Source organism: Blautia sp. HCN-1074 (genome assembly GCF_037890165.1).
Taxonomy (GTDB): Bacteria; Bacillota; Clostridia; order Lachnospirales; family Lachnospiraceae; genus Blautia_A.
Genome location: NZ_JBBKBP010000007.1, coordinates 1 through 57,671 on the forward strand (window position 1 = coordinate 1; position 57,671 = coordinate 57,671).

52 protein-coding genes, 2 pseudogenes and 1 riboswitch (1 of these 55 running past the window's edge) are annotated in these 57,671 nt (G+C 39.5%); of the genes and pseudogenes, 51 read left to right on the forward strand and 3 right to left on the reverse strand.

Going from position 1 to position 57,671, the window contains the following annotated elements; translation table 11 throughout:
* Nucleotides 1-111 precede the first annotated feature (111 nt).
* From WKT11_RS07820 to WKT11_RS07915, 21 genes and pseudogenes are all read left to right on the forward strand, one after another.
* Nucleotides 112-732 (forward strand): methylated-DNA--[protein]-cysteine S-methyltransferase, encoded by a 621-nt coding sequence (locus WKT11_RS07820; protein WP_119245108.1) that lies wholly within the window; start codon nt 112-114, stop codon nt 730-732.
* 338 nt (nt 733-1,070) lie between these two features.
* Nucleotides 1,071-1,976: a metal-dependent transcriptional regulator gene (locus WKT11_RS07825; RefSeq protein ID WP_119245109.1), complete on the forward strand. Its 906-nt coding sequence runs from the start codon at nt 1,071-1,073 to the stop codon at nt 1,974-1,976.
* A gap of 4 nt (nt 1,977-1,980) precedes the next feature.
* Nucleotides 1,981-2,844: a hypothetical protein gene (locus tag WKT11_RS07830; protein ID WP_119245110.1), complete on the forward strand. Its 864-nt coding sequence runs from the start codon at nt 1,981-1,983 to the stop codon at nt 2,842-2,844.
* Nucleotides 2,845-3,177: 333 nt separating this feature from the next.
* Entirely contained in the window at nt 3,178-4,134 is a 957-nt protein-coding gene (locus WKT11_RS07835) for a hypothetical protein (protein WP_118136868.1), read from the forward strand.
* A 4-nt stretch (nt 4,135-4,138) separates the two neighbouring features.
* On the forward strand, nt 4,139-5,980 hold the full coding sequence (locus WKT11_RS07840) for an FMN-binding protein (protein ID WP_117844573.1): 1,842 nt from the start codon (nt 4,139-4,141) through the stop codon (nt 5,978-5,980).
* A 194-nt stretch (nt 5,981-6,174) separates the two neighbouring features.
* Nucleotides 6,175-7,767: an NEAT domain-containing protein gene (locus WKT11_RS07845; RefSeq protein WP_182437093.1), complete on the forward strand. Its 1,593-nt coding sequence runs from the start codon at nt 6,175-6,177 to the stop codon at nt 7,765-7,767.
* Nucleotides 7,764-8,840 (forward strand): heme-binding Shp domain-containing protein, encoded by a 1,077-nt coding sequence (locus tag WKT11_RS07850; protein ID WP_117844569.1) that lies wholly within the window; start codon nt 7,764-7,766, stop codon nt 8,838-8,840. The genes WKT11_RS07845 and WKT11_RS07850 overlap by 4 nt, the downstream gene beginning before the upstream one ends.
* A complete protein-coding gene (gene isdE, locus WKT11_RS07855; RefSeq protein WP_445291931.1) occupies nt 8,818-9,960 on the forward strand; it encodes a heme ABC transporter substrate-binding protein IsdE in 1,143 nt (380 codons plus the stop codon). The genes WKT11_RS07850 and isdE overlap by 23 nt, the downstream gene beginning before the upstream one ends.
* Before the next feature lie 6 nt (nt 9,961-9,966).
* On the forward strand, nt 9,967-10,974 hold the full coding sequence (locus WKT11_RS07860; protein ID WP_117844567.1) for a FecCD family ABC transporter permease: 1,008 nt from the start codon (nt 9,967-9,969) through the stop codon (nt 10,972-10,974).
* On the forward strand, nt 10,964-11,764 hold the full coding sequence (locus WKT11_RS07865; protein ID WP_243009884.1) for an ABC transporter ATP-binding protein: 801 nt from the start codon (nt 10,964-10,966) through the stop codon (nt 11,762-11,764). The genes WKT11_RS07860 and WKT11_RS07865 overlap by 11 nt, the downstream gene beginning before the upstream one ends.
* 120 nt (nt 11,765-11,884) lie before the next feature.
* Entirely contained in the window at nt 11,885-12,289 is a 405-nt protein-coding gene (locus tag WKT11_RS07870; RefSeq protein WP_117844565.1) for a YbaN family protein, read from the forward strand.
* Nucleotide 12,290: 1 nt separating this feature from the next.
* Nucleotides 12,291-12,638: a nitrous oxide-stimulated promoter family protein gene (locus tag WKT11_RS07875; RefSeq protein ID WP_117675732.1), complete on the forward strand. Its 348-nt coding sequence runs from the start codon at nt 12,291-12,293 to the stop codon at nt 12,636-12,638.
* Nucleotides 12,635-14,377, forward strand: a complete 1,743-nt coding sequence (locus WKT11_RS07880) for an ABC transporter ATP-binding protein/permease (RefSeq protein ID WP_117844563.1) — start codon at nt 12,635-12,637, stop codon at nt 14,375-14,377. The genes WKT11_RS07875 and WKT11_RS07880 overlap by 4 nt, the downstream gene beginning before the upstream one ends.
* On the forward strand, nt 14,370-16,187 hold the full coding sequence (locus WKT11_RS07885) for an amino acid ABC transporter ATP-binding/permease protein (protein ID WP_117844562.1): 1,818 nt from the start codon (nt 14,370-14,372) through the stop codon (nt 16,185-16,187). The genes WKT11_RS07880 and WKT11_RS07885 overlap by 8 nt, the downstream gene beginning before the upstream one ends.
* Nucleotides 16,188-16,489: 302 nt before the next feature.
* Nucleotides 16,490-17,497, forward strand: coding sequence for a hypothetical protein (locus WKT11_RS07890; protein ID WP_117844560.1), 1,008 nt, complete (start codon nt 16,490-16,492; stop codon nt 17,495-17,497).
* A gap of 85 nt (nt 17,498-17,582) precedes the next feature.
* Nucleotides 17,583-17,930 (forward strand): nucleotidyltransferase domain-containing protein, encoded by a 348-nt coding sequence (locus WKT11_RS07895; RefSeq protein ID WP_243009883.1) that lies wholly within the window; start codon nt 17,583-17,585, stop codon nt 17,928-17,930.
* Between the two features lie 10 nt (nt 17,931-17,940).
* Nucleotides 17,941-18,099 (forward strand): hypothetical protein, encoded by a 159-nt coding sequence (locus WKT11_RS07900; RefSeq protein ID WP_207662538.1) that lies wholly within the window; start codon nt 17,941-17,943, stop codon nt 18,097-18,099.
* 308 nt (nt 18,100-18,407) lie between these two features.
* Entirely contained in the window at nt 18,408-19,430 is a 1,023-nt protein-coding gene (gene hflK, locus WKT11_RS07905; protein WP_243009882.1) for an FtsH protease activity modulator HflK, read from the forward strand.
* A 103-nt stretch (nt 19,431-19,533) separates the two neighbouring features.
* A complete protein-coding gene (gene hflC, locus WKT11_RS07910; RefSeq protein ID WP_019160930.1) occupies nt 19,534-20,400 on the forward strand; it encodes a protease modulator HflC in 867 nt (288 codons plus the stop codon).
* Between the two features lie 196 nt (nt 20,401-20,596).
* Nucleotides 20,597-20,800 carry a hypothetical protein gene (locus tag WKT11_RS19980; protein ID WP_243098832.1) on the forward strand — a complete coding sequence of 68 codons (204 nt, stop codon included), beginning with the start codon at nt 20,597-20,599 and terminating at the stop codon, nt 20,798-20,800.
* A pseudogene (locus WKT11_RS07915) lies at nt 20,749-21,081 on the forward strand (FprA family A-type flavoprotein); the annotation flags it as partial. The gene WKT11_RS19980 and the pseudogene WKT11_RS07915, both read left to right, overlap by 52 nt.
* A gap of 89 nt (nt 21,082-21,170) precedes the next feature.
* Here WKT11_RS07915 and WKT11_RS07920 read toward each other — a convergent pair.
* A complete protein-coding gene (locus WKT11_RS07920) occupies nt 21,171-22,037 on the reverse strand; it encodes an AraC family transcriptional regulator (RefSeq protein WP_117844556.1) in 867 nt (288 codons plus the stop codon).
* A 172-nt stretch (nt 22,038-22,209) separates the two neighbouring features.
* On the opposite strand from WKT11_RS07920, the gene WKT11_RS07925 reads away from it, so the two are divergent.
* The 6 genes from WKT11_RS07925 (at nt 22,210) to WKT11_RS07950 (ending at nt 28,504) form a co-directional block, all read left to right on the forward strand.
* On the forward strand, nt 22,210-23,484 hold the full coding sequence (locus WKT11_RS07925; RefSeq protein WP_117844554.1) for an ABC transporter substrate-binding protein: 1,275 nt from the start codon (nt 22,210-22,212) through the stop codon (nt 23,482-23,484).
* Between the two features lie 24 nt (nt 23,485-23,508).
* The gene (locus tag WKT11_RS07930; protein WP_117844552.1) at nt 23,509-24,393 is read left to right on the forward strand and encodes a carbohydrate ABC transporter permease; all 885 of its coding nucleotides are present in this window, start codon (nt 23,509-23,511) and stop codon (nt 24,391-24,393) included.
* A complete protein-coding gene (locus WKT11_RS07935) occupies nt 24,393-25,253 on the forward strand; it encodes a carbohydrate ABC transporter permease (protein WP_117844551.1) in 861 nt (286 codons plus the stop codon). The genes WKT11_RS07930 and WKT11_RS07935 overlap by 1 nt, the downstream gene beginning before the upstream one ends.
* 131 nt (nt 25,254-25,384) lie before the next feature.
* Entirely contained in the window at nt 25,385-27,154 is a 1,770-nt protein-coding gene (locus WKT11_RS07940) for a glycoside hydrolase family 36 protein (RefSeq protein WP_117844549.1), read from the forward strand.
* A gap of 164 nt (nt 27,155-27,318) precedes the next feature.
* Complete coding sequence (locus WKT11_RS07945; RefSeq protein WP_117844547.1) at nt 27,319-28,092, forward strand: Cof-type HAD-IIB family hydrolase; 774 nt, start codon at nt 27,319-27,321, stop codon at nt 28,090-28,092.
* 181 nt (nt 28,093-28,273) lie between these two features.
* Entirely contained in the window at nt 28,274-28,504 is a 231-nt protein-coding gene (locus tag WKT11_RS07950; RefSeq protein WP_181993256.1) for a hypothetical protein, read from the forward strand.
* A 303-nt stretch (nt 28,505-28,807) separates the two neighbouring features.
* Here WKT11_RS07950 and WKT11_RS07955 read toward each other — a convergent pair whose 3' ends face one another.
* Nucleotides 28,808-29,719 (reverse strand): 4Fe-4S dicluster domain-containing protein, encoded by a 912-nt coding sequence (locus WKT11_RS07955; RefSeq protein WP_118516622.1) that lies wholly within the window; start codon nt 29,717-29,719, stop codon nt 28,808-28,810.
* Nucleotides 29,720-29,890: 171 nt separating this feature from the next.
* Between WKT11_RS07955 and WKT11_RS07960 the strand changes: the two genes are divergently transcribed.
* The 14 genes from WKT11_RS07960 (at nt 29,891) to WKT11_RS08025 (ending at nt 46,346) form a co-directional block, all read left to right on the forward strand.
* On the forward strand, nt 29,891-30,757 hold the full coding sequence (locus tag WKT11_RS07960) for a LysR family transcriptional regulator (RefSeq protein WP_340283671.1): 867 nt from the start codon (nt 29,891-29,893) through the stop codon (nt 30,755-30,757).
* Between the two features lie 287 nt (nt 30,758-31,044).
* A complete protein-coding gene (locus WKT11_RS07965; protein ID WP_117844543.1) occupies nt 31,045-32,202 on the forward strand; it encodes an FprA family A-type flavoprotein in 1,158 nt (385 codons plus the stop codon).
* A gap of 120 nt (nt 32,203-32,322) precedes the next feature.
* Nucleotides 32,323-32,829: an HD domain-containing protein gene (locus WKT11_RS07970; protein WP_117844541.1), complete on the forward strand. Its 507-nt coding sequence runs from the start codon at nt 32,323-32,325 to the stop codon at nt 32,827-32,829.
* 172 nt (nt 32,830-33,001) lie between these two features.
* A complete protein-coding gene (locus tag WKT11_RS07975; protein WP_243009471.1) occupies nt 33,002-33,646 on the forward strand; it encodes an RNA polymerase sigma factor in 645 nt (214 codons plus the stop codon).
* A gap of 7 nt (nt 33,647-33,653) precedes the next feature.
* A complete protein-coding gene (locus WKT11_RS07980; RefSeq protein WP_243009472.1) occupies nt 33,654-35,414 on the forward strand; it encodes a DUF4179 domain-containing protein in 1,761 nt (586 codons plus the stop codon).
* Nucleotides 35,415-35,588: 174 nt separating this feature from the next.
* Nucleotides 35,589-36,761: an NAD(P)-dependent malic enzyme gene (locus WKT11_RS07985; RefSeq protein ID WP_117844539.1), complete on the forward strand. Its 1,173-nt coding sequence runs from the start codon at nt 35,589-35,591 to the stop codon at nt 36,759-36,761.
* A 208-nt stretch (nt 36,762-36,969) separates the two neighbouring features.
* A complete protein-coding gene (locus WKT11_RS07990; RefSeq protein ID WP_117844538.1) occupies nt 36,970-37,584 on the forward strand; it encodes an ECF transporter S component in 615 nt (204 codons plus the stop codon).
* 182 nt (nt 37,585-37,766) lie between these two features.
* Nucleotides 37,767-39,437, forward strand: a complete 1,671-nt coding sequence (locus WKT11_RS07995) for a glycoside hydrolase family 43 protein (protein WP_117675902.1) — start codon at nt 37,767-37,769, stop codon at nt 39,435-39,437.
* A gap of 393 nt (nt 39,438-39,830) precedes the next feature.
* On the forward strand, nt 39,831-41,078 hold the full coding sequence (locus WKT11_RS08000) for an ABC transporter substrate-binding protein (protein WP_445291934.1): 1,248 nt from the start codon (nt 39,831-39,833) through the stop codon (nt 41,076-41,078).
* Nucleotides 41,079-41,280: 202 nt separating this feature from the next.
* Nucleotides 41,281-42,333 carry a carbohydrate ABC transporter permease gene (locus WKT11_RS08005; protein ID WP_117675754.1) on the forward strand — a complete coding sequence of 351 codons (1,053 nt, stop codon included), beginning with the start codon at nt 41,281-41,283 and terminating at the stop codon, nt 42,331-42,333.
* On the forward strand, nt 42,333-43,193 hold the full coding sequence (locus WKT11_RS08010) for a carbohydrate ABC transporter permease (RefSeq protein WP_117844536.1): 861 nt from the start codon (nt 42,333-42,335) through the stop codon (nt 43,191-43,193). Before WKT11_RS08005 ends, WKT11_RS08010 begins: the two co-directional genes overlap by 1 nt.
* Nucleotides 43,194-43,376: 183 nt before the next feature.
* Complete coding sequence (locus tag WKT11_RS08015) at nt 43,377-43,520, forward strand: hypothetical protein (protein ID WP_340283679.1); 144 nt, start codon at nt 43,377-43,379, stop codon at nt 43,518-43,520.
* Entirely contained in the window at nt 43,486-44,895 is a 1,410-nt protein-coding gene (locus WKT11_RS08020; protein ID WP_243009880.1) for an MATE family efflux transporter, read from the forward strand. The genes WKT11_RS08015 and WKT11_RS08020 overlap by 35 nt, the downstream gene beginning before the upstream one ends.
* A gap of 112 nt (nt 44,896-45,007) precedes the next feature.
* A riboswitch (NiCo riboswitch) is annotated at nt 45,008-45,114 on the forward strand.
* Nucleotides 45,115-45,419: 305 nt separating this feature from the next.
* Complete coding sequence (locus WKT11_RS08025; RefSeq protein WP_340283800.1) at nt 45,420-46,346, forward strand: cation diffusion facilitator family transporter; 927 nt, start codon at nt 45,420-45,422, stop codon at nt 46,344-46,346.
* Nucleotides 46,347-46,474: 128 nt separating this feature from the next.
* On the opposite strand, the gene WKT11_RS19985 is transcribed toward WKT11_RS08025, so the two are convergent.
* Nucleotides 46,475-46,528 (reverse strand): DUF6783 domain-containing protein, encoded by a 54-nt coding sequence (locus WKT11_RS19985; RefSeq protein WP_420314501.1) that lies wholly within the window; start codon nt 46,526-46,528, stop codon nt 46,475-46,477.
* On the opposite strand from WKT11_RS19985, the gene WKT11_RS08030 reads away from it, so the two are divergent.
* The 10 genes and pseudogenes from WKT11_RS08030 to WKT11_RS08075 form a co-directional block, all read left to right on the forward strand.
* Nucleotides 46,523-46,576 carry a DUF6783 domain-containing protein gene (locus WKT11_RS08030; protein WP_420314502.1) on the forward strand — a complete coding sequence of 18 codons (54 nt, stop codon included), beginning with the start codon at nt 46,523-46,525 and terminating at the stop codon, nt 46,574-46,576. The two genes, WKT11_RS19985 and WKT11_RS08030, sit on opposite strands and share 6 nt — an antisense overlap.
* Nucleotides 46,573-46,755: pseudogene (locus WKT11_RS08035) on the forward strand (carbohydrate ABC transporter permease); the annotation flags it as partial. The gene WKT11_RS08030 and the pseudogene WKT11_RS08035, both read left to right, overlap by 4 nt.
* 306 nt (nt 46,756-47,061) lie before the next feature.
* Nucleotides 47,062-48,735 carry a sensor histidine kinase gene (locus WKT11_RS08040; RefSeq protein WP_340283682.1) on the forward strand — a complete coding sequence of 558 codons (1,674 nt, stop codon included), beginning with the start codon at nt 47,062-47,064 and terminating at the stop codon, nt 48,733-48,735.
* A 71-nt stretch (nt 48,736-48,806) separates the two neighbouring features.
* Nucleotides 48,807-49,892 carry a response regulator gene (locus tag WKT11_RS08045; protein WP_118516618.1) on the forward strand — a complete coding sequence of 362 codons (1,086 nt, stop codon included), beginning with the start codon at nt 48,807-48,809 and terminating at the stop codon, nt 49,890-49,892.
* Nucleotides 49,893-49,898: 6 nt separating this feature from the next.
* Nucleotides 49,899-51,113, forward strand: a complete 1,215-nt coding sequence (locus tag WKT11_RS08050) for an extracellular solute-binding protein (RefSeq protein WP_118516617.1) — start codon at nt 49,899-49,901, stop codon at nt 51,111-51,113.
* A 187-nt stretch (nt 51,114-51,300) separates the two neighbouring features.
* Entirely contained in the window at nt 51,301-52,581 is a 1,281-nt protein-coding gene (locus tag WKT11_RS08055; RefSeq protein WP_118629095.1) for an ABC transporter substrate-binding protein, read from the forward strand.
* Between the two features lie 77 nt (nt 52,582-52,658).
* Nucleotides 52,659-53,552: a carbohydrate ABC transporter permease gene (locus tag WKT11_RS08060; protein WP_081678907.1), complete on the forward strand. Its 894-nt coding sequence runs from the start codon at nt 52,659-52,661 to the stop codon at nt 53,550-53,552.
* Between the two features lie 11 nt (nt 53,553-53,563).
* Nucleotides 53,564-54,394, forward strand: coding sequence for a carbohydrate ABC transporter permease (locus WKT11_RS08065; protein ID WP_026649902.1), 831 nt, complete (start codon nt 53,564-53,566; stop codon nt 54,392-54,394).
* A gap of 36 nt (nt 54,395-54,430) precedes the next feature.
* Complete coding sequence (locus WKT11_RS08070; RefSeq protein WP_026649903.1) at nt 54,431-55,633, forward strand: Gfo/Idh/MocA family protein; 1,203 nt, start codon at nt 54,431-54,433, stop codon at nt 55,631-55,633.
* A 27-nt stretch (nt 55,634-55,660) separates the two neighbouring features.
* On the forward strand, nt 55,661-57,671 hold the 5' portion of the coding sequence (locus tag WKT11_RS08075) for a glycoside hydrolase family 95 protein (protein WP_118629093.1). Its footprint extends 314 nt past the window's final position; 2,011 of the gene's 2,325 nt are visible here — the first part of the coding sequence; the start codon lies at nt 55,661-55,663; its stop codon lies off the right edge, out of view.

Consider the following 57,671-nt stretch of genomic DNA (forward strand, 5'->3'; position numbering starts at 1 on the left):
AATGATTTTCAGGGAATGTTGACATGTATGTAGTTTTGAAGATATACTAAAACCAGCTAGATGATAGCTGGTTTTTTTGTGCCTAAATATAAAAAGAAGGAATAAAAGAATATGAAAAAAAGGGAAGAAGCATTAAAATACGGATTATCTTTTAAGAATGTATATGAAGAAAAACCTTTTCATGACCAGAACTGGCAGTTAGTAAGAGTCAGAGAAAGTAAAAAGACTTTTCTCTGGATTTATGAAAAGAATGGATATATTAATCTGAATGTAAAGGTAGATCCACAGTGGCGCGATTTCTGGCGTAGTGCATATGATTCAGTAATTGCGGGATATCATCAGAATAAAGAACATTGGAATACGCTCATTTTGGATGGAAGTATACCGGATAAAGATATAAAAAGGATGATATCCGAAAGTTATGACTTGGTTACAGATAGCCCAACTAAAAGAATCTATGAGGCAGTCAAAAAAATACCAAAGGGTCATGTTGCAACTTATAGCAAAGTTGCTGAGATGGCTGGCAATCCCAGAATGGCAAGAGCAGTGGGAAATGCCCTCCACAAGAACCCCAATCCGGAACATATCCCATGCTTTCGTGTTGTAAATGCAAAGGGCGAACTTGCGGGAGAATTTGCCTTCGGCGGAGCCGGTGAGCAGGCAAAACTTTTGGAAGCAGATGGAATTGAAGTAGAGGATGGTAAAGTTGATTTGAAAAAATATGGAATCTGACAGGGATATGCATATTGTTCTACAAATGATAAAGAGGGTATCCGATGAGGGAATATTTGTCCAGTTTGTCGAATTAAGAATCAAAGATAAAGATAGAGCGTATAGAAAAATCTATATGCTTTATTTTTTGGCATATTTTGGAAAAAAAATAAATTAGTTGACACTAACTACAACTGTCTGTTAGAATTCCACTTGATGAAGAATATAGAAAAGAAAACAAAAATAATGATACTGAAAGGTGTAATGAAAAGATGAATAAAGTGGAACAGAGGAGTGCCAGATTGTGTTTGGAAAACCATTTTTACAATCTGAGTGATCTGACATAAAGGTTGTATGAGATGAACGAATTAATACAGAAAAAACTAACAAAGAATGACTTAAAAGAAAATATAATAAAAGAAACAGATGCGCAGCTTCCGTCCTCGCGGCGTGAAATTGAGGAGGATATGCTGGAACAGATTTGCCTGATTGCGAATGCAGGAGCAGAGATTACAGTTGAAGAATTATGCAGCCGTATGGATATGAGCAGAAGAGAAGTCAATTTTTATCTGAAACAACTGAAAGTTCATGGCTATATTATCAGAGAGAAAGTTACATCTACAGGACATCAGAAGGATGGATCTGGCTCTGGAATTTCACTTACAGAGTTCGGAAAGATCACAGGAGAAGAATTTCAGTATCGTCATGAAATCCTCACGCAGTTTCTTCAGTTTGTTGGTGTTTCAGATGAAAAAGCCCAAGAGGATGCCTGCCGTATGGAGCATGTGGTCAGTGAGGAAACGGTTCAGCAGATTTGTAATTTTGTGGATTATGGAGATACATTTGAACGGATTTTGAAGCATTCGGATCTGCGCAGCTGGTATCAGACGGGAAAGTATATGTTTCTTATGGGAATTTATCAGATAGAGAAAACATGTCCAAGAAGATTTGCCAGGGAGTTTGATTGTTTTTCTGAGAATATCTGGCTTCACATTACAGAAGACAAGAGTAGTTTTGAACTGATAAAAAAAGAAGATACTTCGGCGCAGAATTTATGGTACAAAGATCCGGAACAGGGATGGATAGAGGCAGAGGAGAAAATGGGAAATCCATGGATATCGTCTGGTGCATTTACGTTTTCAACAAGATGTCAGGATCCGATCATAGAGGGAACTGCACTGATCGCGTTTACGAGAAAAGGTGAGAAGCCTGTGGACTGGAATAGCCGGGAACTTGATGTACATATCTGGAAATCGGAGGGATAAAGACGTGAATAATCAGGATAACAGAAATCTTTTACATCCATCAATGCTTCAGATTCAGTACCTTCTGGAATTAGAAAAAGTAGGAAAAAAGCGCGGAAGTGTTGCGATGATTGCGGATACCTGTGGGGTGAGTCATGGACCGGTCAGCCGATTTTTTAAAGAGTGCATTGGAAGAGGATATCTGACGGAAAAATATGAATTTACAACGGAAGGTGCGCATGCCTTGCTAACTTATAAAAGGCTCTTAAGGGATGTGAAGACATATCTGAAAGCAATGAATATTCCGGAAAAAGAAATTCCAGAGAAGATGAAGCAGCTGATCGAGAACGTGGATTATGATCTGCTGAGGACTATGGTAAGAAATGCAAGACAGACAACGGAACGTACAGTAGAAGGAAAAAATGAACAGGAACAGAAAAATTCGCAGGGAGAAAAAGATTCCAATGCATATTTTATTGAAAAGATACTGGAAAAAGGAAAATTTCAGGTAGGGATTGCTATTCATCAGATAAGCAGAAATAGCGAAACCAGACTCTCTATGGCACATCAGGGCTTTGAACATCTGGCATGTATTCGAAATAATACGCGTGGGAGCTGGCTGGAACTGACCATTTGTGAAATTCATGGAAGGTCCAGGATTGACGGAACAGAGATGTCAGGACATCTTTCTTCTCTGAAATACGAGAAACAGGGGCAGCTTTATGAATCGGTCATTAAGAATGGAAAGTTAAGGATTCCACTCAGTGCCTGCCATTTTTTTCGTGGCAGAATGGGAAATGTAAAGGGAGCGGTTCATATTACAGTTGCCTGTAATGTCGGAAATGCACATATGCCGGAGAGTACAGCAGTGCTGACATTCTGGATGTAAGATTAAAGGTCGAAATGAAGAAAATTCGGCCTTTTTATTATGCACAAATGTGGAAAAATATTGATTTTACAAGAAAAAAAGAAAAACACAAACCGTTCCCGACAGGCACGAAAACGAATAAATTAGTTGACACTAACCAATAAACATTGGTAGAATGTCAACGCAGTTAGCCAATGGTAACCATATAAATCAGATACAGACAGTGATGTGACAGATTTAAATAAAGGTTATCTGGTAACCAGTATCATCTGTCAGTAAACCAGATGATTCGGAAGGCTTTCTGTAGTAGCTATAAGTAAATATAAAATTAAACATACAAAGGAGACAGTAACAATGAAGAGAAAAAACTTATGGATCAAAATTTCAGCCTGCACAATGGCAGCATTCCTTGCAACTACATCCGTAGCACCTGTATATGCAACTGAATCTGCATTTGCGGAAGATGTATTTTCTGATTCAGCAGAAGACGAATTTGGAAGTGAGGCAGCGACAGCAGAGGTTGAATTTGCAGATGAAATCGTTTCAGTGGATGAAGCTTCTGAGGTTCTGGCAGCACAGGCTGGATTTGGAACTGCGAATACAGAGCTGAAAGCCGGAACTTATAAAGTGACGGTATCATTAAAGAATGCCACTGATCCATCTAAGGATTCTATGGCAGGTTCCTGTATTGCCGGGGCAGCAACTATGGTAATCGCAGCTGATGGAAGCGCAAAGATCACAGTGCCGCTTACTTCTGTTTCTGTAGGTCCGATGACAGCCTTTGCAAGCGACTGGCAGATTTATAAAGGCGGACTTGATGCAGAAAAGACTGCAGCAGAATACACTACAGATGAGAGTGGAAATGTAAACAGTATTACATTTACAGTTCCTGATACGAGCGCAGACGGTGTTTATGTAAATATGAGTACAATGATGCACAGTAATGACGCATTCATGAAAATTGAATATGCAACAGCACAGTTAACATCAACACCAGCAGAGGAATCTGTAAAAAAGACTGCACCAACCATTAAAGTAAAAACTACAGCTAAAAACATCAAATATACAACCCTGAAGAAAAAGGCTCAGGTATTTACAATGGGAGCAACTGTAAACAGCAAAGGAAAGCTTACATATAAAAAACTTTCCGGAAGTTCTGCAATTACAATTAACAGCACAACTGGAAAGCTGACTGTCAAAAAAGGTGTGAAAAAAGGAACTTATAAAGCAAAAATCAAAATTTCTGCAGCAGCCAAAGGAAACTATAAAGCAGGAAGCAAAACTGTAACTGTCACAGTAAAGGTAAAATAAGAGAATGAAGAAACGTATCATTGCAGTACTATTGTCAGCAGTCATGATGGTTCCGTCAGTTTCTGTCGGTGCTACAGATTTTGCAGAAGGAAATGGAGAGCAGATTTTTTCAGAGGGTGAAGAAACCAGAGAATTGATTTTCACAGAGGGAGAAGATACAGTAGATTTTTCTTCAGAAGAAAATACACAGGAGGTATTTTCTGCGGAAAGTTCAGCAGACGGCATTATACTTAACGAAAAAACCTTTATAAAAGGGAAAACTTATCTGATTCCTGTTTCTTTGAAAAATGCGGCAAATCATGAAAAAGATTCGGCAGCAGTTTCGTGTCCGGGTAAGTTTGCGACTCTTTATATTGGGGAAGACGGGATTCCTAAGCTGACAGTAAACCTGCGTAGTGTCACAGTTGGAACCATGACGGATTATGCATATGATTTTAAAATCTATCAGAGTGCGGGAACAGACGGGGAAAAACAGGGTGCTTTTGTAGAGAACACGCAGATAGTTCCGGCAATAGACGGAAGTGGAACAAGAAATGTTCCAGAAACGATATCCTTCGCAATTCCGGAGGCTGCTTTTGGACAGGATGGAGTTTATCTGAATATGTATGTAGATGTGATGGGGCGTGACTCAGATGCTTATCTGCAGATGAATTATGCAGAGGCGAAAGAGTCCGGGGATACATCACTTAATTATACGACAGAAGTTGCATCAGCAGTAGTAGAACAGTTTGGAAATTACAGTGTCACAGCACAGGTTACTGTAAAGGACGGACAGATCAGTGATGTAGTGCTTGAAGGGACTGATTTCAAGGGTTCCTATATCAATGAAAATCAGGCTTATTTAAATCGTGCGGTTAATGGCATGGGAAGTATCAAGGGAATGAAGGAAAAGCTGACGGGGCTTTACATCAACGATACAGACAAGTTGAACAACCTTGATACAGTTTCAGGTGCAACGTATTCATCAAATGCAGTGAAGCAGGCGGTTATGAAAGCCCTTGGCATGGAAATTTACCAGGAGGTACTTCCGGATGTTCCTGAAAAGAAGCCTGAAGCAGGAACCTATCGCATTACAGTCAGAGGAAGAACCGATATGAGTGATCATAAACTTCTTGGATCTTCCGACAAGGCAGATGCTGTTTTGCGTGTAGACACAAAAGGAAAAATGTGGCTTACCTATAAGATGGTTTCAGGTGATCCCGGGGAGCCGCTATGGGTGCTGGGATATAACGGATATTATCCGGGAAATAATACATCCGGGAAACTGAGCATGGACGGCGTAACTTTTTCAACAGAAAAAATGACAATTCCTACGATTGGCAGCAGTTCGGTTGTGACAGAGGTGACAGTTCCTCTGGATGAAATGCGACAGACATATCTTAATAATCTCTATCTTTATGTGGATGTAATGAAGAAACTGGATGGTGAAGTTTCCGGAATTATCTTTGACAAGGGAAAGTTTAACATCAATTCTACACTTACTTTATACTGGGATACATTGAAAAAAATATCCAATGATACAGGAGATACAGAGAAACCGGCGGTAAAACAAAAGAATCCGACAATCAGGACAAAAGTGTCATCAAAGACATTTACGGTCTCTCTTCTGAAGAAAAAATCTCAGAGCTTTACTCTGGGAGCAAGTGTAAACAGTAAAGGAAAACTTTCTTATAAGAAAACTTCCGGTAGTTCCGGCATTTCCGTGAACAGCAAGACAGGTAAGATCACAGTAAAAAAAGGAATGAAAAAAGGAAATTATAAGATAAAAGTTCAGATAAAGGCAGCAGCCAAAGGAAATTATAAAGCAGGTACGAAGACAGTTACAATAATTGTTAAAGTAAAATAGGCAGAAGTTTTTCTGCTGTATAGGGAACTGCCCTGTTTGTGGTGGTTCCCGTTTTTGTAGTAATTCTGGAAAGTAAGTTAGGTTGTTAAAGTACCCCACCGCAGACAGAGAATCCTGCAAAGGGATTCTTTCCTGGAGTTTTTACGGGTAATAGAGTATTATAGGAAATTTGGAAAAGAGGAATGAAAATACAGATGGCAAAAACGAAAAAAATATTAAAACAAATGATGATTTTTTCTTTTTCAGCAATATTGATCATGGGAACTGGAATCAGCGTCAGTGCAGATTCCAGTGTGGAAGAAAATATTCCGGATGACATGATTCAGCAGATAGAACAATGTCAGGAAGAAACAGATTTTTTCAGCAGTAATTCGGAAGTCGGTAACTTCAGCAGTGGCAGTACCGACAGCAATGATGATAACAACAATAGCGGTGATAACAATAACGGCGGTGATAATAACGACAATAGTAGCGATAGCAATAATAACAATGGCAATGACACTAACGGTGATAATAAAGATGACAATAAGAATGGTGACAGTGACACCAGTTTTGATATAAATAATCTGCCTGATGGAATTTATTCTGTTTCCGGCACAATGCTGAAAACGGATAAAAAGACAGCGTCCATGGCAGATCAGGCATTTCAGCATACGATAAAGCTTACGGTAAAAGATGGAATATACAGTCTGGCGCTGGATTTCAGGGCAATGGATATGAATGGACAGATGGGATATTTGGGAAATATTAAATATTATAAAACCGGATATACATTGGATTCAAATGGAAATCCGCAAGGAGAAATAGAGGATACAGAAGTGAATTCTCTGCAAAGATACACGAATGATACGGTTGTATCTGATTATTTTGGCACGAATTATCCGGATATTGTAACATTTCCGATGATAGAGGAGGCAAGAACGGACAGCTATGTGCCGCTTCAGGTATTTATTCCTATTATGGATGCCATCGCCAAAGGAACAGGTACCCAGAATATATTTCTGAAAATAGACTGGTCTGTCTTAAAGGAAACCAGTGATGATGACGACGCATTTAAAGATGACAGCTCCAATGGCGCCGGAGGCGGAAATAGTAATGGAAATAATAGCGGAAATAACAACGGAAACAACAATGGAAGCAATACCGGAAATAACAGTGGCGGCAATGGGAATGGAAGTACCGGAAATGGAAGCAGTAATAATGGAAACAGCAATATCAACGGCGGCAACAAAAATAATGCAGGTAATAATAACAATGCAAATAACAGTGGCAGTGGTACGAATAATTCCGGATATGTCAATAATGCAGGTCTGGGCGGAAACAGTTCGTTAAAGAAAAATAATTCTTCAACTTCTGGAAATGGAAGTAGTCTAAGCGGAAATAATTCATTAAATGGAAACAGCTCACTAAGCGGAAACAAATCCCTGAAATCATCAGGAACTTCAGAAACAAATATATCGAAAACTTCAGGTACTCTTTCATCAGGAAGTATGGAAAACAGTACTATGAATGAATCTGATGGTCAGGAAGAAATGGCGTTAAATACTTCGGGAGAAATGCTGAATTCAGAGGGTATGGGAATGGGTACGTCTGCAGTCAGCCAGATGAATACCGGTTCACAGACAGAGCAGTCTACAGAAAGTGCCTGGGAGTTGAGCATGCAGCAGTCTTCTGCAAAGAAAGCAGGAGCGATGATCCCTGTATGGATCAGTGCAGCAGCGGCAGTATGCGGTCTGGGATATAAGGTAAAAACCGGAACAAATCCTAAGAGGAGAAAGAAACGATGAGCAGAAAACGAGGCAGATTCATCCTGATTTTGATGACAATCATGCTGTACATAACAGGATGTTACATAAGTGTTCATGCAGAAAGCGGGGCTATATATTCTTGTACGATAAACCGAAGCTACGGGAATCCCGTAACCGGCGAAGTGGAGGATTCAGGAGGAGAATCCTCATATGCGACAGGACAGGGAATGGTAGAAAGCGCCGTATATTCACAAGGTCTGATGGAGGTAACAGATTCGGGCAATTATTATCTGACCCTTCGTCTGAGTCTGCTGGATTATACCTCAGGTCATACATTTGCAGTTCAGAATGTAGGAGATTCTGGATGGATGGATACGGCAACTGCAGTAACGGCAAATGGTTCGGACGGTAGTGGAAGTACCGCGGATATATGTATGCAGGTACCGTCTGAGAACTGTATCGTGAGAATTACCATGTATGTATCTCCGATGGGAAGAAATGCGGTGTTTTATGTTTATCCAACCAATTATTCAGAGGGAAATAGTGTAGGAATGAATCCATATTTTGTGACAGAAAGCGGAACTTCTTACGGAAACGCAAATGACTCCGGATATGTGGAAAACCAGACAGGAAATGCACAGAATACGGGTACACAGCAGAGCAGCAATAATAATTCTCAGGCGCTTGCGGCTGTACAGAATACCGGCAATGTTGCACAGCAGAATAACAACCAGGCAGAAACAGATGAGAAAGATACAGAACAGACAAAAGAAGATGGGGAAAAGCAGCCAAATCAGGAACAGGATTCAGATAAAGATAATGATACATCAGATCAGGCAGGAACAGCAGATTTGGAAGATTCTGCAGATTCAGCCAGTGAATCGGAATTAAACAACGCACAGGGCTTAAGCCTTTCTACCGCTTCTGAAAGTACCGGAACAGTGGTTGAGAAATCCGCAGGAAAGATTTATGTAAGTCCATATTTTATGCTGGGACTGACAATAGTTATATCAGGCCTAATCCTGATTCTGGCAGCGGCGCTGGTAGTATGGTATTTCAGAAGAAACTGGCGCAGATGGGGCGGAGAGGATGACTATGATGAGGAAGATTAAATACAGACGTGCAGGAGTAGCAGGATTATTGTTTATGACTGTAATGTCTGCATGCTTTTTGACCGGTTGTGTAGATCAGCATCCAGAGGGGACTCAGACAACTGTTCAGCCGACGGAAACGCTGGACTCCATGTTGCAAATCACAGATCCGATTGAAAAAGAAGCGGTAGAGATTGCAAAGGCAAAGGTACATTCCATGGGTGCAGAGCCAAGGATCATTGCTACTTCACCGGCAGTTGCGGAAATCTGTGACAGACTGGAGTTGGATCTTGTGGGCGTATGCAGCAGCAGTTCTTCTATTCCGGAGAGATATGAGGAAATTACCCAGGTTGGTGCTGCTATGAGTCCGGATATGGAAATCGTGTCAGGGCTTTCTCCTGACTGGATTTTAAGTCCGTCTTCTTTACAGTCAGATCTTCAGCCTAAATATGAAACGATTGACACAGACTGGGCGTTTCTGAATCTTCGCAGTGTCCAGGGAATGTATCGTTCCATACAGGAACTGGGAGAAATTTTTGACAGGGAAGAACAGGCAGAAACACAGATAAAAGAATTTAAAGATTTTTATGAAACTTATCAGAAGGAACAGGAAGGAAAAACGCATCCGCGCGTGATGATCCTTATGGGACTTCCGGGAAGCTATATCATTGCGACAGAGAATTCCTATGTAGGAAGTCTGGTGGCTCTTGCGGGTGGAGAGAATGTGTATGAGGGCAGTACAGAAGAATTTCTGACTGTAAATACAGAAGATATGAAGAATAAAGAGCCGGATATTATCCTCCGCACAGCACATGCCCTGCCAGATCAGGTAATGGAAATGTTTAATGAGGATTTTGCTACAAATGATATCTGGAAACATTTTTCAGCGGTAAAAAACAATCGGGTATATGACCTTACTTATGAGTATTTCGGTATGAGCGCAAACTTTTCTTATCCGGATGCTTTACAGGAACTGCAGGAAATTTTATATCCTGATGAAAAAAACAGTGACGAAACATCAGATAAGAAAAAGAAAGACAGTGATAAAGTAACAGACAAGAATCAGAAAAACAATGATAAAGTAACAGATAAAAATCAGAAAGAAAATGATAAAACAACAGATAAAAAACAGGAGGACTGACGGAGAATGGATGAGAAAAGAAAGAAGAGAAAGCGTGTCCGGGCGGTGCTGTCTTTTGGGATAATGATACTGTGTCTGGTTGGTCTGTTTTTCGCGGCAATTAATATCGGAAGTCTGAAAGTTTCTTTTCCTGATTTGATGCGGGGATTGTTTGTAGAAAGAATCGAGGAAGTGGCAGTAATCTATGATCTGCGTTTTCCGAGAATTATTATTTCCATGTTGGCAGGTGCTGCTATCGCGGTATCTGGTGTGTTATTTCAGGCGGTATTAAAGAACCCACTGGCGGACCCGGGAATCATTGGAATTTCCAGCGGTGCCAGTTTTGCAGCTGTTTTGATTACGGCATTTGCGCCACAGTTGTATTTTTTTACACCGCTGGTTGCTTTTCTTGGAGGTGTAGTTGCTTTCTTCCTGGTGTATTTCCTTTCCTGGAAAGAGGGCTTAAGTCCGCTTAGAATTATTCTTACTGGTGTGGCAGTGGACGCATTTTTTACAGGACTTTCCAGTGCGTTTAACAGTATGAGCGGAGGAAATATGTCAGGTGTCGCATCTATTGTAGAAGCAAATATTACACAGAAAACATGGGATGATGTGACAACGATGGTGCCATATGTAGTGGCAGGATTATTCCTTGCATGCCTCTTTATCAGAGAATGCAATCTGATGTCTCTGGAGGACAAAACAGTCCGCAGTCTTGGTATGAATGTGAATGCAACGAGAATCGTAATTTCCCTGATCGCGGTACTTCTGGCAAGTATTTCCACTGCGATTGCCGGGGCAGTCAGCTTTCTGGGACTGATCGTTCCACATATTGGACGTATTCTGGTTGGAAGCGATCACCGTGCGTTGATTCCGTTTTCTGCTCTTTCCGGTGCGTGTTTCTTTCTTCTGGCAGATACGATCGGAAGAACAATTGCAGCTCCTTATGAAATCAGCGCAGCCATAATTATGAGTGTTGTCGGTGGCCCATTTTTCATTATTCTTTTACGGAGGTCGAGAAAATATGCAAACTGAAAATAGAGATTTAAAACCGGAAAAAATGGCCATGACCGTAAAAGATGTCAGCTTTTCCTATGGGAAAAACCAGATTTTAAAAGGTGCTTCTCTGGAAATTCCAAAAGGAAAGATCACTACGATCCTGGGTGCAAACGGCTGTGGAAAATCAACGTTATTTTCGTTGATGACAAAGAATCTGAATCCTGACAAAGGCAGAATTTTCCTGGGAAAAAAGAATATTAGTAATCTGCGGCTGAATGAATTTGCGCTTAAAGCAGCGATTGTACACCAGTATAATACGGTGGCGGATGATATGACAGTAGAGCGTCTGGTTTCTTTTGGGCGGACACCGCATCTTGGGCTGATGGGAATTCAGGGAGATGAGGATGAGAAGTATGTGGAATGGGCGATGGAAGTAACGAACATTACGGAATACCGGAACAGGGAAATCTCCAGACTCTCCGGGGGACAGAGACAGCGCGTGTGGATTGCAATGGCACTGGCACAGGGAACGGAGATTCTTTTTCTGGATGAACCGACTACATATCTTGATATCCGATATCAGATTGAAATCCTGGAGCTTGTGAAAAAGCTTAACCGGGAATACGGTATGACGGTTATTATGGTATTACACGAAATTAATCAGGCAATTTATTTTTCTGACCGGATTATCGGACTGTGTCAGGGAAAAGTTCTGATACAGGGAGAACCTGATGAGGTGATTACCGGTGAGAGTATCCGACAACTGTATGGGATTGACCTGAAAGTCACAGAAATAGATGGGCACAAATTCGTATTGACTGTGTGAAACAGACTGAAAATACAGGAGTGGCTTTTCATATACACTCTGAAAAATAAATATTGGGAAATAACAGTAAAAAGTAATTACGCAGGATATCTGCGAAAAAGAAAAAAACGGAGAATAAACATGAGACATACGATGAAGATTTTTTGGATGATACTTGGATTTTTGTGTCTGGGACTTGGTACGGTAGGTATCATATTGCCGATTTTGCCGACAGTTCCGTTTTATATGGCAACGCTATTCTGTTTTGCAAAAAGTTCAGAAAGACTCCATTCATGGTTTCTTGGGACAAATTTATATAAGAAACATCTGGAAAGCTTTGTGCAGAAGAGAGCTATGACGATGGGAACAAAACTTCGCATTATGGGGACTGTAACAGTAATCATGGGGATTGGATTTCTTTGTATGAAAAATGTGCCTGTTGGCAGGATTTGTCTGCTTGTGGTATGGGTTTGTCATGTGTTATATTTTTTCCTGAGAGTAAAAACTGTAAATGCGGAAAGCGAGACACTGGAAGGTGCAAAATAATATGAATAAGGTGGAAAAGAAGCGGCAGAAAGAGCAGTACATTGTGGAAGAAATGATTCGATTATACTGTCGGAAAAATCATTTGGAAGAGGAACGTCAGGGCAGGCAGATGTGTCCGGTCTGTCAGGAGCTTTCGGATTATGCGAAACTCAGAAGCCAGAAATGCCCGTTTATGGAACAAAAGACATTTTGCGCGAACTGTAAAGTGCATTGTTATAAACCGGAAAAGAGAGAGCAGATTCGTCAGGTAATGCGTTTTTCAGGTCCAAGAATGTTGCTACATCATCCGATTCTTGCAATATGGCATCTGATATGTAGTAAAAGGGAGGCAAAGGTAAAAAACTTATGATAAAGACAAGACTGGTGGGACTCTTATCCCATGCGAAAAAGTATATTGTATATACGATTCTATGGCAGTGGGTGGCACTTCTGTCACAGGTATTGGCAGTTTTTTCGATTGCAGATTTACTGGAACGAGTTATATATCAAAGCGTAACGGCAGCAGTTGTTGAGCGAACGATCATTACTCTGATTCTGGTGGTAATCGTACGCTTTAGCTGCGAACGAATGGGCGCAAGATCATCTTATCTTGCCTGTGTGGATGTAAAGCGGATCCTGCGTGAAAAAATTTATGAAAAGATGCTGAAACTTGGGGCGTCCTATAAAGAGCAGGTATCGTCATCAGAGGTAGTTCAGGTATCAACGGAAGGCGTAGAACAGCTGGAAACTTATTTCGGAAAATACCTGCCGCAGTTATTCTACAGTTTAATTGCACCACTGACATTGTTTGTGATTCTTTGCCGGGTGAGCATGAAAGCCAGTGTAGTTCTTCTGATCTGTGTGCCATTGATTCCAATTTCTATCGTAGTGGTACAGAAAATCGCAAAGAAATTACTGAACAAATATTGGAGTATTTATACAGGACTTGGAGATTCCTTTCTGGAAAATCTGCAAGGGCTTACAACGCTGAAGATTTATCAGGCAGATCAGCAGAAAGCGGATGAGATGGACGTGGAGTCTCAGAACTTTCGAAGAATTACCATGAAAGTTTTGACGATGCAGTTAAATTCTACGAGTGTGATGGATATTGTGGCATACGGTGGTGCTGCGGTTGGAATGGCAGTTGCATTATCTGAATTTCTCAAAGGAAATATCAGTATCTCAGGGACGATTTGCATTGTTCTTTTGGCAAGTGAATTTTTCCTGCCGTTAAGACTGCTGGGATCTTTTTTTCATATTGCAATGAATGGAATGGCAGCGAGTGACAAGATTTTTAAAATATTAGATTTACCAGAACCTCAGACAGGAGATAAAAATCTGCCAGATGACTCATTAGACATTTCTTTTAAGAATGTACATTTTGCCTATGAAGAAAACAGAGAAATTTTAAAAGGGATTGATTTGTATCTTCCGGCAGGAAACTTTGTATCTCTGGTAGGAGAATCCGGATGCGGTAAGAGTACGATTACAGGGATCATTTCTGCAAAGAACAGAGGATTTACAGGAGAGATTACCATTGGCGGAGTATCGCTTTCTGAGGTGAATGAGTCAGATCTGATGAAACATGTGGTACTGGTCCGTCATAACAGTTACCTGTTTAAGGGAACAGTAGAAGAGAATCTTCGTATGGCAAAACCGGATGCAACAGAGGAAGAAATGAAGGCAGTTCTAAAGAAAGTAAATCTTCTGGGATTTTTGCAGACACAGGATGGTCTTCAGACAAAGTTGCTGGAAAAAGCCAGCAATCTGTCCGGCGGACAATGTCAGAGACTGGTGATTGCCAGAGCATTGCTGTACGATGCTGCTGTATATATTTTTGATGAGGCAGCTTCCAATATTGATGTGGAGAGTGAAGAATTGATCATGGATGTGATTCATGAACTGGCAAAAATCAAAACAGTGCTTCTGATTTCTCATCGACTGGCAAATGTAGTAGAATCTGATCAGATTTATTTCCTGAAGAACGGGAAAATACAGGAACATGGAAAGCATGAAGAACTGATGCAAAAAGACGGTGAATACAGACATCTGTATGAAAGCCAGATGGCACTGGAGAACTATAGAAGGCAGGTGAACAGGGATGTCTGAGGTGCAGAGTAATTTAACAAAAAAACGCAGAAGTGCCGTTTCAATTATGGGAAGTCTGATAGGTCTGGTGAAGCCGCTACTTCACATTATGATTGCAGCAATCATCCTTGGAACAGCAGGATATCTGTGCGCTATTTTCCTGACGATTCTGGCAGGGCAGGTGATCGTACATGGGATTCTGACAGGAGAAATGGGAGCAGCGATAGCAACTGAAACAACTGATGTAGCATTGTCTGCCCAGACGGTGGGGATTACAGTGAGGAATCTGTGGCTGATAAATACGCCTGTAAAAACAATTATTATTATAATGATTATTATTGCAGTTCTTCGAGGAATCCTTCATTATGCAGAGCAGTACTGTAATCATTTTATTGCATTTAAACTCCTTGCAATCATCCGCCACAAAGTATTCGCTGCATTGAGAAAACTTTGCCCGGCGAAGCTGGAAGGCAGAGATAAGGGAAATCTGATTTCAATCATTACGACAGACATTGAACTTCTGGAAGTGTTTTACGCGCATACCATTTCTCCGATTGCCATTGCAACATTAACCTCATTGATTATGATAGTTTTTATAGGGAGATATCACTGGATGGCGGGACTTCTTGCTCTTGCAGCTTATCTGATAGTTGGAGTTGCGATTCCAGTGTGGAATGGCAGACGTGGAAGTCAGATGGGAATGGAGTTTCGTACAAATTTTGGAGAGCTGAACAGTTTTGTCCTGGATTCTCTGCGCGGTCTGGATGAGACGATTCAATATGGACAGGGAGAGAGTCGAAAAGAGCAGATGTCACAACGCTCCGGAAATCTTGCAAAAATGCAGAGAAGTTTAAACAAGCAGGAAGGTTCTCAGAGATCTTTTACAAATATGGTGATCCTGCTTGCATCCTTTGGGATGCTGGCGCTGACAATATGGCTGTATGGAAGAGGAGAACTGGGATTTGAGGGAATCCTGACCTGCACCATCGCAATGATGGGATCTTTTGGTCCGGTGGTTGTATTGTCGAGTCTGTCTAATAATCTGAATCAGACACTGGCAAGTGGGGAGAGAGTTCTTTCGTTATTGGAAGAAAAGCCGATGGTGGAAGAAATTCCTGAAAATGTAAAAGATGATTCTGTAAATATTTCAGAAAATCTTTTGGATAACAAATCAGGCATATTCTCAGGTGCGCAAGCACAGAATGTTACATTTGCCTATGAAGATGAAGTAATTCTGGATGATTATTCTCTGAAACTGGAACCTGGCAAAATTACAGGAATTCATGGGGCAAGTGGTTCCGGAAAATCTACACTGTTGAAACTCCTTATGCGTTTCTGGGATGTTGATAAAGGATGTGTTTCTGTGGACGGTGAGAATGTGAGAAAGATTCCGACCAGACATCTCAGAGATATGGAAAGCTATGTGACACAGGAAACGCATCTGTTTCACGACTCTATTGCCAATAACATCGCAGTTGGCAGCCCAGATGCTTCCAGAGAGGAAATTATGAAAGCGGCAAAGAAAGCATCTATCCATGACTTTATTATGAAACTTCCGAAGGGCTATGATACAGAAGTTGGGGAACTGGGGGATACCTTATCCGGTGGTGAAAAGCAGCGAATTGGAATAGCCAGAGCGTTTTTACACGACAGTCCTCTGATTTTGATGGATGAACCGACATCCAATCTGGATTCTTTGAATGAAGGAATCATTCTGAAATCTCTGAGAGAAGCGTCAGAGAAAAAAACTGTGGTACTTGTATCACATAGGAAATCAACGATGAATATCGCAGATACTGTATTTGAAATGAAAGATGGAAGAATCTCATAATCCTTTTATCAGAAAAGAGGCTGCTACACTGTTTAATTACATGATGTAGCAGCCTTGTTTTGAATTAAAATTTTAGGAGTGGTGTTTTAGGCATCTATGTGTCGAAAACTATTGATTGACAGGATAACATGCATTTGTTACACTGAATCTACATATCTAAGAAAATTCCAGACTGTTCAGTCATTTATTTTCCTTTATGAAGATAAGTACGAAAGATAGAGGTTACACAATTTACACATATTTGTGCAAATTTGGGTATTCAAGTATTGTTACTGTATGTTAGAATAAAAGTGAGGTATCTAATGAATAATACGATATTTGATGATGTATTTCGTACAATGATTGAAAAAATGCCGTATCTGGCAGTACCTTTGATTAATGAAGTGTTCCATACTTCTTATCCGGAGAATGTACCGATTGTGCAGCTGCGCAATGAACATCAGCAGGAAAACGGAGAGATTATCACGGATTCCTGTTTAAAGATTGCTGGTAAATTGTATCATATTGAATGTCAAAGTGTAGATGATACGACTATGGCAATTCGTATGATAGAATATGATTTCTCCATAGCAATCGAAAATGCGCAGAAACAGGGATGCAAATACAGGATGGATTTTCCAAAGTCTTGCGTATTATATTTGAGAAGCGGAAAGAATACGCCGGATTTTCTGGAAATAGAGATGGTACTTTCGGATGAGAACATAGTACATTATCGGGTTCCGACAATGAAATTGGAGACATATACAAGAGACAGTATTTTTGAAAAGAATTTACTGATGCTTCTGCCATTTTATATTATGCGATATGAAAAGGATATTCATGAAATGAGTGAGAATCCGGAAATGTTCCAGAGTTTGCTGAACGACTATGAGGAAATCCGGATAAATCTGGAAAGAGAACTTTCAGGAGCAGATAAGACGGCTTTATACATGAATTTAAATAAACTGATTATAAAAATAGCGGACTATATATGCAGGAATGAAAAAACAGTCCGGAAAGGAATAGGTGAGACTATGGGTGGAAAAGTTCTTGAACTGGAATCTGAAAGGCTCGAACGGCTTCAAAAAGAGGCGGAAGCAGAGGCAAAAGCAATTGGAGAAGCAAGGGGCATGGCAATTGGAGAAGCAAAGGGCAGGGCAATTGGAGAAGCAAAGGGCAGAGTGATTGGAGAAGCAATCGGCGAAGAACGATTAAGCACTTTGCTTAATCGTCTGATTATGGATGGAAGAAGTGCAGAAATACAGTCTGTTGTGACAAATGCAGAGACTCGAAAACGGTTATATAAGGAATATGGAATTCTACCAGAATAAGCACTAAAATAGAGAAAGAAATCCTGAAGCAGAAAATGTAAGCATAATCTGTAAATAATATGTAGAGAAAACGGAGGGATAGAAAATGCTGACATGTATCAGATCAAAACGGCAGAGAAATGCAGCGGAGTATGCTTTAAGAGCTATTCAGTCATCATGCATAAAGCCTTATATTAAGACAATATATCTGTATGGCAGTTGTGCACGGGGAGAAGAGAAATATAGCAGTGATGTTGATCTGTTTCTGGAACTGTCAGAGTCATTCCGCTCCCGGCCAGAGCTAAAAAAATATCTTTATCTTCTAAAATCAGAAGTATCCTCTGAGGAATTGGATGATGCTATGCAACAGAAAGATTTTGAAAATATTTTGCGTACACATAGTCTGAACAGACTGATGAAATTTCTAAAAGGAAATATGGAAGCAGAGTTTTAATAATGTTAAGGTGGAGAATACTCAGGAAGAAATAAAAGGTCAGAATCAAACTGGAGTGAATACTTCCGATAGTACAGGAGAAAATTCAACTGACCAAAATTCTGTTCCGGGTAATTCAGGAGATGGTTCTTCGAATACAGATGATAATGGAAATATGTATACAGAATAATGACACTGAGATTACATAAAAATATTTCTTGCATTTTGTAAATAGTTATGATATGATGCTACTCAAAGAAAAGGGAGTAGCGGCCATCGTTATGAAGAACTGGACTTGTTTTTCCTATAAATGGTACATAAATGCGTCAGAACGGCAGATTAAGAATGCCCGCATTATGATATAATCGGCAAGACTTTTGTTTTAGATATTAAGAGAATAGCTCATCTTATGTCTGAAATGAAAGTCTTTTTCTTTTCTTCAGAAATTTTTAGAAGCAAAAAATTTAATCTTGCCAAATGGTGAAACGGAGGAGAAAAGTGAACGAAAAAGTAAATCCTTTTAAAAAATTACAGAAGCCGGGAAAACATGTGAAACGTATTGTAATAGGAGCAGCAGGGCTGGTAATTATTGCAGGGCTTGCAGGAGATGCTACCTATCAGATCCAGGAGCAGGAACAGGCAGTACTGACAACTTTCGGAGTGCCGAAAGCAGTGGCAGAAACGGGACTGCATTTTAAGATTCCTTTTATACAGAAAGTACAGAAAGTAAATACAACGATCCAGGGATTTCCTATTGGATATAGTATGGGAGATAATTCGGTGGTTGAGAATGAGGGCATTATGATTACCTCGGATTATAACTTTATTGATGTAGATTTCTTTGTTGAGTACAGAATTTTAGAACCGGTAAAATATCTTTACAATTCAGAGGAACCGGAAGATATTCTAAAAAATATTTCTCAAAGCTGTATCCGTACAGTAATCGCAAGTTATGATGTGGATGAAGTACTTACAACCGGAAAAGGTGAAATCCAGAGCAAGATCAAAGAAATGATACTGAAACAGATGGAGGAACAGGATTTGGGAATCCAGCTTGTGAATATCACAATCCAGGATTCAGAACCGCCCACACAGGAAGTTATGAAAGCATTTAAAGCAGTAGAAACTGCCAAGCAGGGAAAAGAAACTGCTTTGAATAATGCTAATAAATACAGAAACGAAAAGCTTCCGGAGGCTGAGGCAGAAGCAGACCAGATCATTCAGGATGCTGAGGCGCAGAAACAGGTAAGGATTAATGAAGCGGAAGCTGAGGTTGCACGTTTTAATGCCATGTATGAGGAGTATGTAAAGAATCCGGAGATCACAAAGAAGCGTATGTTCTATGAGACAATGGAAGATGTGTTGCCGGGAATGAAGATTGTGATTGATAATGGAGATGGAGTGAAGAAGGTTCTGCCGTTAGATTCTTTTACAGGGAACAGTTCAGAGAATCCGACAGAGACACTGAACACAGATCCTGCTCAGGACACACAAAATTTAAATGATTCTGAGAACGAATAATGAAATGACAGAAAATATTTCATATAAAAGGTGTTTTAGTAAGTCAACTACCCATCACCTAAAGGCAGCGGGTTTCCGCCTATGACAAACGAAAGGATTTATTATGAAAGGTAAGAAAGTTGGAATATTAATTGGTGTGGCTGCAGCGGTTGTAGCTGTCGGAGCATCAGTAACAGTAACTCAGCAAAACGAATACAAACTGATCCGCCAGTTTGGTAAGGTTGACAGGGTGATCAGCTCATCGGGAATCAGTTTTAAGATTCCGTTTATAGAGAGTACACAGTCATTGCCAAAGGAAACATTGCTGTATGATCTGGCAGCATCTGATGTAATTACAAAAGATAAGAAAACGATGATCAGCGACAGCTATGTTCTCTGGAAAATCAGCGATCCGCTTAAATTTGCACAGACATTAAACTCTTCTGTGGAAAGTGGTGAGAGCCGAATTAATACTGCTGTGTATAATGCCACCAAAAATGCGATCAGCAGTATGTCACAGGATCAGGTGATCACAAGCCGTGACGGAGAACTGTCTGATATGGTTATGGAGGCAATAGGAACAAACATGGATCAGTATGGAATCGAACTTCTCAAATTCGAAACCAAGCAGCTGGATTTGCCGGATGATAATAAGGAAGCTGTGTATGAACGAATGATTTCTGAACGAGATAATATTGCAGCGACTTACAAGGCAGAGGGAAATTCCGAAGCAAAGGTGATTCGAAATAAAACAGACAAAGAAGTAGCAATCCAGATTTCTGATGCAAAAAAACAGGCAGAGATCCTGGAAGCAGAGGGTGAGCAGGAATATATGAAAATCCTTGCGCAAGCTTATGGAGAAGAGGACAGGAGTGAGTTTTATTCTTTTGTGAGAAGTCTGGATGCGCTGAAGACATCTATGAAAGGTGAGGACAAAACAGTGATACTGTCCGCGGATTCACCGATCGCTCAGATTTTTGAAGGGAAATAAAAGAAAAAAAGTAGCAATAGTACACTCTCAAGTATTTCCAGATTTTTATATAAAATAGATGAGAAATTGACTTTATAAGCAGGTATGAGACTTGACGAACGATATGAATGTGGATATAATAGGTTCAGAAATAAAAAATTGGAATTTTTAACCGGATTTGACCGGCTCGGATATTGCTAAGGAGGAACATTTTATCATGAAAATCGGAAATGATATTTATTATGTAGGTGTAAATGATCATCAGGTAGATCTGTTTGAAGGTCAGTATGTAGTGCCAAACGGTATGTCTTATAACTCATATGTGATCATGGATGAAAAGATCGCAGTTATGGATACTGTAGATGCTGTTATTATATCGGAATCGTTGGAAAATATGGCCCGCAGGTTCAGAAACTTCTGAAAGTAGCAGCAACTCTGGATATCCAGACTATTTGTCCTCTTCATGGTCCGATCCTTACAGAGAATCTGGGACATTACATCGAGAAATATGATATCTGGTCTTCCTATAAAGTAGAGAGCGAAGGTGTTATGATCGCTTATACATCTGTCTATGGAAATACGAAGAAGGCAGTAGAACTTCTGGCACAGAAACTGGAAGAAAAAGGCTGCCCGAAGGTTGTCGTATGCGACCTTGCAAGAGAAGATATGGCAGAGGCAGTAGAGGATGCTTTCCGCTATGGCTGAGGAACTTTGCAAATAAAATCTTCAAATAAAAGCAAATAGCTTATATATTCAAAATAAAAGGCAGCAGGATTAAAAGTTCTGCTACCTTATGAATATTCAGAATCAGCAACTAAACCAATACTGGAAAGCCGGGAGTCTGCGCGGTAAGCAGAAGGAGACTTTCCATATTCTTTCTTGAATGTTTTGGAAAATGCCATCTGATCATCAAATCCCAAAGAGCTGGAAATGGTAGATACAGGAAGTTCTGTCGTAGTTAAAAGACGGCAGGCTTTTTTTAATTTCAGATCCATCAGATACTGCTTGGGAGAAACATTAAATTTCTCATGAAAAATTCTTGTCATATAATTGGGATGAACATTAAATTTTCTGGCAACATCCTGGAGCCTGAGTTTTTCTGAATATTTCATGTCCAGATAAAATTTGATTTCATCAGCAATGGAAATCTTTCCCCAGCTTTTTTCCTGAAAACCTACATCTGCATAAAGATATGATATAATGCGCAGCAGGACACTGTTTGCATAGAAATAACTGCTTATATTATTATTAAAAATAGAAAGAATCTCCAAAATACATTTCTTATATTTCTCAGTATCAAGTCCGTGAAGAACATAGACATCATCGCTTGAGGTCATAAGCTGATATACATACATTTCAGAGTTTATCCCAAGAAAATTTATCCACGCATAACTCCAGGGATCTGTGGAAGAAGCCTGATAAAAAGATACTTTTCCGGAAGGAATGATAAATACATCTCCTTTCTGACACTGAAATACATGCTGGTTAATATGCAGGGCTCCTTTTCCCGACAGAACAAAGTGAATGACATGATAGGAACGGATTCTCGGTCCGTAACTATATCCTGGTGAGCATTCTTCGTAACCGGCACTGTAGATCGCCAGATCAGAGGTAGATTTATAAATCAGGTTGTGTGAGGTCTCTTTATATTCGTCCATGCGTTTATTATATTATAAAAAGTTAGTTTTTTCCATATTCTTATCGGAAAATACTATATGAAAATCAAGCATAATCGTGTTTAATATAAACAGAAGCGCTAGAGAAAAGAAAACCTGATCAGGTGAAAGAACGAATAAAAAAAGAGAAAAAATATTAACGGAGGAATTTTTTATGAGAAGAAAAGTTGTAGCAGCGGCACTTTGTACAGCATTGGCAGTATCCAGTCTTGGTATGGGAAGTATAGCAGTAATGGCAGATGATAATACAAAAATTACAATACTTAATACAAAGGACGAACTTCAGACACAGTGGGAAGAGCTTGCAGAGGAATATGAGAAAACGACAGGTGTTAAAGTTGAAGTATCTGTAACAGTCGGAGATTCTCCTTCTGAAGATATTACAAAAAGATACGCTTCAGGTGAGGTACCAACTATTTTTATGGGAGATGTACAGGATATCCTGATGCTTGATGAATATGCCATGGATCTTTCTGATGAAGAATGGGCAGATATAGGAGGCACAAAGTTTGGCTGTGTTGTGAATGATAAATTAAAAGGTTTTCCATTCTGCATCGAAGCTCGTGGTCTGATTTATAACAAAACTGCTATTGAAGAAGTAACAGGTGAAGAATTTGATCCATCACAGATTAAAACTACCGATGATTTAAAAGCGATTCTTGATAAGCTGGTAGATGGCGGTATGGAAACACCGGTAGCCTTAAATATGGAAGACTGGTCTCTGGGCGGACATTATCTGACTCAGGTATATGAGGAGCAGGATGGAACAGCCAAAGGAGCGCAGGATTTTGTTGACGGAATCAAAGATGGTTCTGTAAAACTGGGTGATAATGACAGGTGGAATTCTTTAATGGATACGTTTGATCTTCTTAAAGAGTACAATATGAACAAAGACAATCCTCTGGCTTCTGATTATGATGAAAATGCTATCAGTATCACAGAAGGAGATATTGCATTCTGGTTTAATGGAAATTGGGCATGGGCTGAGATGTCTGAGTTTGCAGAGGACGATACAGAGTATGGAATTATGCCGATTCCACAGAATGATGCTGATAATGATGCAACAGAAAATCTTTGCGGTGGTGCAACAAAGTATCTGATGATCGATACCAAATATAATGATGAAAAACAGCAGCAGGCAGCAAAAGATTTCTTACATTGGCTTGTATATGATGAAGATGGACAGGATTTCCTTGTAAATAAATGTAATCTTGTACCGGCATTTTCCAATATTGATCTGGAAGTAACGAATCCATTAGGCGCATCTGTACAGAAATATACAGCAGATGAGAAGATCTTTGAAACATTTGCAAACTTACCGGGAGACCACTGGAAAACGCTTGGAGCAGAAATGCAGAAATATTTAGGCGACCAGTGCACAAGAGAAGAACTGGAAGCAAGCATTGAGAGTTATTGGCAGAAACAGTAAGAAAGGGACAGGAGGCTGTGATTGATGAAAAAAAATAACAAATTAAGCAGTAAAGTCGTGACATTTCTGGGATTTGGCGGTCCGTCTGTTATTTTGTTTTCCTGTGTAGTACTGCTTCCATTTATTTATGGTATTTATCTGACTTTTACAGGATGGGATGGAATCTCAAGCAAAATACCATGTGTCGGATTTGAAAATTATTCAAGACTGTTTCAGGATAAAGAGTTCTGGGTTTCTCTTGGAAAAACAATCCTTTATGCATTGATTTCCGTTATTCTGGCAAATGTGGTTGCATTTTTACTTGCTTATCTCGTTACCAGTAAAATTAAAGGAAGTAACTTTTTCCGCGCAGCATTTTTTACCCCGAATCTGATCGGTGGAATTGTACTTGGTTATATCTGGCAGTTTGTATTTAATAAAGGAATTTTAATTATCGGAGAAAAAACAGGAATTCAGTTATTTTCGTCTTCCTGGCTATCAGATCCGGTAAAGGCTTTCTGGGCGTTGATCATCGTCACAGTCTGGCAGCTTTCCGGTTATCTTATGTTGATTTATATTGCCGGTTTGATGGGTGTTTCTGAGAATTTAAAAGAGGCAGCACGTATTGATGGATGTGATGAAAAGAAAACAATGCGCTATATTACTTTGCCATTAATGGCGGGTACATTTACAATCTGCTTTTTCCTCGCAATTTCAAGAGCATTTGTTACTTATGATGTAAACATTTCCCTGACACAGGGAGGACCATTCAATTCTACAAGACTGGCTGCGATGTATGTATACAATATGGCATTCTCAGCAAAAGAATATGGTCTTGGACAGGCAGAAGCCTTGATTTTATTCCTGGTAATTGCCGTAATTTCAATTTCTCAGGCGGTAATGGGTAAACGTAAGGAGGTGGAAGCATAATGGATTTAAACCAGAGAGGATATGTACATAAAAAAGCCGGATTAGCAATAAAAATTATTGTTCTTATCTGTGCACTGGTCGTTTATATGTTTCCATTTGTAATGGTTATCATTAATTCTTTCAAAATCAAAAGAGATATTATTAAGGAGCCTATGGCGCTGATCGGAAGTCATGGAGCGTCTCTGGATAATTACGTGGAAGCATTCCATAAAATGAATTTTATCAGAGCATTCTTGAATTCTCTTTGCATTACAGGTGTCAGTGTTGTGCTGATCATTATTACATCTGCGATGTGTGCATATCTGTTTGTCAGAATGGATTATAAAATAAACAAAATATTTTTCGGACTGATGATTGCTTCCATGGTAATTCCATTTCAGGTTATCATGATTCCACTGGTGTCAATTTACGGAGGAAATCTTCATATCCTGAATCATAGACTGACGCTGATTCTGATGCATGTGGGATTTTCAACAGCACAATCAGTTTTCATGTATCATGGATTTATCAAAAGTAATATTCCAATGTCACTGGAAGAAGCAGCGAAGCTGGATGGCTGTACAAAATATCAGACGTTCTTCAGAATCGTATTTCCATTGTTAAAACCTACCACCGCTACACTGGTAATCTTGTATGCAATGGGTATCTGGAATGATTTCCTGCTTCCATCTCTGGTTCTGACACAGAAAGAATTGTATACGCTTCCAATTGCGACACAGATGTTTTATGGAACATATTCTTCAGATTTGGGGCTGATCATGGCATCATTACTTATGGTCGCAGCACCGGTAATTGTACTGTATCTGTTTTTGCAGAAGTACATTATCGCAGGTGTTGTGGCAGGAGCCGTAAAATCATAACCTGAAAAATTATAAAAAGAGCAGATCCTGTATCAAAATTATGAGTAAATGGTGAAGAGGGTTGAAAATATCCCCCCTGATTGACTAATAGTAATGGCGATACAGGATTACTGTGTATATGGAGAAGCAAAATGAAAAAAATTACTGAGAATAACTATATGACAGTTTACAGCAATCTAAAAATAAACACATGTGTTCAGGAAGAAAATAAGCTTCAGGACGTGAAGATAACATACGTGGATATTGAGATGAAACAACAGGCAGAAGACAACAAGGAAGGTACGATCAGACTGGAATTTGTTTTTCCTGCAACAGATATCAGTGGCAGATGGTTTCCAATATGTAAATTTGACCGTTCTGTAAAAGCAGATTATGATTCTGCTGTGGAATCTATGACGGCAAGTTCCGCGCCGGTTGTATGCTTTTATAATTCTGACGGAATGAACCGCCATACAATCGCTCTTTCAGAAGTACGCCAGAAAGTATTTATGAAGTGTGGAATTCATGAAGAAGATGGAAATATGCTGTGTGTAATTGAAATTCCGGTTACGCAGGGCTTCAGCGAAAAAGATTTGAAAATTACAATCTGGGAATCAATAGAAAGAAAAAAATACTGGGAAGTTCTTGATAAAGTCAGATACTGGTGGGAAGAGACACTGAATATCATGCCGGCAGAAGTTCCTGAGCTTGCAAAGAAACCGATGTATTCCTTCTGGTATTCCCAACACCAGAATATTACGGCAGAGAGTGTAGAAGAAGAAAGTCTGCGTGCTGCCGAAATGGGATTTTCAGCAATTATCGTAGATGATGGATGGCAGACAGAAGATAATAACAGAGGATACGCTTATTGTGGAGACTGGGAACCATCACAGCAGAAATTCCCTGATTTTGCGCAGCATGTAGCAAGGGTACAGGCTATGGGGCTGAAATATCTTTTATGGTTCTCTGTACCTTATATTGGAAAAAATACCAAAGCATGGGAAAGATTTCATGATAAACTATTGAGATATAATGAAAGTCAGCAGGCTGGAATCTTTGACTTGAGATATCCGGAAGTCCGGGAATATCTGAAAGCAATCTATGTAAAAGCAGTAAAAGACTGGAATCTGGATGGCTTAAAACTGGATTTTATTGATGAGTTCTATTTCCAGGAAGAAAGTCCTTCCTATAATGAGCAAATGGATTGTCATGATATACAGGATGCGCTGAATATTTTCCTTACAGATGTTATGGATACTCTGAAAAAAATCCGCCCGGATATTCTGATTGAGTTCAGACAAAGATATATTGGACCTCAGATACGAAGATACGGAAATATTTTTCGTGTAAGTGACTGTCCGGGATCCGCAGTCAGCAATCGAACAGGTACGATTGACCTGCGGCTTTTAAGTGGCAGTACAGCGGTTCATTCAGATATGCTGATGTGGCATCCTGATGAGAAGCCGGAAGATGCAGGATTACAGTTGTTGAGCTGTTTGTTTGCAACTGTACAGATTTCGGTATGTCTGGATCAGATAACGGATGATATGAAGCGAATGTTATTGTTCTGGCTTGGGTTTATGGATGAAAAGAGAGAAATTCTGTTACATAGCCAGATTCAGCCAGAAGAACCGGAAAATCTTTATCCGGAGGTCTGTGCAGAATGTGGAAATGAAAAAATACTGGTGCATTACAGTAAAGGAAGACTGGCAGATTTAAGAGATATTAATAAGAAAATTTATTATATTCACGCTGTAAAGGAAGAAGAGGTATGCTTCAGGTGTAATTCCTCAGATACTCTTAAATATGAAGTACGGGACTGCTATGGAAATTTAATGGAGAGTAACGAAGTGTCGGCTAATCAATTTGTTATAATTTCTGTTCCAACTTCTGGAATGGTTGAATTTACAAGAAAGCTGTGATACCATAAATATAACTTTGGGGGCAAAAAGTATTTTGTCCCCAAAATTCATATGTGGGAGGTTCTACTCTTATTCAGTTTATGTAGCTTAAGCGTACATTTTGTAGAAAGTATTTTCAAACAGCACTGTATTCAAAATTCACAAACATATGGGGGAATGGTATTATGATACGAATGATCGTCAGCGATTTGGATATGACTCTGACTGGAAAGAATGGAGAGATGAGTGTTCTTACGGCTGAAATAATCAGAAGATCACAGCAGATGGGAATCAGTTGGGTAATTGCCACTGGGAGAGGATTCGAAACAGTAAAACCTGTGCTGAAAAAGGCAGATATTGATTTGGATATGATTTTGCTGAACGGGGCAGAATACCGTAGTTGTAATGGAGAAAAACAGTATTATGAGGCATTACCTCAGGACATATGTGAAGAATTAATTACATTTTTTACAAAGAGAAATATTGATCTGGAGATAAATACTTCTGAAGGTAACTATGCTACTGCGCCAAGATTGCTGGATGATTCATCGGATCTTATTCCGTTTCAGGAATATCGGAAGGGAACAGCTTATATTTTGAAGATTTTTGCTTTTTCTAAAGATTATGAAAACATTCAGCAGGCAAAAGAGAAATTAAAAGGCAGAACAGATATACATGTCACTTCTTCAGCTCCCTGGAATGTGGAGATTACTTCTCCGGCAGCTGATAAATTTCAAATGGTAAAACGTATTATAGATGAAAATGCCATATCATCAGAGGAAGTAATGGTGTTTGGCGATGGAGTGAATGATGTATGTCTGTTCAGGGAGTTCTGTCACAGTAGAGCAGTTGCAAATGCAGTTCCGCAGATTATTAACATGGCAGAGAAAGTTGTAGCTGATTGCGAAGAAAATGGAGTAGCCAGGGAAGTAGCAGAAATGTTCAGTATTTCGTTATAGGAAGTGCTAAAAGTGTAGAAAGAAGAAAATAAAAATGCAATGGAAAATCGAAGATGGTATATCTTACTGAAAAAGGAAAAATATATACTTCCAAGACAGCTGCACGACTATTTGAGGCTGAATGTAAAGCGCTAAGCAACTGGACGGAGGAAGAATTATTCTTGTAGCATTACCATTTCTTATGCTGCAATATGCATTTTCAAGCCTGGCTGTTACCGCAGAAAAGCCGAAACTGGGACTGGTTGTGACAGTTACTGCAGGTGTGATAAATATGGTTGGTGATGCGCTTTTTCCTTTATCTTCGCAGGGATTGCCATATTTGGTTCCGCTTTCTTTACAGCCCTCAATGATGGACTTACATTGGCAGTCATTTCATTCCTCAGAACATTTCTGTTTGAATGCGCTTCCGTAATGATCCTGCCGCTGATTCTTGGGCTTAATGAAAAGTTGTAAAGTGGTGATTAAGTACAATACAATGGAGATTGTGATGTAACCGGGAGGTTGCGGATACAGTCAAACACAACCTCCCGCAGAGTGCAGTTGACGTTAACAACATTCACTATCCCCAATCATAATCATGGGAGCAATCTGCATCACTCCGGAGCTGAAGAGAAAGGGCTGTGGCAAAATACGGTTGGACTGGTGTGATTATTTAACCGAATCAAGCAAGTAGCGGAGCGGATGATTTTATCCACTTGACTTGGTGATTCAATGCTCAGCCAATCAATTTCTCATTCACATACTCAAATCCGAGACGTTTCACAGTATCAGCAAACCGTTCTCCAGCGATTCCTTCATCTTTGAAGAGAAGGATTGCTTTCTCTATGACAGTCATTACCTCTTCTTCCTCTGTGAAAATTCTTGTAAGAGCCTGACCGTGTGAGATTCTCTTACCCCAGCGGCCTCCGATATAGATTTTATAACCATTCTGATATTCCGGTACTGCGCCGAAAGGACATTTCCCTTTGCAGCGTCCGCAATGGATACATTCTTCAGGATCAATGTAAAGTTTACCGTCAACTAATTTCGGGACATGGACAGGACAACTTTTTTCAATCTGACATTTCTTACATCCCCGGCATTTCTCAACATCCGGTTTTGGGATCCTCTGACCTATAATTCCCATATCATTCAGATTAGGCTTTACACAGTTATTAGGACATCCGCCAACTGCAATCTTGAATTTGTGCGGGAGCACTACATCGTGATATCCTATATAAAAACGCTCATGGATTTTTTTACTGAGTGCAAAGGTATCGATCAGACCATACTGGCAGGTTGTTCCCTTGCATGAGACAACAGGACGCACTTTGGCTCCGGTTCCGCCTGTCATCAGGCCGTGTTCTCCAAGGAAAGCAATGGCTTTTTCAATATTATCATAAGGAATTCCCTGGATTTCCATACTCAGGCGGGTTGTCATAGTGATCTGGCCATTTCCGAATTTGTCTGCTGCATCTGCAATAGCACGATGTTCATCTGTTGTAATATGACCATTTCCTGTAATGACTCGAATATTAAAAATGTCATCATATCGTTTGTCCTGAAGACATCCCAGACCCTTTACCCGTTTGATTTCCTCGGGACTCAGTTTTGGGTTGTCAGATGTTACTGGCTTTTTCTCATTCATGATTCAGTATCTCCTTTATATAGCCGTTATTGTTCTCTGATGTATACGGTGTTTCTTTTGTTGATTATAGGCTTTATGAATGATAAAATCAATTTATGAGTTTTTATTATACGATAAGTAATGCTTATGAAAAAGAAAACTACACAGAAAAAACTATCTGATATCAATAGAGTGGGAGAGTTTAAAAAGATTATGTTAGATCACAGAACGGAAACGTTTATGGCAGTATGCAATGTTATGAATTACAGGGAGGCGGCAGAGCTGTTACATATTACTCAGCCGGCAGTTACCCAGCATATCCAGTTTTTGGAAAAGGAATATGGCTGCCGTCTTTTTCTTTATGAAAACAGAAAACTGATCAAGACCCCTGCAGCGCAGATGCTGGAGGATTACCTGCGATCGGTTCAGCAGCGTGAAAATTTTCTCAGGGAAAAGATAAAAAACAATGGTCTCCGGGAACTGCGTATCGGTGCAACCAAGACCATTGGTGACTATGTGATCACAGACAGGATTCACGATTTTTTAAATCAGCCGGATACAGCACTGACTCTGATCGTGGATAACACAAAGCATCTTTTGCATTTATTGGAACAAAATACTCTGGACTATGCCATCATAGAAGGATTTTTTGACAAAAACAGATTCGGAAGCCAGCTGTATCGCCGGGAACCTTTTGTGGGGATTTGCTCGAAGGATCATCCCTTTGCAGGCCGTGAAGTATCTGTAGAGGAGATCCTGAAAGAAACTCTGATCCATCGCGAAAAAGGCTCTGGAACGCTGGCTATTCTGGAGGAAAAGCTTCTGGAGCATAATGAATCTTTGGAGCGTTTTCACCGGCATATATGTATTTCCAGCTTTAAGATGATCATCGACCTGATCAAGTCCGGGTATGGAATCTCATTTGTATATGAAGTACTTGCCAAAAGCGACCCGGAGCTTGGGATTTTTACACTGAAGGGTGAGCCCATAGTCAGAGAATTTAATGTTATTTATCTGAAGCATGCAGATGTGAGGGAGAAGATGGAATGGTTTTTGTGACCGCCTGTGCCTGGGCAACTTTTTCCGCAAAGGTATAACAGATCTTGCATGAAAGACACTTGAGTCAGGGGAATTACTTGATTCGGTTAAATAAAAATGAGTAGGAATTTCTATTTTATATGAATATTCTTTTTTGTCGGATAGTAATTATCGTAGAATTGTATTTGGTTGACAGTAATACTATTGATTTCCAGTAAGAAATTGGATATAATAGGTGCAGAAATAAAAAAAAGAAATTTTCATCTCTGAAAAATAACAGGAGATCAATAAGGAGGAAAATTCACATCATGAAAATCGGAAATGATATTTATTATGTAGGTGTAAATGATCATCAGGTAGATCTGTTTGAAGGACAGTATGTAGTGCCAAACGGTATGTCTTATAACTCATATGTGATCATGGATGAAAAGATCGCAGTTATGGATACCGTAGATGCTAATTTCAAGGATGAATGGCTTACAAATGTAGCAGAGGTTCTTAACGGCGCAAAACCGGATTATCTGGTTGTACAGCATATGGAACCGGATCATGCGGCTAATATTGAGAACTTCATGAAGGCATATCCGGACACAACAGTTGTTGCCAACACAAAGACTTTTACCATGATGGAGAATTTCTTCAGAAAACTGAATCTGGACGGAAAGAAACTCGTAGTAGGTAACGGCGAGAGCCTGACACTTGGAAAACATGTTCTGACATTTGTATTCGCACCGATGGTTCACTGGCCGGAAGTTATGGTTACATATGACAGCACTGATAAAGTTCTGTTTTCTGCTGATGGATTCGGCAAATTCGGAGCGCTTGACGTAGAGGAAGACTGGGACAGCGAAGCACGTCGTTACTATATCGGAATCGTTGGAAAATACGGTGCACAGGTTCAAAAGCTCCTGAAAGCTGCCGCAACTCTGGATATCCAGACAATCTGTCCGCTCCATGGACCAATCCTCACAGAGAATCTGGGACATTACATTGAGAAATATGATATCTGGTCCTCCTACAAAGTGGAGAGTGAAGGTGTTGTGATCGCCTATACATCTGTTTATGGAAACACAAAGAAAGCAGTAGAACTTCTGGCACAGAAACTGGAAGAAAAAGGATGCCCGAAAGTAACTGTATTTGACCTTGCAAGAGATGACATGGCAGAAGCAGTAGAAGATGCGTTCCGCTATGGCAAACTGGTACTTGCAACTATTACATATAACGGAGATATTTTCCCATTCATGCGTACTTATATTGAAAATCTGACAGAACGCAGCTACCAGAACCGCACCATCGGTCTCATTGAAAACGGAAGCTGGGCACCTGCAGCAGCAAGAATCATGCAGGGGATGTTCGAAAAGAGCAAAAACATCACATGGCTCGAGAACAATGTAAAGATTATGTCCTCACTCAGCGAAGCAAATGAGGCAGAGATTGAGGCTATGGCTGAGGAACTTTGCAAATAATTGATAATTGTAAACAGCAGGATCGAAAGATTCTGCTGTTTTTCAGAATAAGATAAACCTGGTTATTGAGAATGGAGTGAACAAGTAACTATATTCGTAAGAGAAAGGCAGGAACAAAACATGACAGTAGCAGAAGTTGTAAAGAAAATGGTAGAGTATTCCAAGGGAGATCTTCATGACATCAATCATTTCATGAAAGTATACGCATATGCAAAAACAATCGCAGAAGGCGAAAATCTGTTACCAGAGCAGCAGAAGCTGGTGGAGGTAACTGCGGTTGTCCATGATATTGCCTGCCCTCTCTGCAGAGTAAAATACGGAAATGCCAACGGCAAGCATCAGGAGGAAGAAAGTGCGGCACTGATAGAGGAATTTTTCGCAGATTCAGATCTGCCGAAAGAATTTGTGGATCGTGTTTCTTATATTGTAAGCCATCATCACACAATAACCGGAATCGACGGTATTGATTATCAGATTATGATAGAAGCAGATTATCTGGTAAATGCTGATGAGAGTAATTTCTCCGGAAACAATGTGAGAAATATGCTGGAAAAAGTATTCAAAACAGAGACAGGAAAATTCCTGCTTCAGTCTATGTATCAGAAAAGATTAAACGCTGAGGAATAAAACAAAATATTACATAAAAACGCCCATTGAAAAGCTGTCACAAAAAAAGTGGCAGCTTTTTGAAACTTTTCATTACATTTTCCCATCTAATAAGTGTAAAACAAAAACAACAAAACTTCATTCGAATGAAACCCATTTACAGAAACATACTCTAAGCAAGGAGGATCAGCATTTGATACAGTTGGTAAAACGCTCCATCTCAGGAGATGCAGATGCATTTCTGGAACTGATGGAAAAGAATTCTCTGGCAATGTACAAGGTGGCGAGAGGAATCCTGGATAATGACGAGGATGCAGCCGATGCCATACAGGATACCATACTTACCTGCTTTGAAAAGATACATACACTGAAAAATCCTGAATATTTTAAGACTTGGATGATTCGGATTCTGATTAATGAATGTAATAAAATTCACCGGCATTACAAAAATTTCAGCAGGGCAGAAGAACTCCCGGAAGTTCCGGGACAGGATATGTCTATTGCGGAATTTGAGTTTAAGGAAATGCTGGGAATGCTGGATGAATCTTACAGGATCATACTGATTTTGTATTATGTAGAAGGATTCCGGATCGCAGATATTGCTTCTATATTAAATGTCAACGAAAACACCGTAAAAACCAGACTCGCCAGGGCGCGGGTACAGTTAAAGCAGGAATATGCACCGGTAGAGGAGAATGACCGAAAGAAAGTACAGTACATGCCAGGAAGTAAAATGACGAATCAGCCGGGGAAAGAAAACAAAGGAAACACACATGGTATATTAGGAAAAAATCCGGTATCAGCAGGAAGCATGACGGCGAGTGTAAGAAAGGGATGAAGTAAGAATGGCAAAGAAGTTTAATTTTGATAAAAAGATGGAGAATGATGCAAACAATGTAATCGAAGAAATTCTGCAGGCAGATTTCCCACTGCCGGAACAGGCGGAAGCAGCAAAAAATGAGGCATTTGCAAAAATCAGAGAGATGGCAGCTGCTTCAGAAAGACAGGAAAGCACAAAGGATACATATAGCGAAGAAAATAGAAAAGTCGAAAGTCTGGAAATTAACAAATATAGTCAGGATGACAGAGAGTTTGCTGATAATAGCAATTCAACGCGATCTCATAGAAAATTTAAAACAATATATAAGACAGTACTTGGCATGACAGCAGCGGCAGCAGTATTTTCAGCAGTGTGTATTACAAATCCTGCATTTGCAGAAAATATTCCACTGGTTGGCAATGTATTTGAGCGCATTGGCAATTCCCTCGGCTTCTCCGGAGATTTCAGCAAATATGCGACACCTTTAGAGGATGAAAACAGCAGCACGGAAGTTGGCAGCACACAGAATGAAAAAGAACAGAACACATCTTCAGACAACAGGAACACTAACGCTACAGAATCCGAGAACGTAGAAGCTGAGAATACGGATAGTAAATGGAGCCAGACCTACAATGGTACAACACTTACTGTCTCAGAAGTATATTGTAATGATACTGCATTGTACATATCCCTTATCATTAGTATGGAAGAAAAAATTCCGAATACTCTTCTGACAGAAGACGGAACGCCATGGATCAATCTGAACAATGGCAGTATATGGATGAAATGTGATTTTAATGATGGCGATATGCTGGTGAATGCTCCGCTGGATGGACAATTGATTGATGATCACACATTTGCAGGAGTGCTGCGTATAGACAACACTGAATTCACTTATGATTTTGCAGGGGAGCAAAGATTTAATGAAGCCTGGGAAAAATTCTGGAAAGAAAAAGGAATTGATGATGTGTATAATGCTACAAATGAGGAGATGGCAGCAGCAATTGGAATAGAGGATGCAGAGAACGTAACTATTGAGGACGCAGTCGCGGCAGGAGCACCTGACGAAAAAGATTATCTGAAAGAAATCAAAGTTCCGGATCAGTTTACCATGGAATTAAGTTTTCCTCAGATAGTAGGTATGTTACCTGAAGAAGAAACTACAACACCGGAGATTCCACAGGAGTTGAGAGATGAACGTGACCAGGCAGTGGCAGATGCAGGTTTAAACGAAGACGACTATGAGAATTTCACAGAAGAACAGCAGGAAACATTAAGATTGATCGACCAGGAAATGTATAATAAGTATACAAAACTTTATCCGGATGTAAATAAACACCCAAATAAATATGAAAACTGGTGGGTGGACGGAGACTGGGACTTCACAATTCCTGTAGAAAAAAATGATGCACAGACAGTAATAAAAGAGATTCAGGCTGTAGACAGCGAAGGAAACGGAGTCATATCTCTGACTAAGACACCGTTTGAGATTACCATGAATGAAAGTGGTGACACCGCGGATTATTTCCCGGTTATTCTGGATGCAGATGGAAAACCTATGAGTTTTGGAAAGTTCACAGGAACTGCCAACACAGTTGCCATTTCAGACAGAGATATTTCCACAGTATACGTATACCTCTGCGATTATATCGAATACATGGACGAACTGAAAGGCTACTACTGGTCCGACGATTACGAAGAAAAGGCAAAGACTAAGACCTTTAAGCAGCTCTTGGACGAGCGTGCAGTTGCCAGTGCGGAAGTACATTTTGATGAAAATAAATAACAAAGTCCAATAACTGAAACAGCATTCCCATAAACAAAAATGTGAGAATGCTGTTTTTATAACTTTGATAAAAAATAGTCAATTTAAAATAAAAAAAACAGTGGCATCTTGGCAAAGTAAATGTTACAATGTAGGCGTCTCAAAAAAAGAGTGCAGAAGGGAGCCAAATCGAAAATGGATTACGCAAAAGAATCTTTAAAAATGCATTATGATTTAAAAGGTAAAATTGAGGTTGTATCAAGAGCCAAAGTAGATTCCAAAGATGCCTTAAGCCTTGCTTACACACCTGGTGTTGCTCAGCCTTGTCTTGAAATTCAGAAAGATGTAAACAAGAGCTATGAGTTAACAAGACGCTGGAACACAGTTGCTGTTGTCACAGACGGAACTGCAGTACTGGGACTTGGAGATATCGGTCCGGAAGCAGGTATGCCTGTTATGGAAGGTAAATGTGTGCTCTTTAAAGAATTCGGTGGTGTAGATGCCATTCCGCTTTGCGTTCGCAGCAAAGATGTTGATGAGATCGTTAAGACTGTAAGCCTCCTGGCCGGATCTTTCGGTGGAATCAACCTTGAGGATATTTCCGCACCAAGATGCTTTGAGATCGAAAAGAAACTGAAAGAATGTTGCGATATTCCGATTTTCCATGACGATCAGCATGGAACAGCTGTTATCACACTTGCAGGTGTCATCAATGCACTGAAAATTGTAGGAAAGAAACTTGATGAAGTTAAGATCGTTACTTCAGGAGCAGGTGCAGCAGGTATCGCTATCATCAAACTGTTAATGTCCATGGGACTTAAGAATGTTATCATGACAGACAGAAAAGGTGCGATCTACGAAGGCAGAGAAGGATTAAACCCAATCAAAGAAGAAATGGCTAAGATTACAAACTTCAACAAAGAGAAAGGTACTCTTGCAGAAGTAATCAAAGGCGCAGATGTCTTCATCGGTGTATCCGCACCTGGGACACTGACACAGGATATGGTCCGCACAATGGCAAAAGATCCGATCATCTTTGCATGTGCAAACCCGGTACCTGAGATCTTCCCTGATGAAGCAAAAGCAGCAGGAGCAGCAGTTGTTTCTACAGGACGTTCTGATTACCCGAATCAGGTAAATAATGTACTTTGCTTCCCTGGACTTTTCCGTGGTGTACTGGATGCAAGAGCATCAGATGTCAACGACGAGATGAAAGTGGCAGCAGCATACGCGATCGCAGGTCTGGTAAGTGACGAAGAATTAAATCCGGAATATATTCTTCCGGCAGCATTCGATCCACGTGTAAAAGATGCAGTAGCTAAATCAGTAGCAGAAGCTGCAAGAAAATCTGGCGTAGCAAGAATCTAAGATATAGGTCATAGATTAGGCAATGCGGATGCCTGAGAATAGTATGAACAGGATAAAGTCCTCTGTTTCCATGCGGAATGTGCATGGCAGCAGAGGATTTTTTTATCTGACCTCTGAAAAAATGAAGAAACTGGTCATTGAAATAAAAATCAACAAAGTGTATCATACCTTCATAAATTGATACAGCAATACGAGAGGGGAAATTATTATGAACACACAGAACAGCACAATTACAAAACTGGCTGAGACAGCGTTAATGGCTGCGTTATGCTACGTATCTTTCACATTTTTGCAGATTAAGATTCCGGTACCCGGCGGAGATGCAACCTCCATTCATATTGGAAATGCATTCTGCGTACTGGCAGCACTGCTTATCGGCGGTGTATATGGCGGTTTGTCCGGTGCCATCGGAATGGGAATCGCAGACCTGATGGACCCGGTTTATATTACTGGTGCGCCGAAAACATTTGTCCTGAAGTTCTGTATCGGCCTTATCACAGGACTGGTAGCACACAAAATCGCAAAGATCAATGAAAGTACAGATAAGAAATATGTATTCAAATGGAGCCTGATTGCTTCTGTTGCAGGACTTGGATTCAATGTAATTGCAGATCCGATCGTAGGATATTTCTACAAACAGTATATCTTGGGACAGCCGCAGAAACTTGCCGAAGCACTGGCGAAAATGAGTGCTGCAGCTACACTATTCAATGCAGTTGTTTCAGTAATCCTGGTAGCAGTAATTTACAATGCAGTACGTCCTGTATTAATCAAGAGTCACCTGCTTACAGTCACAAATAAGAAAAAAGAACAGACAGCATAAACTTGTGTTCCGTGTATTATAAAACACGATTTAAAGAAATAACAGACAGCAATAAAAAAACAGCATTTCAGATATTGATAGGATATCGGAAATGCTGTTTTTATGATAAAATATGCTGTAACGATTTAACAATCCGTGTGATTGTAAAGATACAGAATAATTTAAGGAGAAAAAAAGTCAAAATGATTCAAAATCCAATACTTCCAGGTTTTAACCCTGATCCGTGTATTTGCAGAAAAGGGGATGACTATTATCTTGCAGTTTCTACTTTTGAATGGTTTCCGGGAATTCCGGTTTATCATTCCAGAGATTTAAAGAACTGGGAATTATATACCCATGTACTGACAGATGATGAAAAAGTAGATCTGAAGAAACTTCCGAGCGCAAAAGGAATCTGGGCGCCATGTCTTACTTACTGCGAGGAAGAAGATATGTTCTATGTGGTTTATGGAGTGATGAATTCCATGAACGCCAGATATTTCGATGTAGATAACTTTATGATCTGTGCAAAAGATATCAGAGGTCCATGGAGTGAGCCTGTATATCTTCATTCCTCAGGTTTTGACGCTTCCATGTTCCATGATACAAACGGAAAGAAATACATTGTTTCCCTGGAGTGGGAGACGAGAGAAGGATACGAAAAACCAGGCGCGATCTGCATGGTAGAATATGATCCTGCCAAAAAAGAAATTGTAGGATATCCGAAACGAATCTGGAGAGGCGGCACAGACAGAGGTTGCATCGAAGCTCCTCATCTGACTAAACGAGGAGAATATTATTACATTATGTGCGCAGAAGGCGGCACAGGATACAATCACTGTGTTACAATGGGACGCTCCGGAAATGTCTGGGGACCATATGAAAAAGATCCGAAGAATCCGATTGTGACCAGTGTACCGGGAGAGTCTTATGAGAGACAGGATCCCGATCATCTGAAACCGAAATATTACAATCCGGACTCCATTTTGCAGAAATCCGGACATGGAAGCTATGTAGAACTTCCTACCGGTGAGGTATACCTGGTTCATCTCTGCTCCAGACCGTTCGTGCCGGAACTCCGCTGCACACTCGGAAGAGAAACAGCAATCCAGAAGATGATGTGGACAGAGGATAACTGGCTTCGTATGGCTGACGGAAGCAATCTGGCAAAAATGGAGGTGCCGGAAAGTTCCCTTCCAGAGTACCCAGTAGAGAAAACTCCTGATTTCGATGACTTTGACGGAGAAGAACTTGGCAATTTCTACTATGCGCCAAGAATCATGCCGGAGAGATTTGCGGATGTAAAAGCACGCAAGGGATATGTAAGACTCCGTGGACAGGAATCCAGAACCTCCCTGAATAAAGTAAGTATCCTTGCCAGAAAACTTACCAGTGTTTATGCAAGAATCACTACAAAGATGGAATTCGTGCCGGAAGTTCATCAGCACAGTGCAGGCTTGATCCTGTATTACGACAATATGAACTATATCAATCTGCGAAAATATTACAGCGAAACACTGGGACAGAGTGCGTTGTCTATCATCCATTTGGAAAATGGTGAAAAAACAGAATTCCTCAACACGAGAATTCCGGTAGAAGATAAGCCGATCTATCTGAGACTCTATATCGAAGGACGTAAATCCTGGTTTGAATGGAGCTATGATGGTGAAAACTATCAGAAGATCGGAAGAATCTTTGATACTACGAGATTTTCTGATGAATACTGTAAATATGGTGAATTTACAGGAACAATGGTAGGTATCACCTGTGCAGATCGTGTGCTTCACAAGAAATGCGCAGATTTTGATTTCTTCGAATACAAAGCAGATGAAATAATTTTGAAGGAAATATGGACAGAAAATGGTTACGATTAAAGATATGGAAGAGATTCCTGGAATAAGTACAACGACAGGTTTTTATAGAGAAAAAAGGAAAACATAAGGACAAAAGATGCGTGTTCAGGAGAAAGGTGTGCGAAAAAAAGTACCCATTCCAATGAATATGCATTTTTTTGACCTCAAAGTAGCACTTTTTTGGACATTGTGTAATAAGACAGAAAAAAGAAATTGTGCATATTTAACAAATGACGAAAAAGAAAGATAAAAAAATTCAAACTTATGCGAAAAAGGTCTTGCTATTTCAGAAACAAAGTGGTATTATACAAATATCAAAAAACCTTATGCGCAAAAGGTAAAAGAAACAGTTAAAAAAATGACGAGGTGACGAAAATGAAGAAAAAAGTATTTGCAACACTTTTAGCAGTATCTATGATCGCATCAATGGTTCCGGCAGCAGTATCCGTACAGGCAGCAGACGGTGACAGTATTCGTCTTGTAAACGGTAAGATCGAAGTTGACGCTCAGTTAAAGAAATTAGCTGAAATGTATGAGAAAGAAACAGGAACTAAAGTAGAAATCGAATCCATGGGCGGCGGAATCGATATCCAGGGTACTCTGAAAGGATACTATCAGTCAGATAACATGCCTGATATCTTCGTAAACGGTAGTGGAGCAGACTTTGCTAACTGGACAGATATGTTAGTAGATATGAGCGATCAGGAATGGGCTTCTGATACAGATGCAGCTTATGTTGATGAGAGCCAGGGTACAATCGGTTTCCCATATACAACAGAAGCAATCGGTCTTGCATATAACAAAGACATCCTTGACAAAGCAGGAATTGATCCTTCCACATTAACAAGTCCAGATGCAATCAAAGAAGCATTTGAGACAATCGATTCCAAGAAAGATGAACTTGGACTTACAGCAGTTGTAGGTTATGCAGCAGAGCCAGTTAACCTTTACTGGTCAACCGGTAACCATTTATTTGGTACATATCTGGATGAAGGTCTTGACAGAGAAGACACTACTTACATTGATATGCTCAATGATGGCGGTAAACTTGACGAAGACCGTTTCACAGATTTCGCTAACTTTGTAGGTCTTCTGAACCAGTATTCAGATCCTGCGCTCCTTGTTTCCGGTACATACGATCAGCAGATCCTGAACTTCTCATCCGGTAAATATGCATTTGTTACACAGGGATCCTGGATCGGTGCAACAATGGTTGGTGATGACGCTGACGCTTACAAAGAAGCTGGTAATTTCGAAGTTGGTATGATCCCATACGCATTCGAAGACGGACAGGATACAATCCTTACAAGCTCCCCATCCTGGTGGTCTGTATACAAAGATGGTAATGTAGAAGCAGCAGAAGCATTCCTTCAGTGGCTGACAACAGACGAAGCTCAGGAAGTCCTCGTAAAAGAAGCTGGATTCGTAAGCCCATTCAAATCCTGCACAATCGTAGGCGAGGATCCGTTTGCTCAGACAATTACTGATTATCAGAAAGCAGGAAAGACATCCGCATGGCACTGGTCAATTCCAGGTTTCAAAGAAGGTATCGCACAGAACTATACAGGTCAGGTATTTGCTGACTATGCATCTGGAAGCCTTGATGAAGCTGGATTTGTAAAGACAATGCAGCAGGTTCTTGAGAGTGCATACGCAAACTAATCAGAATGAATAACTGATATCTGTTGGGCGGCGATTATGTTGCCGCCCATTTTTATTGCGCTGCATACCTGAGTAAAGGTCCGGGCAGACCTCCATTCAGGTACGCAAAAACGGTTAAGACGCATTGATTTTTGTGTTACTTAGAACGAAATTGACAGTAGCATTTTTGCTTTGAATAAGAAATAGGAAGGGTGAAGGCAAAATGAATACAAACAGTGCTAGTAAAAAAGTAATCTCCATGGTATGCCTGATTGCCGGTATTATTTTGCTGGCTGTAGCATTGATTCAGGATATTTCCGGAAGTGGAGCAGGCTGGAGAGGTCCGGCACTGATCATTGGTGCAATCGGCATTTTACTGGGAATGTATTTATTCCCGACATTAAAACATCACAGAAGCATCGTTAACTTTATATTTGTATTTCCATTGTTATTTACATTTGTAGTAACAGTCATTATTCCATTATGCCTTGGTGTGTTTTATTCCTTTACAGACTGGAATGGAATCAAGATGACAGGATTTGTAGGATTTGCAAACTACAAGACAATGTTCAATGAACCAAGTTTCCTCTGGTCACTGATCATCACAATTCTGTTTGTAGTTCTGAACATGGTTCTGGTAAATGTAGTAGCGTTTATGCTCGCATTACTCTGTACTTCTAAGATTAAGGGACTCTCATTCTTCAGAGCTTCCTACTTCCTGCCAAACCTGATCGGCGGTATCGTACTTGGTTATGTATGGCAGTTCGTATTTAACAATGTACTGATCAAGATGACAAATAATATTTCACTTCTGTCAAAGACAAACACAGCTATGATGGCTATCATCGTTGTTTATATCTGGCAGTATGCAGGTTATATCATGCTGATCTATGTAACTGGTCTGACACAGGTACCTAAAGATGTACTGGAAGCATCACAGATCGATGGCGCAAATGCAGTTACAACATTATTTAAGATTAAGATTCCGATGATCGCAGCTACAATTACAATTTGTACATTCCTTACCTTAACATCAGCATTCAAACAGTTCGATGTTAACATGGCTTTAACAAATGGTACAGGTTCTGTTGCAAGTTTCTTCGGAAACTATCTGACAAACGGTACTCAGATGCTGGCTCTGAATATTTATAATACAGCGATCTCCAAGAACAATTATGCACTTGGTCAGGCGAAAGCTATTCTGTTCTTCATTATCCTGGCTGCTGTATCTATTATTCAGGTTAGAATTTCCAATAAGAAGGAGGTTGAAATGTAATGGTTACGAAGAAAACGCCAAAGGTAGTGCTTACAGCTGTTGCGATTGTTATCGCAGCGTACATATTATCTCCTTTCTATCTGGTACTTATTAATACATTTAAGAATGCAAACGGTATTGTTGCAAACCCTGTAAGCTTTGTGGGTGCAAGCTTTGCACAGTTTAAGACAAATATTTCAAACGTTGTCAACAACTCTAACTTCAGTTTCTGGAGTGCATTCGGAACATCTGCGATCATTACAGTTGTTTCCCTTGTATTACTTGCTTTATTTGGCGGTATGGCTGCATGGGTTATCTGCCGTAACAAGACAAAATGGTCAACAGCTATTTACATGACATTTATCGCATCCATGACAATTCCTTTCCAGGTAGTTATGCTTCCTCTGGTTTCTACATTTCGTGATGTAGGTAAATTCCTTGGAATCAGCATGTTGCAGTCTATCCCTGGTATCGTATTTGCATACTGTGGATTCGGTGGTGCTATGACAGTATTTATCTTAACTGGTTTTATTAAAGGTATTCCGTATGAACTGGAAGAAGCAGCAGCGATTGACGGATGTTCTCCTGAGGGAACTTTCTTCCGTATTATCCTTCCGCTTCTGAAACCGGTTATTGTTACTGTTACTATTCTGAATGGTATGTGGATCTGGAACGATTACCTTCTTCCTTCTCTGATGTTAGGACAGAATGGTAAGGTTAAGACTCTTCCGGTTGCTGTACAGGCGTTTGTTGGTTCTTATGTTAAGCAGTGGGATCTGATCCTTACTGCAGCACTCCTGGCAATGATTCCGATGATCATCGTATTCCTGCTTGCTCAGAAGCAGATTATGAATGGTATGGTTGAGGGTGCTATTAAATAGGCTTGCAAATACTTTTTTGAAAAGGCTGTCGTTTTCTTCATTTATTGAGGACGGCAGCTTTTTTATGTTACAGGAAATTACTCCGTAATGCTCCTATAACATAAAAAAGCCCTCCGGGCAGGATCGCACTGCGACGGAGAGGAATTATGTCGCTGAAGCGACAAGAAAAATAAATTTACTGATATGGGCTTGAAATGTTGGGGGTTTTATAGTAATGTAGGTGATACAACGCTTAAGGCGAAGGCTGTCTCTGGACAGTCTATTTTTGTGAAGAAGGATGAGGAAAAGTTTTATGGAGAGGACGAAGGAGAAGTCATCGTTTTGTAAGAAGTTTATCGGTGACAGGAAGTTTTATATGATGGTTCTGGCTGTGGCTGTTCCGATCATGATCCAGAATGGAATCACGAATTTCGTGAGTCTGTTAGATAATATTATGATCGGGCGGATCGGTACGGAGCAGATGTCAGGGGCTTCCATTGTGAATCAGCTGATTTTTGTCTATAATCTGTGTATTTTCGGAGGGGTATCCGGAGCGGGTATTTTCACGGCACAGTACTTTGGACAGAAGGATAATGAGGGTGTGAGACAGACATTCAGATATAAGTTCTGGATGGCTGTGATTCTGACGATTGGGACGATTTTGCTGTTTCTGACTGTTGGAGAGAATCTGATCAGTATGTATCTCCAGGGAGAGGGTACTGCGCAGCAGATTGCGGATACGCTTAAGTATGGAAAGCAGTATCTGGATATTATGCTGTTTGGGTTGCCGCCGTTTATGATGGTGCAGATTTATTCCAGTACTCTGAGAGAGTGCGGAGAGACTGTTCTGCCAATGAAAGCAGGGGTTGTGGCAATCTGTGTAAATCTGCTGTTTAATTATCTGTTGATCTATGGTGTATTTTTCTTCCCGAGACTGGGTGTGAGAGGTGCGGCAATTGCAACTGTGCTGTCACGTTATGTGGAGGCTGCAATTGTAATAGGCTGGACACACAGGCATACAGAGAAGAATGCATTTGTAAATGGACTATACAGTACGCTTAAGGTTCCTGCAAATTTGACAAAGAAGATTCTGGTCAAAGGAACTCCGCTGTTGTTTAATGAGACTTTATGGGCTTCAGCTATGGCTATGCTGACTCAGTGTTATTCTGTGAGGGGCCTGAATGTGGTTGCTTCTTTGAATATTTCGAATACGATCAATAATGTGTTTAATATTGTGTTTATTGCACTGGGAGAATCTGTTGCGATTATTGTAGGACAGCTTCTGGGTGCCGGTGATATGAAGAAGGCCAGAGATACAGATAACAAGATGATTGCCTTTTCGGTGATGTGCTGTACCTGTGTTGCGATTGTGATGTTTGTTATGGCACCGCTGTTTCCGATGCTTTACAATACGAATGATGAGGCGAGGGAGCTCGCGAAGTATCTGATTATGATCACTGCGTTTTTTATGCCGCAGAATGCGTTTTTGCATGCAACCTATTTTACCCTGCGTTCCGGTGGAAAGACGATTATTACGTTCCTGTTTGACAGTGTGTTTATCTGGTGCGTCAGTGTGCCGATCGCGTTTGTGCTGAGTCGTTATACAGGGATTCATGTACTTGTGATTTATGCATGTGTGCAGCTGGCAGATCTGATTAAGTGCGTGATTGGATTTGTGCTGGTTAAGAAGGGTGTGTGGCTGCAGAATATTGTTTCATCATGATAAAAAAATTCAATAACATTTGGCTTGACTAACCGATATACTATAGTGTATTATCAGAAAAAATATTTATATTCTCTTTGCACTGCATTACATTCAACAGAATGCGAGATCAACAGTACAAACTGAGCAGGCGATGCCCGAGATGCTCGAGGGCGTGGGGCCGGGCCGCGCGAAGCGGCAGCAGATATGAAAATTTTCAGACATATCTGTGGGACAGTGTATGTTCCGCAGGTGTGTCTTTTTGTTTTCTGAAAAGTATGTTTTGGAAAGATTTTCTTTTAGAGGGATTTTTTTAGGAGGATTTTCTGAGACAGGTGCAGTTCCGAAATACAAAAAGACCCCTGTAAGACCGCACTTTGATAAGTCACAGAAAGAAAATATGTTTTCTGACTGTGGCGCAATGTATGTGACATAAGAAGAACCTGTAAACTCAAATATAGGAAAGTACAAAAGCTTATATATTTGAAAAGAAAATTTAGGAGGTCCTAGTTATGGAACAGACAAAAAAATTAAACATGACAGCAATGCCAGACAAGACAAACAGTAATACGATAGCTAAGAAGGAAGAGCCTGCATGGGAACATAAGGTGGCAATGAAGGTATCAGGTGTGAGTATTGCAGTAAACCTGTTACTTTCCTTATTTAAATTACTTGCCGGAATTCTGGCACATTCAGGTGCCATGATCTCAGATGCGATTCATTCAGCATCTGATGTGGGAAGTACTTTCGTAGTAATAGTCGGTGTGAATTTATCCAGCAAAAAATCCGATAAGGAGCATCAGTATGGACATGAGCGGATGGAATGTGTATCTTCCATTATTTTGTCCGGACTGCTTCTGGCAACCGGTATCGGAATCGGCATGAGTGGAATTGAGAACATTATTAAGAGTACTTCAGGAGCAAGCATTGCAATTCCTGGAACATTGGCACTGATTGCGGCAGTTGTTTCTATTGTAGTGAAGGAGTGGATGTTCTGGTATACCAGAAGTGCTGCGAAGAAAATAAATTCCGGTGCACTGATGGCAGATGCATGGCACCATCGTTCAGATGCAATGTCTTCTGTTGGTGCATTTATCGGTATCCTGGGTGCGAGACTTGGCTTCCCGATCCTGGATCCAATTGCCAGTGTGGCAATCTGTGTACTGATCGTGAAAGCATCTGTAGATATTTTCAGAGATGCCATTGATAAGATGGTTGACCACTCCTGCGATGAGGCAACAGAAGAGAGCATGAGAGAAGTGATCATGGGAGTGAAAGGAGTGAAGGGAATCGACCTTCTTCAGACACGATTATTTGGTTCTAAGATGTATGTGGATATTGAAATCTCAGCAGATGGTGAGATTCCACTGAATGAGGCACATGACGTTGCAGAGAATGTTCATCATACTATAGAGAAAAATTTTAAAGACGTAAAACACTGCATGGTTCATGTGAATCCGGTGAATGAGTAAATAAAAAGCGAGACTGTCCGAAGTATAATCTGGGCAGTCTTTTTTTATTGAGTGATCATCTATGTGTTAAAGTTAAGCGAAACTTTTATATTCTGTTCCTAGTACTGCATCCGGTTATAGTTTAGAAACTAACCGGATACAGTACTAGAGTGTGTCTGAAAAATCATTCCCGCAATCTGCACGCCCCACTTTGCGGGATATTTCACCCGAATTCAGTTGCCGTAGGTTAGGACAGAATGGTAAGGTTAAGACTCTTCCGGTTGCTGTACAGGCGTTTGTTGGTTCTTATGTTAAGCAGTGGGATCTGATCCTTACTGCAGCACTCCTGGCAATGATTCCAATGATCATCGTATTCCTGCTTGCTCAGAAGCAGATTATGAATGGTATGGTTGAGGGTGCTATTAAATAGGCTTGCAAATACTTTTTTGAAAAGCTGTCGTTTTCCTAATTATTGGGGAACGGCAGTTTTTTGAGTTACAGGAAATTACTCCGTAATGTCCCGATAATTTATAGAAATTCCATAAAATAATGTGATTAAGACAGTTGAAAGGTGGATATCTTCTGCATATAGTGCTGGATATAATCTGACACTTATGATAAAATTATAATAAAAATACTCCAGACAACAGGAAATTTTAATATATGAAAGTAAAGAATAAAGACAGAATAAAAAGACAGAATAAAAAGACAGAATAAAAAGACAATTCGGTCTGAAATGGTGAATATGCTTGTGTGGACCAGTATTATGACAATGCTTCTGGTTGGTGGAGGATTATCCGTTATCATATTCCAGTGGTCTTCAATTGCATTGCGCGAAGATATGGATTTCTATATGGAAAGTGTGGAAAAGCAGTTTACAAATCATCTGCTGTTCTGGGAAAAATCAGTGATATATCTGAGTGAAAATGAAAATATGAATTATTTTTTCCGTACCGGTTCGACAGAGGGAATTGAGAAAGTAATGAAACAGGGAATCAACCTTTTTTCCAATCAGAATATGGTGTCGGATACATTTCCGATTGTAAGTGACTATTATGTATTTTCTAAAAATATGGAGTATAAAGGGATTCATTTTTATCCGGAGACACAATCGGCAGATAATATAAAGAATACACGTATAATTGATGGAATTAAAAGATACAGAGACCAGGACAAAATGTTCTATTACAGAAAAAACGGTCAGGAAATAGAGTGCTATTTTTCTGTTTATGATGATGACATGGAACGTATGGGATATTGTGTTGCAATATTTGATATGGAAAATATCAACAAGATCTTTTCCAAACTGGAAAAATATCAGACATATTACTGGTCAATACAGACGAATGATGGGACTGAAATAGGGGGAACAGGATTAAATGGAATTTTAAAAGATGAGCTGATTAATCTGGACGGAGAAATAAAAAAAGATCATAAAAAATACCTGTATAAAAAAAATCAGGACAGTTTTGGTTTATCTACTTACATAATAATACCAAAAAGTAAATTATATCTGGATATTAGACCGGGATTTCAGCTGGCCTGGGCAATTGCTGTATCTATGTTTATTGCAGTAGTAGTTTCAGCATTGTATTATTCAAGGAGGGTTACTTATCCGTTACAGAGAATTGTAAAAAAAATTGAACAGGTTGGAACGGGAGACTTTGAAACAAAGCTGGAGAATTACAATATTTTAGAGTTTCAGCAGATCAGCGACTCTTTTAATGAAATGACAGTGAGAATTGAAACTCTGATCAAAGAAGTATACGAAACACAATTACTTGTGAAAGAAGCGCGGCTTCAGTATCTGCAAGCTCAGATAAATCCACATTTTATGTTTAATGTACTGACAATGATTGCTATTAAGGTAAAAAAACACCGCGATGAAGAATTATATCAGACGGTAACATCTTTTGCAGGATTAATGAGAGGAAAATTATTCAGAAGAAATGAGGTTGAGATAAAGTTAAAAGAAGAAATGGAAATAGCCGGATTTTACTTATACCTTCAGAGTGAAAGATTTAAGGATATCATCACCTATAATATTGAATGGGAGTCTGATGAGATAAAGGAATGTTATGTCCCCAGACTCTGTATAGAACCGATAGTAGAGAATGCGGTCATCCATGGACTGGAGCCAAAGGGAACAGAAGGCAGAATCAGGGTAGCAATCAGAGAAGCTTCTGAAGATTCTATAAATATTGTTGTAGAAGACGATGGCGTAGGATTTAATGTGAATGAAATGGATGACAGGAAAGATAATAAGAATCCTCGAGTAGGTGTCATGAACATTCAGAGACTGATACGTAATCTTTATGGTGATAAATATGGCGTATTATTCCAGAGCGAGATTGGAAAAGGAACAATAGTTACGGTCTGTCTTCCTATGAGAAAGGATAGAACAGTTTAACCGAATCAGGTATCCCCTGTTTCAATTGAGGATATATGCTTGAATAGGAATTTAGCGGGAAGGGAATTAATATGTGGAAGGTTATAGTAGCAGATGATGAACCATTTATAAGAGAAGCATTAAAAGAAATGATTCCGTGGGATGAACTGGGATATCATCTTGCAGAAGCATTAAAAAATGGGAAAGAAGTAGTAAATGCTGTAGAAAAATACAAACCGGATATCGTAATACTGGATATACAAATGCCACTTATGACAGGGATGGAGGCTGCGCAGTGGATACATGAGAATTATCCGGATATAGTAGTTGTGCTGCTTACGGCATATGAAGATTTTAAATATGCTCAACAGGCGATTGTATTTCAGGTGAAAAGATATGTGATAAAGAGTAATTTGTTTGAAGATCTTCCTAAAGCATTGGAAGAAATTTCTGAAGAATTGAAGAAAGATAATCGTTCAGAGAAGAACAGAACAGAAGTATACGCAGGACAGAAAAACAAACTGAATGATAATAAATTGAATAAAATTGTCTGTAATATTATAAGTTGTATGCAGAGTGGGGATGAGAATGTATGCATGGAAGAAATGCAGAAATTACGTTCGGCTATCAGAGATTACTCAGACTCTTATATACGAAGTGCCGCTATTCTGTTTATTTCCGAGTGTCACAGATTGTATATTGAATATGGAGATGATGAAGTAACCGGATTCGATATGGAACAGGAAGATGCTATCAATCTGATTCTTGAAACAAAACGGATTATTGAGATTGAAGATTGTCTGGAAAGTATGATGCTATCATTTGTCAGAAAGAAAAATAAAAAAATTCAGACTGCGGATGAACTGATTGATTCCATTAACAAATTTATAGAGAAAAATTATACGAAGAAAATAAGCCTGGATCTTATTGCGGATGCGGTACATGCAAACAGATGTTACATCAGCAGAATATATAAGGAACGGACAGGCGAGAAACTGTTCGAAACGATTAATCGGAAAAAAATTGAAATTGCCAGGAAATATATTGAAGACGGAAAGATGAGAGTTTATGAAATAGCAGACAGTATAGGATGGGAAGATACGGCATATTTTTCACGTGTTTTTAAAAAATATACAGGATATTCCCCGAAGGAGTATGAGAAACTTTACCGGAGGTAAATCGTTATGAAAAAATGTCTGATACTTCTTCTGATGTTGCTGATGTGTTTATCAGGATGTGGAACATTGTCACAGTCAGATGAAATCAGTATTGTTCTTTTACATGGCTGGGGAACAATGGAAGAAGATAATCAGGCCATGAGGGAAATATATAGTGAATTCGAAAAAGATAATCCGGACATTTCTCTGAAACTGATATCCATGCCTTCGCCGGAAAATGTAACATCAAAAGTAAAAGAAATGATTTCTGTAGGAAAATTGCCAAATCTCATTTATATCGGCGAAACAGGAAACGATACATTATATTCTTTTATGGTTACTCAGGGATATGTGATTGATATTATGCCTTATATAGAAAAGGATAAAGAATTTCAGAGTATGATTGCTCCGGAAACTCTGATGAAATGGAAAACTGCAGATGGAAAACTCTATACGGTTACAGATGTTCTGAATACAGGTGGTTACTGGTATAATAAACAGATATTTGAAAATGCAAAGATACAGAAAACGCCGGAAAACTGGAAAGAATTTCTGGAATGTTGTAAGAAGATAAAACAATGGGCAGAGCAGGAGAAACTGGATACGGTTTCCATGCATCTGGATTATAACACAATTGAATGTATGATGCAGTCATATATTGGAGATACTGATTCTGATGAGAAAAGTATCTCGGAGGCGTTGAAATTATTAAATGAAATTAAAGATTATGCTGATGTGGAAAAAAATTATACATACAGGGATAGATTAAGAAGTTTTAATGTAGGGCATTCGGCAATTTATGCCGGTGGTATAGCCAGTGAACAGAAGATAAATCCTAAATTAAAAATGGAATATGCAATGTTTCCGGACAAAAATAATAAAGATGTGGCGATGGTATCTGCGTATCCCGGATATTTCATTGGAAGTTCCAGTGATACAAAACAAAAAGAAGCTTGTATACGTTTTCTGAAATATATGCTCAGTGAAAAGGTGCAGACGAAAATATGGAAAAAAACTGGTCAGATACCTTCGAATCCGAACGTAAATATAGCTGATCTTTCGGGACAAAACGATATTATATATGAAGCATATGCTAAATTGAAGAAAGCGGATATTATCAGGGAACTTCCTGGAAATGACTGGGATTTTGAACAAAGAGAAGATTTTGAAGCCAATATTTTCAGATATCTGTCAGGAGATATTTCAGAAGATGAGATTGTGGACTCATTAAAAAGTAAATAAATCAAAAGAAAAAAGTAAATATTGTGCAAGAAAAAAAGTGGTGGAAGATGGATTCTTGAGATAGATGCATCTTTCGCCTTTTTTATAAGAAAAAGGAAATAATGTACAGATTAATGGCAATGAAGTGAATGGAGATTTGTCTGAAATTCGATTATGATAAATCTACCAAATAAAGGAGGGTGACAAAATGAAGTTGAAAAAAGCGGGAGCATTGGGGCTGAGCTGTGTGATAGCACTTGGGAGCATGGCCGGATGTGGATCATCTAAAGAGAAAGAAAAAACAGACGGAAAAGAAGAAATTTCGGGAGAGATACGATATGCATTCTGGGATACAGCTCAGCAACCATACTTTGAAAAATGCATAGAGAAGTTTAATGAGCAGTATCCGGATGTGAAAGTTACGTTGGAACCGAGTTCATGGGATGAATACTGGACAAAACTTGAGGCAGGAGCAACTGGCGGAAGTATTGCAGATGTATTTTGGATGAACGGTCCAAATATCATGAAATATGCGGACGGAGATGTTCTGATGGATATCAGTGACCGTATTAAAGAAGATAATGTTGATACAGGAAAGTATCCGGAGGCATTGGTTGAACTTTATAATGTTGATGGAAAACAGTATGCAATTCCGAAAGATTTTGACACAATCGGTGTATGGTACAATAAGAAGATTTTTGATGAAGCAGGAGTTCCATATCCAACAGATGACTGGACATGGGATGATATGGCAGACATTGCAAAACAGTTAACCAGGAGTGATGGAAGTGTATACGGAATTTCTGCCGGATATGATACACAGATAGGTATTTATAACACCATTTTTGCCAATGGAGGAACTATTGTATCTGAGGATAAGAAAACGTCCGGTTATGATACAGAAGCAACTCAGGCAGGTGTACAGTGTTGGGTAGATATGATGAAAGATGGAGTAAGCCCATCAGAGGCATCTATAGAAGAGACTCAGGGAAATGTACAGTTCTTATCCGGAAGACTTGGAATGTACTGGTGCGGATCATGGTTTCTGAGTCAGGTTCTTGATTCAGATATTAAAGACGATATTGATGTTGCCCCTGTTCCATCTATTAATGGAAAACAGGCCACAGTAATTCATGGTCTTGGAAATTGTATTTATAAAGATACGAAAAATCCGGAAGCAGCATGGAAATGGGTTGAGTTTTTATCAGGTGAAGAGGCAAATAAACTTTCTGCTGAAATGGGAGCTGCAATTCCAGCCTATGAAGGAACTGCTGATATTTGGGTAGATAAGAATAAAGCCTATAATCTTTCTACATTTGTTACAGCATCAAAGGAATATTCCTATCCATATCCTGTATCCAAAAATACAGCAGAGTGGGAACAATATCAGGCAGAAGAACTTAAGAAAGCATATAATTTTCAGGTAGATGTAAAAGATGCCTGTGATACTCTTGCAGAAAAGATGAACGAAGTTTTAGCCAGTGAATAAGGAGTGGATAAAATGGAAAGGCATTTGCGTTGTCAGCAAGTGCCTTTCTTAATAAAATGCGAAAGGGGAAGTGGTATATGAAGGCAATCAGTAAACGGAAAAAAATGGACTATATATCCGGCTATACCATGATTTTACCATTGGTTTTAGGCCTTGGAGTGTTCTATTTTTACCCTATTTTTAAAGTGTTTTATGACAGTTTTCATGAGGTTGGTGCTTTTAATAAAACTAAATGGGTCGGATTGGAAAATTACATACAAATGTTTCACGATTCAACAATGTGGCATGCACTATTTAATACCATGAGATATGTTCTTGTGATTGTGCCATCAGTAATTATTTTGTCTTTACTTCTGGCCGTATTTTTAAATATGAAGATTAAAGGCAAATCTTTTTTCAGAGTAGTGTATTTCATACCTGCGATTACAATGAGTGCTGCAGTTGCTATGATTTGGAGATGGATGTTTAATAGTGATTATGGTATTATCAATTACATTTTAAATATATTTGGAATGGGTTCGGTTCAGTTCTTAAGTAATCCCCAATTAGCCTGGATTGCAATCTGCATTGTAAGTGTATGGAGCAGTGTTGGTTATAATATGATTATTCTGCTGGCTGGAATTCAGGGAATATCCAGAAGTTATTATGAAGCTGCATCAATGGATGGTGCCAGTGGAATCAGACAGTTCTTTAGTATTACATTACCATTAATAACACCTACATTGTTTTTTGTGTTAGTAACCACATTGATCTCAACTTTCCAGACATTTGATACCATTTATATGATGATACAGAAAACAGGTCTTGCAATGGAAGCGTCACAAAGTATGGTAGTTTATTTTTATAAGAATGCATTTGAGTTCTCAAAGAAGGGATATGCATCAGCACTTGCAGTATTTCTGTTTTTAATCATTATGCTCATTACTGCATTACAGATGAAACTTCAGAAAAAATGGGTTAATTACGAATAGGAGGAACTCTTATGAAGTCGAAAAAAGTAAACTGGGGTCATGTAATTGTATTTATAATTCTGATTCTTTGTATGATAGTAACGCTACTGCCATTTGTATGGATGATCCTTACATCATTAAAGACACAGGCAGAGTCAATTTGTATTCCGTTAAAGATATTTCCGGAAAAACCGTTATTCTCAAATTATGCGGCAGTGTTTACAAAGATTCCATTTGCAAAAATGTATTTAAATACAGCTGTTACGGCCACTGTCATCGTAGTAGTACAGTTAATCCTCTGCTCTATGGCAGCATATGCATTTGGAAGAATCAAATTTCCGGGAAGAAATATTATTTTTGGAACATTGCTTGCTGTACTGATGGTTCCATCATCTTTTTTTATCCTGCCACAGTATCTGATGATACAGAAAATGGGATTGTTAAACACAATACCGGCGTTATTTATACCGGGATTGTTCAGTGCTTTTGGAACATTTCTGATGAGACAGTTTTTTATGGCACTTCCGAACGAACTGGAAGATGCGGCGAGAATTGACGGTTGCAATCATTTTATGATTTTTTCAAGAATTATGTTTCCTCTTGTAAAGCCAGGTTTGGTAGCTCTTGCTATTCTTACTTTAAGAAGTGCCTGGAATGATTTGATGTGGCCGATGATTGTTAACACATCACCGGAAAAAATGACCCTTTCAGCCGGATTATCCTATCTTCAGGGACAGTATGCAACAGATTATCCGGTTATGATGGCAGGTGCGGTTCTTGCAGTCCTTCCATTACTTATATTATTTGCTCTTTTCCAGAAGCAGTTTATTGAAGGAATCGCTTTACAGGGAATAAAAGGATAAGACATAAAAACATTTGATATTTGGAGGAAAAATATTATGGGAAATAAAGTCAGAATAGGAATGATTGGTCTTGGAGCCAGAGGGAAAGGACTTCTGGAAACTGCATATTTAGAGCATCCGGATGCAGAGTTTGTTGTAGTATGCGATAAATATGAAGACCGATGTCAGGAAGCTGCGAAAGTGATTGAAAAGAGTGGAAGAAACACTCCTAAAATGGTGACAGATTATAAAGAAGTACTGCAGATGCCGGATGTAGATGCAGTTATCATCTGTGCATCCTGGGATATGCATGTAGAGATGTGTATTGAAGCAATGAAAGCAGGAAAATATGTGGGATGTGAAGTAGGTGGAGCATATTCATTGCGTGAATGCTGGAAATTAATTGAAACATATGAAGAAACAAAAGTGCCTGTTATGTTTCTGGAAAACTGTCTGTATGGCAGAGACGAAATGATGGTATTAAACATGGCAGAACAGGGAGTGCTTGGCGAAATTGTTCATTGTGAAGGGGGTTATCGTCATGACCTGAGAGAAGAAGTTGCATTTGGAAAGGAAAACAGACATTATCGCCTTTCCAATTACATTCATCGCAATACAGAAAATTATCCGACACATGAATTAGGTCCTATTGCAAAAATACTTCATATTAACAGAGGCAACAGACTCCTTTCTTTAACTTCTGTTTCCTCAAAGGCAGCCGGTTTAAAGGAATATATCAAAGAGAAGAAGGCAGATGATGAGGTATTATCAAATACAACATTTAATCAGGGAGATATTGTTAATACAATTATTAAATGCAGTAATGGGGAAACAATTTTATTGACTCTGGATACCACATTGCCAAGATATTATTCCAGAGGATTTACAGTTCAGGGAACAAAAGGAATGTATACGGAAGATAACCGTTCTATTTTCCTTGATGGAGAGAAATCAGCAGAAGATCATTTTGAGTGGAAAAAACATTGGGGAAATGTCGAGGAATACAGAGATAAATATGAACATCCTGTATGGAAAAAATATCTGGATGCCGGAGTAAAAAAAGGACATGATGGAATGGATTTTCTTGTATTTTCAGATTTTATCAAATGTGTTCAGGAAAATTCAGAAGCTGTAATAGATGTTTATGATATGGCAACATGGATGAGTATATCTGTACTTGCAGAAGAATCTATTTCTATGGGAGGACAGCCAATTGCTATACCTGATTTTACCAGTGGGAAATGGATGAATCGAAAATAGTATAAAATAAAGGAAGAGACAGAATATATGCAATGGGAATTAAACTACAGGGAACCGGCAAAAGAGTGGATTGAATCGCTTCCTCTGGGAAATGGTGAGATTGGAGCCATGGTTTCGGGAGGCACCAGACAGGAGACAATAGAGTTAAATCTGGATACTTTGTGGTCTGGCAGTCAGAAGCAGTCAGAACCGTATCCTGATCTTCCTGACTGGAATCATATCAGAAAACTGGTATTTGAAAGCAGATACAATGAGGCGGAAGAGTATGCAAAATCCCATATTCTAAGAGACTGGACAGCAGCATATCTTCCTGTGGGAACTGTTGATGTACAGATGCTGACAGAAAATGGAAACAATGAGATAACGGAGTATAAACGGGAACTGTCACTAAATGATGCTTTACATACAGTACACTGGATTGAGGGCGGGGTAACTTACCAGAAAGAAACATTTGTTAGTATGTCTGATAATGTTCTGGTGATGAAAATATCAACAGACAGTGATTCAGAAGTAAAAGTACATGTTTCATTAAGAAGCCAGATGCCCTGCGTCTGGAGAAAAAGTGAAAATATGCTGGTATTCGAGGCAAATGCTCCGGTTTATGCAGCTCCCAATTATTATCAATGCGAAGAACCAATCCGGTATAAAGAAAACTCAGGGATTAAATTTGGAATTATGCTGAAACCAGTTCTGAAATCAGGTACTATAGAAAAAAATGAAAATGGTCTGACCATTAGAACCGGTGATGATTTTTATATTATTCTGACCGGAAAGACAGATTTTGATGGTTGCGATAATATTATAGAATTTATGAGCGATATATTGAAGTGTGCTGAGTATAAGGGGTATAAGCAATTAAAACAGAACCACCTGGAAACATACCATTCGTTTTTTGACAGATTAGATCTTCACATGGGGGAAGCTGATGATTATTTTGAGAAGACAGACACAATTCAACAAATGAAAGCCTTTGAAAAGGGTGAAAATACTTCGGAGTTTGCCACTTTATTATTTCATTATGCCCGATATCTCATGATCTGTTCTTCGAAACCGGGGACACAGGCTGCAAACTTACAGGGAATCTGGAATAATCAGATGAGAGCGCCCTGGAGCTCAAATTACACAGTCAATATCAATACAGAAATGAATTACTGGATGGCTGAAAGTTGTAATCTTGGTGACTGCCATACTGCGCTTTTTGAACTGATTGACAGAACCGTTAAAAAGGGAAAAATTACAGCGCAAAAACTATATGGTCTTGAGGGCTGGGTTAGTCATCACAATATAGATATATGGGGGAATTCTGATCCGGTTGGGAAATATGCACAGGATGGCAGTCCGTGCCAGTATGCTTTGTGGCCAATGAGTTCAGCGTGGCTTTGCAGGCATATGTGGGAACATTATTGCTATACGTTAGATGGGGATTTTCTGAAAGACAGGGCATACCCGGTAATACGGGAAGCCGTTCGTTTTTATCTTGGATATTTAACGGAATATGATGGTTATCTTGTCACTTGTCCGTCCACTTCTCCTGAGAATTGCTTTTTAGATAGGAAAGGAGAAAAACACAGCGTAACTTTTGCTTCCACTATGGATATTTCCATATTAAAGGAATTGTTTGCGACGTACCTTCAGATATGTAAAATTCTTAAAGTTGATGTGTTGGAGAAAGAAACTGAGTTTGCATTGAAGAAGCTGCCGCCTTTTAAAATCGGTCATGATGGACAGCTTCAGGAATGGTACAGAGATTACAGGGAAACAGATATTCATCATAGACATGTATCTCATTTGTACGGTTTATATCCTGGAAATGTTATAAAGGAGACAGACCAGGAGTTGAAAAAAGCGTGTGAAATATCCTTAAACCGCAGAGGAAGTCAGGGAACCGGATGGTGTATGGTTTGGAAAGCAAGTCTTTGGGCCAGACTTAAAAATGGAGAGAAAGCATTTGAACTTTTAAAAAATCAGGTCAATCTTACTCATACAACAGAAGTGGATATGTCCGGCGGAGGAATTTATCCTAATTTGTTCTGTGCAC

Excerpts from the sequence above, each read along its gene's own strand:
- WKT11_RS07820 (WP_119245108.1), top strand. The coding sequence starts at position 112 with ATGAAAAAAAGGGAAGAAGCATTAAAATACGGATTATCTTTTAAGAAT.
- WKT11_RS07825 (WP_119245109.1), top strand. The coding sequence starts at position 1,071 with ATGAACGAATTAATACAGAAAAAACTAACAAAGAATGACTTAAAAGAA.
- WKT11_RS07835 (WP_118136868.1), top strand. The coding sequence starts at position 3,178 with ATGAAGAGAAAAAACTTATGGATCAAAATTTCAGCCTGCACAATGGCA.
- WKT11_RS07840 (WP_117844573.1), top strand. The coding sequence starts at position 4,139 with ATGAAGAAACGTATCATTGCAGTACTATTGTCAGCAGTCATGATGGTT.
- WKT11_RS07845 (WP_182437093.1), top strand. The coding sequence starts at position 6,175 with ATGGCAAAAACGAAAAAAATATTAAAACAAATGATGATTTTTTCTTTT.
- WKT11_RS07850 (WP_117844569.1), top strand. The coding sequence starts at position 7,764 with ATGAGCAGAAAACGAGGCAGATTCATCCTGATTTTGATGACAATCATG.
- isdE (WP_445291931.1), top strand. The coding sequence starts at position 8,818 with ATGACTATGATGAGGAAGATTAAATACAGACGTGCAGGAGTAGCAGGA.
- WKT11_RS07860 (WP_117844567.1), top strand. The coding sequence starts at position 9,967 with ATGGATGAGAAAAGAAAGAAGAGAAAGCGTGTCCGGGCGGTGCTGTCT.
- WKT11_RS07865 (WP_243009884.1), top strand. The coding sequence starts at position 10,964 with ATGCAAACTGAAAATAGAGATTTAAAACCGGAAAAAATGGCCATGACC.
- WKT11_RS07870 (WP_117844565.1), top strand. The coding sequence starts at position 11,885 with ATGAGACATACGATGAAGATTTTTTGGATGATACTTGGATTTTTGTGT.
- WKT11_RS07875 (WP_117675732.1), top strand. The coding sequence starts at position 12,291 with ATGAATAAGGTGGAAAAGAAGCGGCAGAAAGAGCAGTACATTGTGGAA.
- WKT11_RS07880 (WP_117844563.1), top strand. The coding sequence starts at position 12,635 with ATGATAAAGACAAGACTGGTGGGACTCTTATCCCATGCGAAAAAGTAT.
- WKT11_RS07885 (WP_117844562.1), top strand. The coding sequence starts at position 14,370 with ATGTCTGAGGTGCAGAGTAATTTAACAAAAAAACGCAGAAGTGCCGTT.
- WKT11_RS07890 (WP_117844560.1), top strand. The coding sequence starts at position 16,490 with ATGAATAATACGATATTTGATGATGTATTTCGTACAATGATTGAAAAA.
- WKT11_RS07895 (WP_243009883.1), top strand. The coding sequence starts at position 17,583 with ATGCTGACATGTATCAGATCAAAACGGCAGAGAAATGCAGCGGAGTAT.
- hflC (WP_019160930.1), top strand. The coding sequence starts at position 19,534 with ATGAAAGGTAAGAAAGTTGGAATATTAATTGGTGTGGCTGCAGCGGTT.
- WKT11_RS19980 (WP_243098832.1), top strand. The coding sequence starts at position 20,597 with ATGAAAATCGGAAATGATATTTATTATGTAGGTGTAAATGATCATCAG.
- WKT11_RS07920 (WP_117844556.1), bottom strand. The coding sequence starts at position 22,037 with ATGGACGAATATAAAGAGACCTCACACAACCTGATTTATAAATCTACC.
- WKT11_RS07925 (WP_117844554.1), top strand. The coding sequence starts at position 22,210 with ATGAGAAGAAAAGTTGTAGCAGCGGCACTTTGTACAGCATTGGCAGTA.
- WKT11_RS07930 (WP_117844552.1), top strand. The coding sequence starts at position 23,509 with ATGAAAAAAAATAACAAATTAAGCAGTAAAGTCGTGACATTTCTGGGA.
- WKT11_RS07935 (WP_117844551.1), top strand. The coding sequence starts at position 24,393 with ATGGATTTAAACCAGAGAGGATATGTACATAAAAAAGCCGGATTAGCA.
- WKT11_RS07940 (WP_117844549.1), top strand. The coding sequence starts at position 25,385 with ATGAAAAAAATTACTGAGAATAACTATATGACAGTTTACAGCAATCTA.
- WKT11_RS07945 (WP_117844547.1), top strand. The coding sequence starts at position 27,319 with ATGATACGAATGATCGTCAGCGATTTGGATATGACTCTGACTGGAAAG.
- WKT11_RS07950 (WP_181993256.1), top strand. The coding sequence starts at position 28,274 with ATGCTGCAATATGCATTTTCAAGCCTGGCTGTTACCGCAGAAAAGCCG.
- WKT11_RS07955 (WP_118516622.1), bottom strand. The coding sequence starts at position 29,719 with ATGAATGAGAAAAAGCCAGTAACATCTGACAACCCAAAACTGAGTCCC.
- WKT11_RS07965 (WP_117844543.1), top strand. The coding sequence starts at position 31,045 with ATGAAAATCGGAAATGATATTTATTATGTAGGTGTAAATGATCATCAG.
- WKT11_RS07970 (WP_117844541.1), top strand. The coding sequence starts at position 32,323 with ATGACAGTAGCAGAAGTTGTAAAGAAAATGGTAGAGTATTCCAAGGGA.
- WKT11_RS07980 (WP_243009472.1), top strand. The coding sequence starts at position 33,654 with ATGGCAAAGAAGTTTAATTTTGATAAAAAGATGGAGAATGATGCAAAC.
- WKT11_RS07985 (WP_117844539.1), top strand. The coding sequence starts at position 35,589 with ATGGATTACGCAAAAGAATCTTTAAAAATGCATTATGATTTAAAAGGT.
- WKT11_RS07990 (WP_117844538.1), top strand. The coding sequence starts at position 36,970 with ATGAACACACAGAACAGCACAATTACAAAACTGGCTGAGACAGCGTTA.
- WKT11_RS07995 (WP_117675902.1), top strand. The coding sequence starts at position 37,767 with ATGATTCAAAATCCAATACTTCCAGGTTTTAACCCTGATCCGTGTATT.
- WKT11_RS08000 (WP_445291934.1), top strand. The coding sequence starts at position 39,831 with ATGATCGCATCAATGGTTCCGGCAGCAGTATCCGTACAGGCAGCAGAC.
- WKT11_RS08005 (WP_117675754.1), top strand. The coding sequence starts at position 41,281 with ATGAATACAAACAGTGCTAGTAAAAAAGTAATCTCCATGGTATGCCTG.
- WKT11_RS08010 (WP_117844536.1), top strand. The coding sequence starts at position 42,333 with ATGGTTACGAAGAAAACGCCAAAGGTAGTGCTTACAGCTGTTGCGATT.
- WKT11_RS08015 (WP_340283679.1), top strand. The coding sequence starts at position 43,377 with ATGGGCTTGAAATGTTGGGGGTTTTATAGTAATGTAGGTGATACAACG.
- WKT11_RS08020 (WP_243009880.1), top strand. The coding sequence starts at position 43,486 with ATGGAGAGGACGAAGGAGAAGTCATCGTTTTGTAAGAAGTTTATCGGT.
- WKT11_RS08025 (WP_340283800.1), top strand. The coding sequence starts at position 45,420 with ATGCCAGACAAGACAAACAGTAATACGATAGCTAAGAAGGAAGAGCCT.
- WKT11_RS08040 (WP_340283682.1), top strand. The coding sequence starts at position 47,062 with ATGGTGAATATGCTTGTGTGGACCAGTATTATGACAATGCTTCTGGTT.
- WKT11_RS08045 (WP_118516618.1), top strand. The coding sequence starts at position 48,807 with ATGTGGAAGGTTATAGTAGCAGATGATGAACCATTTATAAGAGAAGCA.
- WKT11_RS08050 (WP_118516617.1), top strand. The coding sequence starts at position 49,899 with ATGAAAAAATGTCTGATACTTCTTCTGATGTTGCTGATGTGTTTATCA.
- WKT11_RS08055 (WP_118629095.1), top strand. The coding sequence starts at position 51,301 with ATGAAGTTGAAAAAAGCGGGAGCATTGGGGCTGAGCTGTGTGATAGCA.
- WKT11_RS08060 (WP_081678907.1), top strand. The coding sequence starts at position 52,659 with ATGAAGGCAATCAGTAAACGGAAAAAAATGGACTATATATCCGGCTAT.
- WKT11_RS08065 (WP_026649902.1), top strand. The coding sequence starts at position 53,564 with ATGAAGTCGAAAAAAGTAAACTGGGGTCATGTAATTGTATTTATAATT.
- WKT11_RS08070 (WP_026649903.1), top strand. The coding sequence starts at position 54,431 with ATGGGAAATAAAGTCAGAATAGGAATGATTGGTCTTGGAGCCAGAGGG.